Origin of the sequence: Nocardia noduli (genome assembly GCF_019038455.1) — a bacterium.
Lineage (GTDB): Bacteria > Actinomycetota > Actinomycetes > Mycobacteriales > Mycobacteriaceae > Nocardia > Nocardia noduli.
In genome coordinates this window covers 1-57671 of record NZ_JAFMPL010000004.1, presented here as the reverse complement: position 1 = coordinate 57671, position 57671 = coordinate 1, and the positions used below count along the sequence as shown (strand labels likewise).

General features: G+C 67.6%; 54 protein-coding genes, 4 tRNA genes and 1 pseudogene (1 of these 59 running past the window's edge). 38 read left to right on the top strand and 21 right to left on the bottom strand.

The window, feature by feature from the left end:
* The 5 genes from JZ792_RS04395 to JZ792_RS04375 form a co-directional block, all read right to left on the bottom strand.
* On the bottom strand, positions 1-977 hold the 5' portion of the coding sequence (locus JZ792_RS04395; protein WP_308165140.1) for a sigma factor-like helix-turn-helix DNA-binding protein. The gene continues 223 nt to the left of window position 1, outside the view; only the first 977 of its 1200 coding nucleotides appear in the window; its start codon is at positions 975-977; its stop codon lies off the left edge, out of view.
* Positions 978-1133: 156 nt separating this feature from the next.
* Entirely contained in the window at positions 1134-1637 is a 504-nt protein-coding gene (locus JZ792_RS04390; RefSeq protein ID WP_216907081.1) for a DUF2004 domain-containing protein, read from the bottom strand.
* A gap of 424 nt (positions 1638-2061) precedes the next feature.
* A tRNA-Val gene (locus JZ792_RS04385) sits at positions 2062-2136 on the bottom strand.
* Between the two features lies 1 nt (position 2137).
* Positions 2138-2208, bottom strand: a tRNA-Cys gene (locus JZ792_RS04380).
* 47 nt (positions 2209-2255) lie between these two features.
* Positions 2256-2328 (bottom strand) — tRNA-Gly (locus JZ792_RS04375).
* A gap of 343 nt (positions 2329-2671) precedes the next feature.
* On the opposite strand from JZ792_RS04375, the gene JZ792_RS04370 reads away from it, so the two are divergent.
* From JZ792_RS04370 to JZ792_RS04350, 5 genes are all read left to right on the top strand, one after another.
* Positions 2672-2743 (top strand) — tRNA-Val (locus JZ792_RS04370).
* Positions 2744-3664: 921 nt separating this feature from the next.
* Positions 3665-3988 (top strand): type VII secretion target, encoded by a 324-nt coding sequence (locus JZ792_RS04365; protein WP_216907079.1) that lies wholly within the window; start codon positions 3665-3667, stop codon positions 3986-3988.
* Positions 3985-4713 (top strand): hypothetical protein, encoded by a 729-nt coding sequence (locus JZ792_RS04360; protein ID WP_216907077.1) that lies wholly within the window; start codon positions 3985-3987, stop codon positions 4711-4713. The genes JZ792_RS04365 and JZ792_RS04360 overlap by 4 nt, the downstream gene beginning before the upstream one ends.
* Before the next feature lie 17 nt (positions 4714-4730).
* Complete coding sequence (locus JZ792_RS04355; RefSeq protein WP_216907075.1) at positions 4731-5228, top strand: hypothetical protein; 498 nt, start codon at positions 4731-4733, stop codon at positions 5226-5228.
* Between the two features lie 485 nt (positions 5229-5713).
* Positions 5714-5965: a hypothetical protein gene (locus JZ792_RS04350; protein WP_216907073.1), complete on the top strand. Its 252-nt coding sequence runs from the start codon at positions 5714-5716 to the stop codon at positions 5963-5965.
* Between the two features lie 217 nt (positions 5966-6182).
* On the opposite strand, the gene JZ792_RS04345 is transcribed toward JZ792_RS04350, so the two are convergent.
* Positions 6183-6620, bottom strand: a complete 438-nt coding sequence (locus tag JZ792_RS04345) for an ATP-binding protein (RefSeq protein ID WP_216907071.1) — start codon at positions 6618-6620, stop codon at positions 6183-6185.
* A 511-nt stretch (positions 6621-7131) separates the two neighbouring features.
* Here JZ792_RS04345 and JZ792_RS04340 point away from each other — a divergent pair.
* Entirely contained in the window at positions 7132-7482 is a 351-nt protein-coding gene (locus JZ792_RS04340) for an STAS domain-containing protein (RefSeq protein WP_308165139.1), read from the top strand.
* Positions 7483-7501: 19 nt separating this feature from the next.
* Here the strand turns inward: JZ792_RS04340 and JZ792_RS04335 are convergent, their stop codons facing one another.
* Positions 7502-11206, bottom strand: coding sequence for a SpoIIE family protein phosphatase (locus JZ792_RS04335; protein ID WP_216907067.1), 3705 nt, complete (start codon positions 11204-11206; stop codon positions 7502-7504).
* Positions 11207-11401: 195 nt separating this feature from the next.
* Here JZ792_RS04335 and JZ792_RS42575 point away from each other — a divergent pair, with 195 nt between their 5' ends.
* Entirely contained in the window at positions 11402-11701 is a 300-nt protein-coding gene (locus JZ792_RS42575) for an ANTAR domain-containing protein (RefSeq protein WP_216907065.1), read from the top strand.
* Positions 11702-11750: 49 nt separating this feature from the next.
* Here the strand turns inward: JZ792_RS42575 and JZ792_RS04325 are convergent, their stop codons facing one another.
* Both JZ792_RS04325 and JZ792_RS04320 read right to left on the bottom strand, forming a co-directional pair.
* The gene (locus JZ792_RS04325; protein WP_216907063.1) at positions 11751-12191 is read right to left on the bottom strand and encodes a response regulator; all 441 of its coding nucleotides are present in this window, start codon (positions 12189-12191) and stop codon (positions 11751-11753) included.
* A gap of 149 nt (positions 12192-12340) precedes the next feature.
* A complete protein-coding gene (locus JZ792_RS04320) occupies positions 12341-13582 on the bottom strand; it encodes an amidohydrolase (RefSeq protein ID WP_216907061.1) in 1242 nt (413 codons plus the stop codon).
* A gap of 235 nt (positions 13583-13817) precedes the next feature.
* Here JZ792_RS04320 and JZ792_RS04315 point away from each other — a divergent pair, with 235 nt between their 5' ends.
* The 3 genes from JZ792_RS04315 (at position 13818) to JZ792_RS04305 (ending at position 17418) form a co-directional block, all read left to right on the top strand.
* Positions 13818-14516 (top strand): hypothetical protein, encoded by a 699-nt coding sequence (locus JZ792_RS04315; RefSeq protein ID WP_216907059.1) that lies wholly within the window; start codon positions 13818-13820, stop codon positions 14514-14516.
* A gap of 228 nt (positions 14517-14744) precedes the next feature.
* Positions 14745-15623, top strand: coding sequence for a TIGR03854 family LLM class F420-dependent oxidoreductase (locus tag JZ792_RS04310; protein WP_216907057.1), 879 nt, complete (start codon positions 14745-14747; stop codon positions 15621-15623).
* A 181-nt stretch (positions 15624-15804) separates the two neighbouring features.
* Positions 15805-17418 carry a serine/threonine-protein kinase gene (locus tag JZ792_RS04305; RefSeq protein ID WP_216907055.1) on the top strand — a complete coding sequence of 538 codons (1614 nt, stop codon included), beginning with the start codon at positions 15805-15807 and terminating at the stop codon, positions 17416-17418.
* A gap of 57 nt (positions 17419-17475) precedes the next feature.
* Here the strand turns inward: JZ792_RS04305 and JZ792_RS04300 are convergent, their stop codons facing one another.
* The 6 genes from JZ792_RS04300 to JZ792_RS04275 form a co-directional block, all read right to left on the bottom strand.
* A complete protein-coding gene (locus tag JZ792_RS04300; protein WP_216907053.1) occupies positions 17476-17874 on the bottom strand; it encodes a hypothetical protein in 399 nt (132 codons plus the stop codon).
* A 48-nt stretch (positions 17875-17922) separates the two neighbouring features.
* Positions 17923-18078: a DUF6131 family protein gene (locus JZ792_RS04295; RefSeq protein WP_216907050.1), complete on the bottom strand. Its 156-nt coding sequence runs from the start codon at positions 18076-18078 to the stop codon at positions 17923-17925.
* 227 nt (positions 18079-18305) lie between these two features.
* Positions 18306-18521 (bottom strand): hypervirulence associated TUDOR domain-containing protein, encoded by a 216-nt coding sequence (locus JZ792_RS04290; protein WP_216907048.1) that lies wholly within the window; start codon positions 18519-18521, stop codon positions 18306-18308.
* Between the two features lie 102 nt (positions 18522-18623).
* Positions 18624-19169, bottom strand: coding sequence for a heavy-metal-associated domain-containing protein (locus tag JZ792_RS04285; RefSeq protein ID WP_216907046.1), 546 nt, complete (start codon positions 19167-19169; stop codon positions 18624-18626).
* A gap of 189 nt (positions 19170-19358) precedes the next feature.
* Positions 19359-19709, bottom strand: coding sequence for an ADP-ribosylation/crystallin J1 (locus JZ792_RS04280; protein ID WP_216907044.1), 351 nt, complete (start codon positions 19707-19709; stop codon positions 19359-19361).
* Between the two features lie 99 nt (positions 19710-19808).
* A complete protein-coding gene (locus JZ792_RS04275; RefSeq protein ID WP_216907042.1) occupies positions 19809-20675 on the bottom strand; it encodes an SDR family NAD(P)-dependent oxidoreductase in 867 nt (288 codons plus the stop codon).
* A 45-nt stretch (positions 20676-20720) separates the two neighbouring features.
* Here JZ792_RS04275 and JZ792_RS04270 point away from each other — a divergent pair, with 45 nt between their 5' ends.
* Together JZ792_RS04270 and JZ792_RS04265 are read left to right on the top strand one after the other, a co-directional pair.
* Positions 20721-21179, top strand: a complete 459-nt coding sequence (locus tag JZ792_RS04270) for a MarR family winged helix-turn-helix transcriptional regulator (RefSeq protein ID WP_216907040.1) — start codon at positions 20721-20723, stop codon at positions 21177-21179.
* 96 nt (positions 21180-21275) lie between these two features.
* Complete coding sequence (locus JZ792_RS04265) at positions 21276-27197, top strand: non-ribosomal peptide synthetase (RefSeq protein ID WP_216907038.1); 5922 nt, start codon at positions 21276-21278, stop codon at positions 27195-27197.
* 170 nt (positions 27198-27367) lie between these two features.
* Here JZ792_RS04265 and JZ792_RS04260 read toward each other — a convergent pair whose 3' ends face one another.
* Positions 27368-28825, bottom strand: a complete 1458-nt coding sequence (locus JZ792_RS04260; RefSeq protein ID WP_216907036.1) for an aldehyde dehydrogenase family protein — start codon at positions 28823-28825, stop codon at positions 27368-27370.
* Between the two features lie 47 nt (positions 28826-28872).
* On the opposite strand from JZ792_RS04260, the gene JZ792_RS04255 reads away from it, so the two are divergent.
* From JZ792_RS04255 to JZ792_RS04190, 14 genes are all read left to right on the top strand, one after another.
* Positions 28873-29088: a hypothetical protein gene (locus JZ792_RS04255; RefSeq protein WP_216907034.1), complete on the top strand. Its 216-nt coding sequence runs from the start codon at positions 28873-28875 to the stop codon at positions 29086-29088.
* A gap of 67 nt (positions 29089-29155) precedes the next feature.
* Complete coding sequence (locus JZ792_RS04250) at positions 29156-29977, top strand: SigB/SigF/SigG family RNA polymerase sigma factor (RefSeq protein WP_254189277.1); 822 nt, start codon at positions 29156-29158, stop codon at positions 29975-29977.
* Between the two features lie 326 nt (positions 29978-30303).
* Positions 30304-32526 (top strand): SulP family inorganic anion transporter, encoded by a 2223-nt coding sequence (locus tag JZ792_RS04245; RefSeq protein WP_216907032.1) that lies wholly within the window; start codon positions 30304-30306, stop codon positions 32524-32526.
* A gap of 312 nt (positions 32527-32838) precedes the next feature.
* Positions 32839-35085, top strand: a complete 2247-nt coding sequence (locus JZ792_RS04240; protein ID WP_216907030.1) for a SulP family inorganic anion transporter — start codon at positions 32839-32841, stop codon at positions 35083-35085.
* Between the two features lie 21 nt (positions 35086-35106).
* Complete coding sequence (locus JZ792_RS04235; protein WP_216907028.1) at positions 35107-35535, top strand: TIGR02611 family protein; 429 nt, start codon at positions 35107-35109, stop codon at positions 35533-35535.
* Positions 35535-36170, top strand: a complete 636-nt coding sequence (locus JZ792_RS04230) for a (2Fe-2S)-binding protein (protein ID WP_216907026.1) — start codon at positions 35535-35537, stop codon at positions 36168-36170. Before JZ792_RS04235 ends, JZ792_RS04230 begins: the two co-directional genes overlap by 1 nt.
* A 149-nt stretch (positions 36171-36319) precedes the next feature.
* Positions 36320-38380 carry a threonine--tRNA ligase gene (gene thrS, locus JZ792_RS04225; RefSeq protein WP_216907024.1) on the top strand — a complete coding sequence of 687 codons (2061 nt, stop codon included), beginning with the start codon at positions 36320-36322 and terminating at the stop codon, positions 38378-38380.
* A complete protein-coding gene (locus tag JZ792_RS04220; RefSeq protein ID WP_216907022.1) occupies positions 38377-38973 on the top strand; it encodes an ATP adenylyltransferase in 597 nt (198 codons plus the stop codon). The genes thrS and JZ792_RS04220 overlap by 4 nt, the downstream gene beginning before the upstream one ends.
* 88 nt (positions 38974-39061) lie before the next feature.
* Complete coding sequence (gene pgsA / locus JZ792_RS04215) at positions 39062-39772, top strand: phosphatidylinositol phosphate synthase (protein WP_216907019.1); 711 nt, start codon at positions 39062-39064, stop codon at positions 39770-39772.
* Between the two features lie 61 nt (positions 39773-39833).
* A complete protein-coding gene (locus JZ792_RS04210) occupies positions 39834-40805 on the top strand; it encodes a phosphatidylinositol mannoside acyltransferase (protein ID WP_216907017.1) in 972 nt (323 codons plus the stop codon).
* Positions 40802-41926, top strand: coding sequence for a glycosyltransferase family 4 protein (locus JZ792_RS04205; protein WP_216907015.1), 1125 nt, complete (start codon positions 40802-40804; stop codon positions 41924-41926). The genes JZ792_RS04210 and JZ792_RS04205 overlap by 4 nt, the downstream gene beginning before the upstream one ends.
* Positions 41926-42969, top strand: coding sequence for an NUDIX hydrolase (locus JZ792_RS04200; protein ID WP_216907317.1), 1044 nt, complete (start codon positions 41926-41928; stop codon positions 42967-42969). The genes JZ792_RS04205 and JZ792_RS04200 overlap by 1 nt, the downstream gene beginning before the upstream one ends.
* 509 nt (positions 42970-43478) lie before the next feature.
* Positions 43479-44399 carry a pyridoxal 5'-phosphate synthase lyase subunit PdxS gene (pdxS, locus tag JZ792_RS04195; RefSeq protein WP_216907013.1) on the top strand — a complete coding sequence of 307 codons (921 nt, stop codon included), beginning with the start codon at positions 43479-43481 and terminating at the stop codon, positions 44397-44399.
* A gap of 260 nt (positions 44400-44659) precedes the next feature.
* Positions 44660-45160, top strand: a complete 501-nt coding sequence (locus JZ792_RS04190) for a WKL family lipoprotein (RefSeq protein WP_216907011.1) — start codon at positions 44660-44662, stop codon at positions 45158-45160.
* A 54-nt stretch (positions 45161-45214) separates the two neighbouring features.
* On the opposite strand, the gene JZ792_RS04185 is transcribed toward JZ792_RS04190, so the two are convergent.
* The gene (locus JZ792_RS04185) at positions 45215-45847 is read right to left on the bottom strand and encodes a nucleoside/nucleotide kinase family protein (protein ID WP_216907009.1); all 633 of its coding nucleotides are present in this window, start codon (positions 45845-45847) and stop codon (positions 45215-45217) included.
* A 131-nt stretch (positions 45848-45978) separates the two neighbouring features.
* On the opposite strand from JZ792_RS04185, the gene JZ792_RS04180 reads away from it, so the two are divergent.
* The 3 genes from JZ792_RS04180 (at position 45979) to JZ792_RS04170 (ending at position 48436) form a co-directional block, all read left to right on the top strand.
* Positions 45979-46800: an acyl-CoA thioesterase gene (locus JZ792_RS04180; protein WP_216907007.1), complete on the top strand. Its 822-nt coding sequence runs from the start codon at positions 45979-45981 to the stop codon at positions 46798-46800.
* A 58-nt stretch (positions 46801-46858) separates the two neighbouring features.
* Complete coding sequence (gene pdxT / locus JZ792_RS04175) at positions 46859-47521, top strand: pyridoxal 5'-phosphate synthase glutaminase subunit PdxT (RefSeq protein WP_216907005.1); 663 nt, start codon at positions 46859-46861, stop codon at positions 47519-47521.
* A gap of 159 nt (positions 47522-47680) precedes the next feature.
* On the top strand, positions 47681-48436 hold the full coding sequence (locus JZ792_RS04170; protein ID WP_216907003.1) for a YebC/PmpR family DNA-binding transcriptional regulator: 756 nt from the start codon (positions 47681-47683) through the stop codon (positions 48434-48436).
* Positions 48437-48487: 51 nt separating this feature from the next.
* Here JZ792_RS04170 and JZ792_RS04165 read toward each other — a convergent pair whose 3' ends face one another.
* Positions 48488-48991: an SRPBCC family protein gene (locus JZ792_RS04165; protein WP_216907001.1), complete on the bottom strand. Its 504-nt coding sequence runs from the start codon at positions 48989-48991 to the stop codon at positions 48488-48490.
* On the bottom strand, positions 48988-49353 hold the full coding sequence (locus JZ792_RS04160) for a metalloregulator ArsR/SmtB family transcription factor (protein ID WP_216906998.1): 366 nt from the start codon (positions 49351-49353) through the stop codon (positions 48988-48990). Before JZ792_RS04160 ends, JZ792_RS04165 begins: the two co-directional genes overlap by 4 nt.
* Positions 49354-49426: 73 nt before the next feature.
* On the opposite strand from JZ792_RS04160, the gene JZ792_RS04155 reads away from it, so the two are divergent.
* The 6 genes from JZ792_RS04155 (at position 49427) to JZ792_RS04130 (ending at position 53419) form a co-directional block, all read left to right on the top strand.
* Positions 49427-49942 (top strand): O-acetyl-ADP-ribose deacetylase, encoded by a 516-nt coding sequence (locus JZ792_RS04155; RefSeq protein WP_216906996.1) that lies wholly within the window; start codon positions 49427-49429, stop codon positions 49940-49942.
* A 48-nt stretch (positions 49943-49990) separates the two neighbouring features.
* Positions 49991-50404: an MmpS family transport accessory protein gene (locus JZ792_RS04150; protein WP_216906994.1), complete on the top strand. Its 414-nt coding sequence runs from the start codon at positions 49991-49993 to the stop codon at positions 50402-50404.
* A 105-nt stretch (positions 50405-50509) separates the two neighbouring features.
* Positions 50510-51103, top strand: coding sequence for a crossover junction endodeoxyribonuclease RuvC (ruvC, locus tag JZ792_RS04145; protein WP_216907315.1), 594 nt, complete (start codon positions 50510-50512; stop codon positions 51101-51103).
* The gene (gene ruvA, locus JZ792_RS04140; protein ID WP_216906992.1) at positions 51100-51702 is read left to right on the top strand and encodes a Holliday junction branch migration protein RuvA; all 603 of its coding nucleotides are present in this window, start codon (positions 51100-51102) and stop codon (positions 51700-51702) included. Before ruvC ends, ruvA begins: the two co-directional genes overlap by 4 nt.
* A 12-nt stretch (positions 51703-51714) precedes the next feature.
* Entirely contained in the window at positions 51715-52797 is a 1083-nt protein-coding gene (gene ruvB, locus JZ792_RS04135) for a Holliday junction branch migration DNA helicase RuvB (RefSeq protein WP_216906990.1), read from the top strand.
* A gap of 106 nt (positions 52798-52903) precedes the next feature.
* Positions 52904-53419, top strand: a complete 516-nt coding sequence (locus JZ792_RS04130; RefSeq protein ID WP_216906988.1) for a GtrA family protein — start codon at positions 52904-52906, stop codon at positions 53417-53419.
* Between the two features lie 33 nt (positions 53420-53452).
* Here the strand turns inward: JZ792_RS04130 and JZ792_RS42875 are convergent, their stop codons facing one another.
* On the bottom strand, positions 53453-54025 hold the full coding sequence (locus JZ792_RS42875) for a DivIVA domain-containing protein (protein ID WP_216907312.1): 573 nt from the start codon (positions 54023-54025) through the stop codon (positions 53453-53455).
* Between the two features lie 143 nt (positions 54026-54168).
* A complete protein-coding gene (locus JZ792_RS04120) occupies positions 54169-54834 on the bottom strand; it encodes a TetR/AcrR family transcriptional regulator (RefSeq protein WP_216906986.1) in 666 nt (221 codons plus the stop codon).
* 64 nt (positions 54835-54898) lie between these two features.
* On the opposite strand from JZ792_RS04120, the gene JZ792_RS04115 reads away from it, so the two are divergent.
* The 3 genes and pseudogenes from JZ792_RS04115 to JZ792_RS04105 form a co-directional block, all read left to right on the top strand.
* Positions 54899-56410 carry a flavin-containing monooxygenase gene (locus JZ792_RS04115; protein WP_216906984.1) on the top strand — a complete coding sequence of 504 codons (1512 nt, stop codon included), beginning with the start codon at positions 54899-54901 and terminating at the stop codon, positions 56408-56410.
* 168 nt (positions 56411-56578) lie between these two features.
* On the top strand, positions 56579-56971 hold the full coding sequence (gene yajC, locus JZ792_RS04110; RefSeq protein ID WP_216906982.1) for a preprotein translocase subunit YajC: 393 nt from the start codon (positions 56579-56581) through the stop codon (positions 56969-56971).
* Between the two features lie 172 nt (positions 56972-57143).
* Positions 57144-57671 (top strand): annotated as a pseudogene (locus tag JZ792_RS04105) (protein translocase subunit SecD); the annotation flags it as partial.

The window sequence follows — 57671 nt, the reverse complement described above, 5'->3', positions numbered from 1 at the left end:
GTGCGACTACCCGTCCAGATCAGCCATCCCCAGCCGTTCGCGTGCGCGTACTGCCGCGCCGCCGCGGACCTGACCCGGTGGACGTGGAAACCGACGTGCCCGAGCGGCTGCACGTCGACCAGGACGACCCGCCCGTCACCCAACCGGACCACCACACTCGGATAGCTCACCCGGCGCACGCCGTCGATCTCGTACTCGACCGTGCCCGGCTCCTCCTGGAAGGTCTCGACCGCCTCACTCGCCGTCAGCTCCTGGAACAGTCTGGCCTCGAGCGCGGAATCGAAGGCCACCTCCCGGCCGACCTTGCCCAGATAGAAACGCCCACGCGCGTCGTCGTCACCGTCCACGGTGCGCGCCGAACGAGTCGGAAGCGCCGCGGCCACCCCCGAGGCGGGCCATTCCACCTGCGACAACCACGAACTCAGCGCCCCCGTGGATTCGGTCTCGTGCAATTTCGCCAGCCGCCGCCTGGTCTTCTTCTGCCACGCCATTATTCGCTGCATGACATACCCCGCGACACGTTTCGCGTCCTCGGGAGCGTGCCCCGCCAACCGCAATTTCAGATACGACAATTCGTTCGCCGCCAGATCGGTATCGGTGGCATACGTTTCGATCAACAGCGCCCGCACCAACCCCTGATCCCGTGCGTCCAACGGATACCGCGCCGCGAAAACCCCCGCCGAGCGATGCCCCGTCGCCTGCGCGTCACGCAGCAACTGCCCCACGGCCCGCGTATGCAACTGCCTGACCCGATCCCGCGCCAGATCGAACCGCGCCCCGATCCGCGCCAACGTCTCCGGCCGCTCCCCGGAAACCCCCAGCCGCAACGCGACGATCTCGGCATCCCTGCGCCGCCGCTCACCCTGCCACTCGATCAACTCGGCCAAGAGCTCGTTGATCTCCTCGAGCTCGAACGAGATATCCCCCGCGACGTCGTCGAGCAGTTCCGGCTCCACCGCATCCCGACTCGCCGTCACACCACACCCCTGTCTCGCCCAGACAACCACCTGCGCGGGTCAGACTAACCCCGGCCACCGACAAGGACCGGGAGGTCGAAGGGCCCGACGCGGAGAATCATTTTTGGATAACGGTGCCCCGGTGTCGTGGCGCTGTCGACGGGTGACGCGCCGGGATCAGCTCTCGTGGTGGACGGTGACGGTGTTGTTCCGATCCCACACGGCGACGAGCAGTTGGTCGGTGGGCTTGTCGGCGCCGATTGCGAAGTCGAGTGCGAGAACCCGTCGCGTCGCCGTGGGGCCGACCGCTATGCCGACGAGGAGTAGATGGTCGAGGAAGACCTTGTCGGTGACAGCCGCACAGGTGTCCACGTCGAAAAGGTCGCACGCCATCTCTTCGGGGATCTCCTCGAGATGCACATCGCGGAACAATGACGTCGTCGACCGGGGATCGGTCAGCTCGGTGGCAAAAATGGCGAAAGCCTCAGCGGCCAAAGCCTTCACATCGAGGAGAGCGGCCTCCGCCTTGTCGAGTTCGCTCTGGTTCAGAGTCGCGTCACCGTGAATCCAATACCAGGTGCCCGCGCCGAATCCGTCTATTCCAGCAGGTAGCACCGCGCCGGCCACCGAGTCGTCGGTGAGATCGACGCGTCCCGCGAACCGGCTGGTCAGGTGATTCATGGTCGGATCGTGCCATACGTCAGGCGATGGGTTTCCGGACCGGCAGCCCACGACACTCGAATACGCGATCTCGCCAGGCGGTCATCCCGCACCGCCTCTGCGATTTGCGGCCGGTCCGCCACCACAGGCTGGTCCGTAGTTGCCGAACAGACCGGCGGCCGATGCCGATGAAAGAGCAACCAGGCCGGTTTCGCGGACTCTCGGATCTGTGGGCAGTGAGTTCGTCGCCGAGCTGGACTCGTCTCGGGATGGCTTGGCCGACGAATGTACGTCCGGTACGGCAGCGTGACGGGCCCTGTCTCGACTGGTCCATCACGGCGTCGACAGGGGCCGACACCAAATCGGACTCGGGGCATCGTGAGGACGAGGGTGGGCACAAACAAAATCAGCCCCGGTAAAAACCGGGGCTGACCTGCCGCTATGGTGGTGCGCGATACTGGGATTGAACCAGTGACCTCTTCCGTGTCAGGGAAGCGCTCTCCCGCTGAGCTAATCGCGCGAGGTGGAGACGGGAATCGAACCCGTGTGCACGGCTTTGCAGGCCGTTGCCTCACCACTCGGCCACTCCACCGTGCGAAGGGGGAAGGCTGTTCCAACTGCTAAAAGCCCTACCTCTCGAGCGGATGACGGGATTCGAACCCGCGACCCTCACCTTGGCAAGGTGATGCGCTACCAGCTGCGCTACATCCGCATTTTTGCGATCCCGGGGGCTCATTTCGGCCTCCGTGGTGCGAGACAGAACATTAGCGGACGCTCGGTGAAAGGTACAAATCTGCTGGTAGAACGCATGGAAACCGGCGTGTTACGGGTGAGGTCGCAGGGGCGGTTGCGGCCGATGCGGCGCTGTCCGAGTCTGCGAGGGGGTATTCCCTCCGTATGTCGCCCCGCGATCTCCGCCGCTGTACGTCCGGCCAAACTCACGTGCCCTCACCGCGAACGCCGCCCAGGGTGGCGATTTGGTGCCTGACCGGTAGTGCGTGCTAATGTTCCAACTCGTTCGGAGTGCCTCGGGCGCGCCGGAACCACAACAGTTCGGTCCCATAGCTCAGCGGGAGAGCGTCCGCCTCACACGCGGAAGGTCGCTGGTTCGAAACCAGCTGGGACCACTCTATATGCGCGGGTTGGAAGGTTCGGGCCAACTCATCTTGTCGCGTGCGATTGCGTGGTCAAGCCGTAAACGCGAGCGCGGCGAAGCGCGAGGTTTGTTGCATATGGGTTCGAGTGCTCGACTACCGCATGAGCGCGAAGCGTCGGGTGCGAGAGTCCTGCTTCTCGGCAGTGTGAACGGCGACCATTGCGGAGGAGCGGACGCAAGGCCTTCTCGATACCCTCGATGGTGATTCGTATCTGGCTGGATTCGGGTACGCGGGCAAAGTTTCGTCGGTGATCATCCTTCGGATCGTGTCCTTCTGACGCTCGCGCGCGGCGCGGCGAAGCCGATCGAGACGTAGCGGGTCGGGCTCCTGTCGGCGAAAACCGAGAAGTGTTGGGCAACACCCCCGGTGAACGTCGAGCATGTGGGTGGCCACCGGGGCGTCGTTACGGCTGACCCGGGTTCTTCCCTGCCCGAACCTGCCGTCGCAGCGCCGCACGCCTGCGATCGCCGTGCTAAAGTCGCCAGTCACCACAGGAGGAGGGGCATGTGGCAGCGGAGCCGACGGTCGAATCCGATCCGCAGACAGCACTTTCGACATATTGGTGGGGGTCGGCGGTGTCTTCGGAGGGCAGGCTGCCTGCTGTCGGAACGACGGCTCGACCGCCCAGCCGCTGAAACTGTACGTCGGTGCGGGGCAATCGAGACGATTCCGATCGCTTTCCATGGTGCCCGTGGTCCGGGTACGTTCACCGATTCCGACGGGCTCGTGAGCATCCAAGCGGTATTCCACCACGCTCGCGGGCCCGGTACCGCATCCCTGTCCTGTGCGCAGGTTCGAGCGTCGGCGGAAGAGGTGCACATCCGGGGGAATTCGTGGTGGCACACAGCCGATATCACGTGGAAATGCAAATTCGGTACGAAAAGGAATTCGATGACGGAACTGTTCACGGTCGCTCCGGATGACATGGATAAGACATCGGACCGGCTCGCCGATCTTGCGGTGGGCAGCGCGAAGGCCGTCGACTACGCCAAGAACAACCTCGACCTGGAGGGAAACGCCGGACTGGCATTGAAACCCGTCATGGACCGAGTGATAGAGGCTTGTAGTGAACTGGCAGCCAACTACACACGGCTGGGGACTGTTACGAGCAATGCGGCCGCGGAATTGGAGAAGGCCGCGGCCATGTACCGCACGGTCGACAGGAATCGGGCCGAAGCACTCGACAAGACCTACTCGACCGAGGCTGGGAAATGACCATCGATCCGACCCAGAAGCTCGCCACGCCGGAGGTCGAGGCGTGGTGGTCCGCCGGTGGCAAGCTGGTCGACTTCGCGCTGGGCAACGCGTACAGCGTCACCTACTATTTGAATCTGATCATATCGTTGACCGGATTCGATCCGATCAAGGAGGCGCAAGAATATCTCGGCGGCGACTGGGAGGATCTGCTGAAATCCGCGAAGGCCGTCGAGAACCTCGCGGAATTCAATTCCGCGTACAGTGCTTCGATCAGCGAGGCCATGAAGAATGTCGAATCCTCGTGGAATGGGAACGCGGCAGCCAGCGCGGATGACTACTTCGCGAAATTGACCGCAGCCATCGATGCGCAAGTCGATCCATTGACGCAGATTTCGAATACCATCGCGACCTTTGCCTGGGAGGCATACGGAATCGCGCAGGCGGTGCAAGCGCTGATACTGGAGCTCGGTGATCTGGCTATTCAATGGGTTGTCACCGAGGCGGCTGCGGCCGCGTCCGCGGGAACAGGGGTGGGCGCCGGTGCCGCGATCGTATTTCAGATAGCCGCGTCCGTGATCGCGGCGTCGATGGTCGCCAACGTCGTGAAGCAAGCCAAGCTTTACGGCAGCTTCGCCGCTGCCGCGGCTGCTGCGGCCGGGCTGCTCTTCGGACTGGTCGGAACGGCGGTCGAGTTGGAGATCCCTAGCCTGGGCGAGACTTACGATCACCCCGGAGTGAATTGATGAAACCTCACGAACCGATGCTGGATCTGGTCAACCGCGATATCGGCATGTCACGGCTCCTCTCGAAGGCCCTGATCGTCCTTACCTCCAGTCCCGGTATCGATGACGGCGTGAAGTCACAGCTCAAAGAGATCCTTCAAGGCGGGGGCACCGTCCGAGATCTGATGCATAACGAGTCGTTCATGCGTCTGGGCGACAGTGTCATTCCCAATGCGCTCGCCGATGTCGAGGCAACCTCACCTGAAGAACAGCGCCGAATGGCCGAGGCGGGTGAGAAACTGTTGGAAACATATCGCAACGACGAGGTGGATACTCCAGGACCGAACCGGAACGCACCGGCCACAACCGTCGCCCCGACCGCTCCGTCCGATTCGGTGAGACCCGGTGTGCCAGCCGAGCCTGTCGTTCCGGGAACCCGCAGGCCCAACCGCGATCTCGTCATCGGTCCGAGCGACGCCGAGGACCAAGACGACGACTATTTCCGAGAGCGGAACCGGGGCGGCTGGCTTCGATGAAGCGGATTTTCTCCGGCAGATATTACTCCCCCAACAACGGCGGCGATGTCGAAGCGGACCCTCCTACCGGCACTCCGATGACCTATCAGCGGCCGTGGACCCACGAGCACGATGAAACGATGGCGCTGCGCCGCTGCCGTGACCCGTTGGCGAACACCGGCACGCTGTGGGTGAAGACGACCAGGCCACTGCGGGTCGAACCTCTGGAACTGGAGATCGCCCGCCCACTGCCCGAGGTGTGTGCGCGTCACGGTCGCCCGGCCGAGTCGCGCATCCTCGTTCGATCCTGCTTCTACGACACAGATCAGCATCCCCGGTTCCCGCACCGCGTGCCGAGCCGGCGGCCATACGATGCCGCATCGCCGCTGCCCAGGTATGTTCCTCCGCCGGTATCGACGATCGTCGTCGGAGAATGGCCCGCTTGTGTTTGGTGTCGTCGGAGATCAGGCTTGCACCGATGGTTGTCCCGGATACTGCTGTGGACCATGGCCACCAATTTGTTCGCGGTGGTGTTCATCGCGGTGACGGATATCTGCCCGGTACAGCCAGCCCTGGTGCTCGGTGTATTTCCGGGATCACTGCTCGGTCTGGTCATATACTTCCGCCTGCGCACGAAAGTCGTTCAGCCGGTGACCTTCCGGCCGATCTACGACGAGAGATTCGTATACATCCGCGCCCACGCTCGGTTCCGCCGCGCACTCGCGGCAATGCCGGACCGACCTGCCCAACCTCAGTGATCTTTCCGCCGGATATATCGAACCGCCGACGGCGCTTTCCGCGACCGGGAAGTATTCGGTCGTGACCTGCACCGGCTCCTTCTGACCACGGAAATACGAGACGCGCCCCGCCGGGAACTTGGGTTCACGCGGTCGTATTTCGGGACGGTGCCAGGTCGTATGCCTCGACCGAGACGACAGTCGGAGAACGGAATTCGATATGAACGGATAACCGCCTTCAGACGTCGCGGCGTGGATCCAAGGGAACGGTGAATTCTACGGTCGTACCCGCCTCGGAAACCGTGAGCCGAGTATCCGGAGCAAGCGCACGCATCAGCGCCAGCCCACGCCCCCGCTGTGAATCGGGCAGACCACGCACAGCGTCCGGCCCATCCTCCCGCGGCACCCACCGCCCATGGTCGGTGACGGTGATCCGGATCGCGTCACCTTCGATGGCGGCGCTCAGACGGATCACGCCGCCGTCTCCGTTGTGACCGTGTTCGACGGCGTTCGCGCACGCCTCGTCGGCGGCGAGCAGCAGGTCGTAGAGGTGTCCGGGGTCGGGTACGTGGGGGGTGAGCCAGTCTCGTAGCCGGTGTCGTGCCGCCGACAACTCCTCGACGGCGGCGGGGAATTCACTGATCAGGGGTCGTGCCACGTTCTGGGCGTCACCCATGGTGTTCCTTCGGTAGCGAGATCATCTCCTCCACCGGCGACCTACCCCGGATCGGTGCGCGTACACCCGTGATCGAGAAGTGTGAAACAACCGATACCTCGCGCCGTGTCCGGTCGACACCCAGATCCAGCATGTGGTCCTTCCTCGCAAGGTCCGTTGTCCAGGACCCGACCCGTGCGGCACCGCGATATCCACATCGCACGATGAGAACCGTACGACAGCCTGCGGTCGATCGAGCAGGTGGACCGACGCTGCGTGGAGGGACTCCTGCCTGGCGATTGTGCCAGAATTCCGCGCCGGTACCGACACGGCTCGTTTCACACGGGTCGATCGGCTCGAACAGCGGGGCCTCGGGCGGTATAAGATTCTGTCGCTCTGCCCGCTGTGGTGCAGAGGAGAATCGACGATTCAGGGGAGGGGCCACCGGTGTTGGGAGACGTCCCCGGGAGCGCGCGTCGGGTCGGTGGGCCCAGCGTGCTGGTACCGCGTTTCGATGCGGGAGGGTCGCACGGTGAATGAGCGGCGGTCGGCGATATTGCGGGTCGAGAGACGATCGCAGGGGGCCGCGGTGATCGTCGTGGTCGACGGTGAAGTCGATCTGGCCTCGGCGCCGCTGCTGAAGGCGGGGCTGGCGCAGGCGCGACACGAGGATCCCGATGTGCTGGTCGTGGATCTGTCGGCGGTCGGGTTCTTCGGTTCGGCCGGTCTGAGTCTGCTGGCCGAGGCCTCCGAACTCGACCCGCGGAATTCTTTGCGTGTGGTCGCCACGGGTGGGCCGCTGCGCGCCATCCAGTTGGCCGCGATGGATCAGATTCTCGCGGTGTTCGCCACGGTCGAGGCGGCGCTGGGATCCTCGGAATGAGCGTCGCCGTCGCCGCTCGTCAGGGACGGCGATAGGCGAGTAGGGCGATGTCGTCGTGGTGGTCCTCGATGAACAGGCGGCGAGAGATATCGTCGACGGTCTGTTCGGGGCTCAGGTGCGCGGCGGCGGCGAGGGCGGAGGCCGCGCGGGCGATTCCGGTGTCGAGGTCTTCGTCGCGGCGCTCGACCAAGCCGTCCGTGTAGAGCAGCAGGGTGGCGGTGTCGGGAATGGTGATCGTGGCTTCGGGACGATCACGACCCGCGCGCACCGCCATCGGCAAGGACAGGGCCTGATCGAGGCGCCGGACCGGTTTCCCGGGTTCGGCCAGCAGGGCGGGGAGGTGTCCGGCGCTGCTGTAGGTCACGGTCCGGGCGTACGGGTCGATCTTCGCGCAGAAGACGGTGGCGCAGTAGGCGCCGGGGAGGTGTTGGACGAAACGGTCCAGTGCGGACAGGACTTTCGCCGGGCCGTGGTTTTCCAGCAGGAGCGCTCTGGCGGCACTGCGGAGTTGTCCCATCGCGGTCGCGGCGGGCAGTCCGTGGCCGACGACGTCGCCGACGACCACGCCGTAGCGTTCGCCCGGTAGTTCGATGACGTCGTACCAGTCGCCGCCGATCTCGAGTGCGGTGCCCGCGGGTTCGTAGCGCGCGGCGAAGCCGTCGGGCAGGTCGTTCGGGCCGAGCAGCGCGCGCTGCAAGGTCAGCGCGATCGTGCGTTGTTCGTCGTTGGCTCTGGCGCGTGTCAGCGCCCGTTGCAGGTGGCTGGTCAGTCGCACCATCAGGCCGCGGTCGGCGTCGGTGAATGGGCGGGGGTGGGCGAACTCGAGCCAGAGCAGGCCTTGGTCACCGCCGTCGTCGATCGGTGCGCCGACCGCGACCGCCGGTCCGGGAGCGTTGGCGACATCGGTGAGCGTCCCGGTTTCGGAGAGGACGCACGGGTGTCCGGTGCGGACGTATTCGGCGGCGCTCGCGGGCGCGGTGGTGGTGCTCGGATGCCGGTGCGAACTCGCGGTGACGGTCACGACGCCCGGTTGCTCGAAGGTCAGCAGCGACACCCGCGCGGCCTGCCAGCAGTCGCGCAATTCGGCCAGACCGATCTTCAGAACCTGTGCGCCGATATCGATTCCGGCGAGCAGTCCGGCCATGCGCGCGACGGCGGCGTCGCGTTCGGCGGACAGATGTCGATCGGTGACATCGCGGAGCGTGCCGACCAGCAGGGTGGCGCCGCTGCGGTCGTCGCGTAGCGAATCCAGCGATACGTCGACCCACAGTTTGTGGCCGTTTCGGTGGCGCAGCGGGAGGACGAACCGGCCGCGGCCATCGTTCTCGACGACCTCGAGCGCCGCTGTCACGAGGGCGAAACCCTCGGGATCCTGCTCGGCGGTCGGCCACCACGGGTGCGGGACCGGCCAGGGCAATTGTGGTGCTCGATAGCCGAGCAACCGGGTGAAGGCGTCGTTGATCTCGATAACCGACAGGTCGGCGGCGGCGACGAAGAAACCGTCCTGCATCGCGTTGACCAACGCGGTGCGCCACGCGGATTCGTGATTGCGCAAGCGGGCCTGGTCGAGATTGGAGCGGACCCGAGCGAGCAGGTCGGCGGAGGAGAACGGTTTGGTCAGGTAGTCGTCGGCACCGGCGGCCAGACCTTCGGCGGCGGCTTCCTCGCCCGCCCGGGCGGACAGGAAGATCACCGGTGTGTGGGCGGTCCGCTGGTCGGCACGCAACTCCCGCAACAGGGCCAGTCCGTCGAGGCCGGGCATCATCACATCGGCGAGGACGAGATCGGGCCGCGACGATCGGGCGCGGCGCAACGCGTCGTGGCCGTCGGTGGCGATCACCACCGTGTACTCGGGTCGCAGCAGGCCCGACAGGTAGGTGCGCAGGTCGGCGTTGTCCTCGGCGATCAGCACCACATCGGCCGTCGCGGGGGCGGATCCGGCGTCGGCACTGTCGGTGGATGCGCTCCATTGCAGAGCTTCGGCGACATAGTCGGCGACGATGGTGTGGGTGGGTGCGCGCACGGCCGGATCGTCGGTGTGGCGCGCCGGAAAGCGCACCGTGAAGGTCGTGCCTCGGCCCGGGGAACTCACCACCTCGGCGTCCCCGTCGTGCAGCGCGGCCAGTTCGCGCACGAGCGCCAGACCGATGCCGGAGCCCTCGTGGGATCGACCGGCCGCTCCGCGAACCTGCCGGAACCGTTCGAAGATATGCGGGAGTTCCTCGGCCTCGATGCCGACTCCGGTGTCACGCACCTCGAGGACGACTTGGTCGTCGCGCAGGCGCACGCCGATTCCGATGTCGCCCGCCAGGGTGAACTTCACGGCGTTGGACAGCAGATTGAGCACGATCCGTTCCCAATGACCCGGATCGACCATGACCGCGCGCGCCTGCTCCGGACAGTCGATGGTGAACCCGAGACCGGCGCGGCGCACCGCGGGGGCGAAGGATTCGGCGATCCCGCGCGTCAGCCCGCCCAACTCGACGGCCACCGGCTCGAAGGCGAGGTGACCGTCCTCGACGCGGCTGAAATCGAGCAGCGTATCGACCATCCGACGCAGCCGTCCCGCGTTGCGGCGGATGATCTCGACGCGTGCGCGCTGGACGGCCGCCAACGGTGCGTCTCGGTCGGTGAGCGCGTCCTGCGCGGGGCCGGTGATCAGGGTCAGAGGTGTGCGCAGTTCGTGGCTGACGCTGGTGAAGAACCTGGTCTTGGCGCGGTCGAGTTCGGCCAGTTCTTCGGCACGCCGCAGCTGTGCGGATTGCGCGTGCGCGTCGGTGATGGCGGAACCGAGGTGATCGGCGGCGAGATCGAGAAATCCGCGATAGGCGTCGTCGAACATCAGATGCGGACTGACACCGGCCAGCAGCACTCCGGTGGGTCGATCCGCGTCGATCGCCAGTGGCACTGCTACCGCGGTGACGGCGGATCCGGCCGAATTCGACTGTGCCGTCGCATCGGTCGCGGCCCGCCAGATCCACGCGCCGTCGTCCTCGGGACCGATTCGATCGGGGATGAGATGCCCCCCTGGGGATTCGGCGCCGAACGACGCGACGGCGTGCGCGCTGTCGCGCTCGGGGTCCACCAGATACGCGGCCGCGAAGGGCACGTCCTCGCGGTATCGGCCGAGCACGTCGATCGCGGCCGCGCAGACGGTCTCGACATCGACCACCTGTACCGAGCGGACCTCACCGAGTTCGCGCAACGCCTGGAGCCGCCTGGTGCCGAGCACCTGCGCGGTGGTTTCGGTGACGACGGTGAAGACACCGCCCACCTCGCGGGCGGCGGTCGGAATCGCGCTGTAGGCGAAGGTGAAATAGACCGTCTCGTCGAAGCCGTGCCGGTCGATCACCAGCGGCAGATCCTCGTGGTAACTCGACTCCCCGCAGGCCATGACGTTGTCGATCATCGCTCCGACCACCGGCCAGGCGTCGGCCCACACCACGGCGCAGGACTGTCCGAGCGCCGGATGCTTGGCGCCGAGGATCGGGACGAAGGCGTCGTTGTAGATCATCGCCAGGTCGGCGCCCCACATGATCAACATCGGAAAGGGAGAGTTGAGGCATATGCCGACCGCGGTGCGCAGTTCCGCCGACCACGTCGCGACCGGGCCGAGTCCGCTCGCCGACCAGTCGGTGTCGGTGAGCAGCGCGGCGAGTGCGCTGTCGGCGGCCGACGCGAGCATCTCCGGAGGGAATGACGGCCCCTCGGACTTCGCAGCCACGACGGCCCACCTCTCCTCCCGCGTCCGGCGTGCCCGAGCATCACGGCTCTCGGCCACCCGCGCGTCGAAGCGTAACAACCGCGCCACGCCGGTTCGGCGAGCCTGCGTGGAATCATCGACCATGGGTAGTTCAGTACCCGGGTGGCACACCCATCACCAGTCGGTCGCTTCGCGGCGATGAGCAAAGGCGCACCAGTGAACGAGATCGACGATCCGATCTATTCGGACACGACCGAACCCATCCCGGCCGAGTTCGGCCGTCATGTGATCGAACAGGCGGAAGGCGCGATCATGTTCGTCTACGGTCTCGACGAACCGGCGGCGGCGGCGGTCCTGTCCGCCCGCGCCGCCGACACCGGCCGCACACTCGCCGGGCTCGCGGCCCGCGTGCTCGCCGAACTTCCCGACCGTGCGCATCCCGAAGCGATCGAGCACACCCGTGCCCGTCTGGATCGGGTGCTGCTCGCCGCGAGTACGGTCACGCACCGCGAATAGCGGCCCGTGCGATGTGCCCCACCCGGAAGTGCGGGTGGGGCACATCGGCTCAGTTGGAGGGCAGCTGGACGACCTGGATGTAGAAGCCGTCGATCTGTTTGATCGCGTCCATGAACTGATCGAGATCGACCGGTTTGGTGACGAAGGCGTTGGCGTGCAGTCGGTAGCTGGAGAGGATGTCTTCCTCGGCGCTCGAGGTGGTGAGCATGACCACCGGGATCGCGGCCAGGTCCGGATCGGTTTTGATCTGCTCCAGGACCTGGCGGCCGTTGTATTTGGGCAGGTTCAGATCCAGCAGGATCAGGTCCGGGCGCGGCGCCTGGTCCCACGCGCCGCGACGGTAGAGGAAATCGAGTGCTTCCTCGCCGTCACGAGCCACGTGCAGGGTGTTGCCGAGGGTGTGGGTCTCGAACGCCTCACGGGTGATCAGCTCGTCACCGGGATCGTCTTCGACCAGCAGCACATCGATGATTCGACCTGGGTCACGCATCAGTGGTGTCCTTCCGGGGTTCACCGCCGAAGCGGAGTGGTACCACCCCGGCCCATACGGACTTTTTCGAGGTCGACCCCTCCAGTCAACCAGACCGATGTCACAAGTTCGCCGCGTGCGCCGAATCGGCGCTCCCGCCAGATCCGCGATCACCGGTGGGGTAACCACGTCCTGGCGGCGGAGACCAACGCGCGCACGCCGATCGACAGTGTCGGTTCGATGACGGGGGCGTAGCGGGGCGAATGGTTCGACGGCACGGTGAGCAGTGCGGGGTCGGTCATATCTCCCGTGCTGAACAGCGACGGATCCGCGCCGCCGAGTAACCAATAGGCCAGTGGGGCACCGGATTCGGTGGCGAGGATGCCGACGTCCTCGCTCCCCGCGCCCGCTCCGGGATCCAGGAGGTCGTCCGGGCCGAGCCAGGTCGCGAAAGCGGCGAGACTGCTGCGCAGTGCGTCCGGATCGTTGGCGACGACGGGGAAACGTTCGATCTCGGTGATCATCGGTTCTTCGGGCGCTCCGGCCGTCGCCGCTTCGCCGCGCACGATGCGTTCGACGCTGTCGAGGATGCGGCGGCGGACGGCTGTGTCGTAGCTGCGGATGTTCAACTGGATCTCGGCGTGGCCGGGAATCACGTTCGCGGCGTCGCCCGCGTGTATCGATCCGACGGTCAGTACCGCCGTCGCGGTGCTCGGGATCTCCCGGGAGACGACGGTTTGCAGGCGAAGTACCACCGCGGCGGCGAGTACCACGGGATCCACCGACGCTTCCGGCATCGATCCGTGCGCGCCCCTGCCGACGAGCCGCACGCGCAGCGAGTCCGATCCCGCGTACGACGGGCCCGGATGCCCGCCGATCTTGCCCGCAGGCAGGGGAGCCACGTGCTGACCGAGGACGACATCCGGTTTCGGGAACCTGTCGAACAGGCCGTCGTCGACCATGGCCCGCGCGCCCGCGCCCAACTCCTCGGCGGGCTGGAAGACGAGCAGGACGGTGCCGCGCCAATCGGAGGTGTCGGAGGCGAGGATCTGTGCCGCGCCCAGCAGACAGGTGACGTGCAGGTCGTGCCCGCACGCGTGCGCGACGGGCACGGTGTCGCCGTTCCCGTCGATGGCCGTGGCGGTGCTGGCGTAGTCGAGCCCGGTGTCCTCCCGGAGGGGGAGTGCGTCCATGTCGGCCCGCAGCAGGGTGGTCGGACCCGTGCCGTTCTTCAGGACGCCGACCACACCGGTCTTCCCTATCCCCGTGGTGACCTCGAACCCCGAGGCCCGTATCCGCTCCGCGACGATCGCGGCGGTGCGGTGCTCCTGGAATCCGAGCTCCGGGTGTCGGTGGATGTCCCTGTACACGTCGACGAGTGTCGGATCGATCGCGATGCCGGATTCGGTCATGGGATTTTCCTTCGATGTCGTCTCCTGCCGGGCAGATGACCCATCCATCAGGTTTTTCCATGAAGCTGGCTGCGCGGAAACGCACCACGATTCTCCCACGCTCGCGTACGCCCCGGGAGATCTCTCGGACACCGCGCGGACCGTTCCGGAGCCGTCGCTCGTCACACGGTTTCGGATCTCGGTGCAGGGTCCGCCTTGCTGCAACCCCTCGAACGCCGACCTGCATGATGGGCGCATGCTTCCCACCGACGACTTGGTCCAGGCCGCCCGCCGCCCAGCCGTGATCGACACGCCGCTCGGCATCGTCGAATTCTCCGTCTCCCTCGGATCGGAAGTTCTGCCCGTGGTGCCGAATGCGGTGTGGCGCTTGCCGAATGGCGCGCATCTGCACCGGTGGCAGCATTCGGACGCGGCGGTCGACCTGCTGATCGGAAGTATCGACGCACCGCCGTGGGACGGGAGCGAACCGATTCCGATGTGGGCCGGAATCTGGCAGGTGCGGGCGACCGCGGAGGTGTCGGGGTTGGTCTTCTCCGCCGAACTGACCGATCTGCCCGCCGACGCGTGCGGCGGGCCCGACCCCGGCGAATGTCTCGCGGCCGTGAGTGTCGAGAACGAGCATTTCATGGTGTCGATCGGCGGCCCGGATTCCGAACTGCTCGCCATGCAGGCCGCCGACGGTCGGCTCGTCCCCTCCGGCTGGGCGCGCCTGCTGCCGACCGACGTGGACGACACCATCACCGAATACGGTGTGCGATACGCGGATCCGGCCCGCGTGGCCTGGCATCTGCCCGGCCTCGCCGCCGCGGACGTGGCCCGATTGTGCATCGCGACCGCGTGGTGTCCCCGCGACGACGACCGACCGGCGGCCTGGTTCGCGGTCGACATCCCGCTCGATACCGCCTACTACCAATTGACCGCCGGTCCGACCTGAGCGCGTCCCGGCGGATTCAGCGGCTCGGATGCTCGCGCGCAGGCGGGGCGGGAACGGCAGGTTCGGTAGTGTCATCGAATGCCGTTGTGGGACAGTGATATCCGATCGGGCGGTATTCGGTGGAAATGACGGCGGCTCGGGATGCGTTGTCCGGAAGCGAACGGCTGTGCGGGCCGGGCCTCGGATCGCATACGGTGATCGGGACGACCCGCTCGGGAGGAGAATTCGGTGAAGATTCGATTCGGGGTCGGTACCGGCGCGGGCACCGACCCGGATGCGCTGCCCGAACTCGTCGACCGGCTCGAAGCCGCGGGCGTCGATTCGCTGTGGTTCTCCGAACTGGTCTACTCTCAGGCCGTCGATCCGGTGGTCGGGATGGCGTTCGCGTTGTCGCGGACCACCCGGTTGAAAGTCGGTACCTCGGTGGCGATCCTGCCCGGCCGCCATCCCGTGCTTGTCGCCAAACAGTTGGCGTCACTGGCGGCGCTCGCCCCCAAGCGGGTACTGCCGGTGTTCGGGTTGCAGCCCGCGGGCGGCAACGAACGCGACCTCTTCCCGGTGCCCGGCCGGCGCGGCGCCGTCTTCGACGAATCGTTGCGGCTGCTGCGTGCGGTGCTGCGCGCCGACGACGTGGATTTCGACGGCGACTACTTCTCGGTGCGCGGGGCCACGGTGGGGCGGCGGTCCGCGCGTCCGCTCGATATCTGGCTCGGTGGCCGGGTGCCCGCCGCCTATCGCCGCATCGGCCGCTACGGCGACGGCTGGTTGGGCAGCTTCCTGACGCCCGAGGAAGCCGCGGCCGGGGTGGCGGCGATCAACGCCGAGGCCGCCGAGGCGGGACGCGAGATCGAAGCCGATCACTTCGGAATCACCGTATTCGTGGCCGAGGACGGTATCCCCGCGGAAGCGGCGGCGCGGATCGGACGGCAGCGCCCCGGCGTGGACCCGGCCGATCTGATCGCGGGCGGTTGGCCGGAGTTGCATCGGCTGATCGACGGCTACCTCGCGGCCGGACTCAGCAAATTCGTGGTGGTACCCGCGGGCGGCAAGCCGATGGACGGTTTCGTCGACCGCTTCGTCGCCGAACTGGTGCCACGCCAGAACTGACCGTTCGCCTCCGGGGCCGCTGTCGAGATCCGGTCGCGGACGTTCGTCGAATTCCACGACGCCGAACCACCCGGCTGCGAAATGATCGGACAACCGTGGCGGAGTGTGATGGAGCCGCGTGGTAGCGGCAGGGATTTCGGGTAACTCTTCCCCGAGGGATAGGCAGGCGGGAGATTCGCACATGGACGATATGTGGTTCGGTCACTATCGCCTGGAACGCCTGCTCGGTAGCGGGGGCACCGGTCGGGTCTGGTCGGCACGCGACACCCGCACCGACAGGGACGTGGCCCTGAAGGTGCTCACGGCCGAGGTCGGGGCCGACCCCGCGTACCGGCAGCGCTTCACCAGGGAGGCCCGCCTGGCCGCGCAGTTGCGCGGTCCGCACACCGTGCCGATTCACGGCTTCGGTGAACTGGACGGGCGGCTCTACCTGGATATGGCGCTCATCGAGGGAGTAGACGGAGCCGAACTGCTGCGCCGCGACGGGCGGCTCGCTCCGGAAGCCGCAGTCCGGATCGTCACGCAGGCCGCCGTCGCCTTGGACGCCGCGCATCGGATCGGACTGGTCCATCGCGACGTCAAACCGTCGAATCTGATGGTGACGTCGACCGGGTACGTGTACCTGATCGATTTCGGCACGGCGGTCAGCGCGGGCCAGCGCCCGATCACCGCCACCGGCAACATGGTCGGCACACTCGGATACGTGGCGCCGGAACGCTTCGGCGGGACCGCCGACGCTCGCTCGGACCAGTACTCACTGGCGTGCGTGCTCTACGAACTACTCACCCGCCGCAGGCCTTTCGGCGACGGTGACGCGCCGCAGCAGGTGTGCGCGCACCTGATGTCGACACCGCCGATGGCGAGTGACCTTGTCGCCGCCGTACCCCCGGAGCTGGACGCGGTGATCGCGCGCGCCTTGGCCAAGGAGCCGGGCGACCGTTGGTCCACGGCGGGGGAATTCGCGGCGGCGGCCCATGCCGCGGTGACGGGGCGGGATCTGCCGACCGTGGAGATCGGGCCGGTGAGCGTTCCGGGGCCCGCGATAGCGACGATCGGTACACCGGTGGCTGACACAGCCTGTATGCCGGGCCCCGCGATCGCGACGGTCGGTATGCGGACACCGAGCACATCCCCTATGCCGGGGATCGCGACGGTCGGTGCGCCGACAGCGGGCACATCCGGTATGCCGGGCCCCGCGCCCGCGACGGTCGGTATGCAGACGGTCGGCACATCCCCTATGTCGGTGTCGGCGATAGAGACGATCGACATGCAGGCGGCGGGTACAGACCGTATGTCAAGATTCGCGACATCGGTCGGTGTCCTCGGGGCCGAGGCCGCCCGAACACACTCGTCCGGTCCGTCGAACCGGCGGGCACGCTCGGCCGCCGCGGTATTGGCCGCACTTTTCGCGGTGATCGGCGGTGCGCTGTGGCTCGGCACGCCCGGCACCGGCGAGACCCACTCCGCTACTCCGACGACCCGGCCCGACGTCACCGTGGTGCCGCCGACCGCAGCACCGATCGCCGCGCCGCCGATCGCGCTCACCCCGGTGGCGGGGTGGCCGTGTGACCCGGCTGTGCAGGGCACCGGATTCGACCGGGACGGTGTAGCGCTGCGCTGCACCGACTTCGGGGGCACCGCGAGTTGGGCGTCGCCGGTACCGCAGACCGTTCAGGCCGGACCGGCGCACGACGACGATATCGTCGGCCCTCCCGGGCAGGGTCACGGCAATCCGGGCCATGGAAATCCTGGTCACGGCAACGGCAAGGACAAGCGGGGCACACCGAACAAGTAGCGGCAGCACCGTATGTACTGACGACGTGGATGACGTGGCGACGGCGTTGCCGGTGCGCTATGTGGTGCGATGTCTGCCGGTCGAATGCTCCGCTTCGTCGACGGTCTCGGATGTCGGGTCGATCTTCTCGGCGTATTCGCGTTTCCGGTCCAACTCGTCACGTGAGGACGCCGCCGCGCTGCGGTGTTCGGATGCTCGCTGTTCCAACCCGGCGGCACGCGCCGCTTCGGCGTCGGCCTGCGCGGCGGCCGCACGCGCCTCGGCGGCGGTCTCGTCGGCGATCGCTTCACGCTGACGGACCTGTCGGGACTCCGCGACGGTCTCGGCGCGGATCTGCTCGGCTTCGGCACGGCGCTGTTGGAGGCGTCTGCGTTGCAGTGCCCATCCCAGTGCTGCCAGGAGCAGGACTACGACGATCACGATGACGATGATCCAGACGATGGTGCTCGTGGCCATCTTCGACTCCTCGGAGTTCGGTCGCGGCCGCTCGTGGCCGCCGACCGGTCAGTAATAGTGGCGGCGGCCCCCGACGGCGCGGCCCATCGATCCCAAGAGCAGCAGCACCAGGCCGACGACCAGGACGACGAGGCCGATGGTCCACAGAATCGGAATGTCGAAGAGGAAGCCGAGCAGGAGCAGGATGATTCCGATGATGATCATGGTGACTTCTCGTATTTCGATGGGTGGCCCGGAAACGCGAGCCGTGGGTGAGCGCCGGTGACGAAGAGCTGTCCTCGAACTCGGCGCGGGCATATTCGCTGTCGCCCGTGATTCGGTCGCCGGACCGGATCGCGATTGCCTATGGCATGTGACCAGCGACTTTCATGGGTAGACCCTCAGTCAACTCCGCTGGATACACGGCTGTCAACGTCGTCGATACCGGGTATTCAGTCGTCGTGTCGACGTAGTGCGGAGGGTTTGTGTACGGCATCGCGCCCGCTTTTCGCGCTGCGCACTCGATATTGCGGTTCGTCCTCGGACGCTCGCACCGTGCGTCCAGCGGCCTCGGTATCGGAGGTGATCACTTCTTCCACCTCACCCTCGGCGGTGCCGCCGTGGCTGTTCCATTCGACTGCGTCGCCTGTGCGGAACGATCGCTTCATGGCCGGCTCCTGATTCGTCTCGGATACGGACGCTCTACCCGCCTGACGAGATCGGAAACCGAAAGTTTGCTGGGTCAGGAAGGTTGTGACGGCCGACCGCGGTCAGCCCTGCGGCATCCGTTCGATGGTGGCGCAGGTCGCCCCGTCGGGTCCGTCGAGCATGAACGAGCGACGCCCGACCAGATCGTTGACGGAGAACGTGGAATCGATGCCACGGAATTCGAACTCGCCGTTCCTGTCGGCCTCGAATCTGCCGAACTTGGCGGTGAGATCTCCGACGGCGGCGGTTGCGAAATTGGCCGGATCGGGGCGATACGCGGGGGATTTGCTCAGGTCCATCGGGTCGAGGAGACGGCCGACGCCTTCGCATCCCTTTCCCGCGGCGGTGACGAATTCGTGGATGGAGGCGGAGTACTGCTCGCGAGGGTCGAGGCCGGTGAACGACGCCTCGATGAGGACGGTCTCGTCGAGCGGGACGAATTCGACCCGGCCCGACAGCGATCCGCTCTTCAGTTGCGCGACAACGGGATCGAACCTCGGCGCGGGAGCGGCGGAGGCGGTGGCTGTCCATCCCAGGGCGGTCGCGGAACTCGCGACGACCACACCGGCGATGAACAATGACGTCGATCGGCGACCGGGTACAGACATCATGCCTCCGTTGAACATCAGCGCGAGCGTCTCGGTGCGAGGGAAAGCACGGGGAGGCGGGACCGTCGAAAACCCCCGGCGTTCCAGGGGGCTCGACCCGCTGACACTGATTCGGAGCCGTCGTCGTCCCGGATTGGTCCGACCGGACCCGCAGCGCTGTCGGTGGCGCCGAACGCTACGGGTTTCCGTTCAGCGGAATTCCCGCACGACTTCGATCCGTCCGATGATGTGGCGGTTGAATTCGTCGAGTTCCTCGGCGGGTACCCACAGTTCGAGGATCGTCCGGCCACCCGCCTGACGAACGGGATATCCGGCGGCGAACCCGGCATCGATCTCGAACCGGGTCACGTAGCCGACACCGGACGCCGGGACGTTCCAATCCCGCGCGATCCGTATCGCGTAGTCCTCGTTCAGGACCGGGTAGAAGATCGGCTGATCCGGCAGGCGCGGTGGCCATGCCGTCCATCCCGAGGCCTCGACGAGCGCCAGTTCCTCCGGACCCGTCGGTCGCCACAGGGTCAGTGTCTCGCGTCGCTCCATCGCCGTTCCTCGGTCGTGTCGTATTCGGTGCAGCATCGCATCGCCGGACTCTCGACAGCCAGTCGTTTTCCTGCGACGGGGGTTCGGCAGGGATTCAGCTCACACGCCGAGTTGGAAACGTGCGCTGCGGACGGCGTCGAAGCGTTCGGGCACGACTCGATCGATGAGGGCGGCGATACGGCCGAGGACCGGGCCGATACGGCGGGGGCGGTCGATGACGGCGTCGCAGATCGCCTGCGCGCCCTGCTCGGGGGTGAGGGCGGCCGCGTTCCGGTAGAGCGGGTTGGGGGCGATCATCTGTGTGCGCACGAGCGGCATGTAGACGGAGGTGAATCGTATGTTCTCGGTGAGGGTTTCGACCTGGAGGTTGGCGGTGAGCGAATCGAGCGCGGCCTTCGACGCGACATAGGCGCTGTATCCGGGGCCGCCGAACAGGTTGGCCACCGACAGGACGGTGACGACCTGTCCGTCGCGCCGTTCGCGCATGCTGGGGAGCAGGGCGAGCATGAGGCGGGTCGGGGCCAGGTAGTTGAGCCGCATGGTTCGTTCGTAGTCGTGGAAGCGGTGGTAGGACTCGTCGAGGCGGCGGCGGATGGAACGGCCCGCGTTGTTGACCAGGATGTCGACGCCGCCGTGATCGGCGAGGATCCGGGCCGCCGTCGCGTCGAGCGCGTCGAAATCATTGAGATCGCAAGGATATACGGCCGCTTTGCCGCCGAGGCCCTCGATCTGCGCGGCGACCTCGCGCAGTTCGGGTTCGCGTCTGGCGATCAGTGCGACGGTGGCGCCCGCCGCCCCGATACGCACGGCCGCCGCGCGGCCGATGCCGGAGGACGCGCCGGTGATCACCACCGTCCGGCCCGCCACCCGCTCGTCGAGCGTGTGCCGCCTGCGCAGTCGGGACAGGCTCACCTGGGTATCGAGGCTGTGCTTGATCAGGTGGGGTAGCTCGCCGATTCCATACATAGTGATGAATCCTAATTTATATAACTAGTGATGTACATTGCCGGAATGGACGCCGCCAGCCTGCATCTTCTCGCTCGTCGCCTGCGGGCCGTCGCCTTCGCCGCGACCGGCAATACCGGCCCGCGCCGATTCGCCCCGAGCGACTACGCGGTCATCGAGGATGTCGCGGTGCATCCCGAATCCTCGATTCGCGAGATCACCGACCGGACGGCGATCGTGCAGAGTCTGGTGTCGCGCATCGTGGCCCGATACCGCGACGAGGGTCTGCTGGTGACCGCGCCCGATCCGGCCGACGGACGCCGCGTCCTGGTGAGCGTCGATCCGGCGACGATGGTCGAGGTGTTCCGGACCCGCGGACGCGCGCCCATCGAGACCGCGCTGATCGCGGAAATGCCCCGGTTGTCCCCGGAGCAGCAGCGTCGGATCGTGGAGTTGTTGGACGAGTTGGCCGACCTGGTTGGCGCCGCAGGTCCCGAGTCCGACGCCGGTTCGTCACGCCGGTAGTGGTCCGCATCGATTCTGTATCGCTCTTTGCCCCATGACTATGGTGGTGAGGAAAGCCTTACCTAAAGGTGTTGATCGGAAGCTCGAGGTAGTGCCATGGAACCGGATCGGGACACGAAGCTGCCCTTGACCTCGGCCCAGCGCGAAGTGTGGTTCGCCCAGAATCTCCACGGCGATGTGCCGCTCACGATCACCCAGTACACGGATGTGACGGGTCCGCTCGATCGTGGCGTGTACGCCGCGGCCGCCAGGTACGCGGCGCGTGAGTTGGGCGGCTACCTCGGATTCGGCGTCGACGACGACGGCACGCCGTGGCAGCGGCTCGAATTCGACCAGTACGACGAGGTCGATTTCCTGGATATGACCGCGGAGCCGAATCCGCACGCCGCCGCGCTCGCGTGGATCGGGCGGGACCGGCGTACACCGGTCGACGTGACCGTCGACGCGCCCATGTGGTCCACGATTCTGCGGATCGGTCCGGAACATCACCTCGTCTACACCCGCGCGCACCATCTCGTACTCGACGGATACGGCGCGATGACGCTGGCACGACGGCACGCGCAGATCTACGGGCAGATGCTCGACGGCGTCGAACTCGCGCCGCCCGCGCTCGGCACCCCGGACATCCTGCTGGAGGCCGATCGCGCCTATCGGGCATCGACTCGGTTCGAGACGGATCGCCGCTACTGGGCCGACCGCGTCGCCGGATTGCCGGAAGCGGTCGGTCTCGCGACCCGTCCCGGGGAGCTCGCCGCGCATTCGGTGGTGGCCGGTGCCGATCTGGACGCGGAGCCGCTGGAGCGGGTCTCCGGCGGCGCGGGGACGGCGGCGGTGCTGGTGGCGGTCTTCGGCGGGTACCTCGCGCGAGTGACGCGCGCACCGGAGGTCACCCTGAGTCTGCCGGTGGCGGCGCGGACGACGGCGGCACTGCGACGGTCCGCCGGTTCGGTGAGCAATGTGGTGCCGCTGCGTCTCCCGGTGCCGGAGTCGGCCCGGCTGGCCGATCTGATGACGTCCGCGCGTGCCGAACTGAGCGGCGCGCTGCGGCATCAGCGCTATCGCGGCGAGGATATGATCAGGGAAGCCGATGGTGGCGGAACACGCTATGGCACACGAGATTTCGGACCCGCGGTCAACATCATGAACTTCCAGTCCTCGGTGGAACTCGGCCCGGCGCATGGCACCCTGCATCTGCTCGGCACCGGTCCGGTGCCGGATCTGACGCTGAATGTCTATCCCGGTTCCGCGAACGGGCTCCGCGTCGAATTCGAGGGGAACCCGAACCGCTACACGCCCGCCGAACTGGCCGCGCATCACGCGCGTTTCCTGTGTCTGCTCGACCATCTCATCGGTGATCCCTCGGCGACGGTCGGCGGGTTCGACCTGGTCGACGAGGAAGAACGCCGGGCGTTGGTGCCGTGGCGCGGTCCGAAGACCGGTCCCGCCGACACACTGGCGGCGTTGATCGCCTCCGCGGTGCGCCGCGATCCGGACGGCACGGCCGTGGTGTACGGCGAATCACGCTGGACCTACCGGGATTTCGATATCCGCACCGACGTATTGGCGCGTGCGCTGATCGAGGCGGGCGCGGGACCGGAGCGCCTGGTGGTGACGATGCTGGAGCGGTCGGCCGAATCGGTGGCGGCCGTGTGGGCGGTCACCAAGGCGGGCGCGGCGTTCGTCCCCGTCGATCCGAGCTACCCCGACGAGCGGATCGAATACGTGCTCGCCGACAGTGGCGCCGAGATCGCGCTCACCACAGCCGAATACGCGGACAAACTGCCCGAGGGCACGCGGGTGATCCTGCTCGACGATCTGCTCTCGACGCCTCCGGGCGAGCATCGCGGCCCGGTGACCGACGCCGAGCGCACCGCGGCGCTGTCGGCCGCGCATCCGGCGTATCTGATCTACACCTCCGGCTCGACCGGTCGCCCCAAGGGGGTCATGGTGACGCACGGCGGATTGGCGAATCTGGCCGCCGAACGTCGCGATCGCTACGCCCTGCGCCCCGGTGCGGTGGCACTGCACCACGCCTCACCCGGATTCGACATGGCGGTGGGGGAGCAGTTGTGCGCCCTCGCCGGGGCCGCGACGCTGGTCGTCGCCCCGCGGTTCGTCGTCGCGGGCCCCGATCTCGCCCAACTGATGCGACGCGAACGGGTGAGCAACGCGATCATCACCCCCGCCGTGCTGGCGACCCTCGATCCGGCGACGCTGCCCGATCTGACGGTGCTCGGCGTCGGCGGTGAGGCGATCAGGTCCGATCTGGTCGACGCGTGGGCCCCGGGTCGGCTCATGCGCAACGGCTACGGTCCCACCGAGGCCACCGATATCGCGACCATCGGCGAACTGGTCGAAGGTCGGCCGGTGACCATCGGCGCGCCGCTGCGCGGATTCCACGCGGTGGTGCTCGACGTGGCGCTGCGGCCGGTCCCGCCGGGCGTGCTCGGCGAGTTGTATATCGGCGGGCCCGCGCTGGCCCGCGGCTACCACGGCCGCGCCGCGCTGACCTCGGACCGTTTCGTGGCCGACCCGTTCGGTCCGCCCGGCGGGCGGCTGTACCGCACCGGCGACCTGGTGACCATCACCGACGACGGCTCGGGCACCGGATACGCGCTGCTCTATCACGGACGCGGCGATTTCCAGATCAAGGTGCGCGGGCATCGGATCGAACCCGGTGAGATCGAGACCGTGCTGACCTCGTTGCCCGGGATCGCCCGCGCCGCCGTCACCGCGCACACCGATCCGCGCACCGGAACGCATCTGGTGGCCTACCTGGTGGCCGAACCGGGGGCGGGGATCGTCCGTCCCGCAGTCCGGGCGGCGGTGGCACGGCTGCTGCCCTCCTATTTGCGCCCGGCCGCCTACGAGGTGCTGGAGACGCTGCCGCTCACCACGAACGGCAAACTGGACACTCGGCGGCTGCCCGCGCCGGTCTTCGGGCAGAACGAATTCCGCGCCCCGGCCGGAATCGCGGAGGAACGTGTGGCCGCCGTCTTCGCCGAGGTGCTCGGGCCGTCGAAACCGATCGGCGCCGACGACGATTTCTTCACTCTCGGCGGTACCTCGCTGTCGGCCACCCGGGTCGCGGCCCGGCTCTCGGTGACCGTCCGCACGTTGTTCGACGCGCCGACCGTCGCGGAACTGGCCGCCGTGCTCGCGCACGCGACGGCCGCGCACCGTCCCGAACTCGTCGCGCTGCCGCGTCCCGAACTCGTGCCGCTCGCGCCCGCGCAATTGCGGCTGTGGCTGCTCAACCAGCTGCTGCCCGATTCCGCCGCCTACCACCTGCCGGTCGCCGTGCGACTGACCGGACCGTTGGACCGGGTCGCCCTCGCGACCGCGCTGCACGCCGTGCTGGACCGGCACGAGGCGCTGCGCACCGTCTACCCGGAGGCGGGGACCTCCGCGCGCCAACACCTGTCGAGCGTCGCCGACGCGGCGACGGCCATCGATCTCGCACCGCACGAGATCGACGCCGATCTCACGACCGCCGTGCACCGCTTCGCCACCGAACCGTTCGACGTGGCGGTCGACCCGCCCGTGCGCGCCCGCCTGTTCCGGTCCGCCGGTGCCACCGACGAGCACGTGCTTGTCCTGGTCGCCCATCACATCGCCGCCGACGGCTGGTCGCTCGGTCCGCTGATCGCCGATCTCACCGCCGCGTACACGGCGGCGCGGGCCGGGACCGCACCGGCGTGGGATCCGCTGCCGGTGCGGTACGCCGACTACGCGCTGTGGCAACACGCGCTGCTCGGTGACCCCGCCGACCCGGAATCGACCGCGTCCGGACAACTCGCCTACTGGCGTTCGGTACTGGCCGATGCCCCCGACCGACTCCCGTTACCGTCGCGTCGCGGGCGGCGGGGTGAGCGCGGTGAACGCGGGGCGGCCGTCACGGTCGACCTCGCCGCGCCGAGCCGCGCGCTGGGCGACAGCACCCCGTTCATGGTGGCCTTCGCCGCCTACGCGGTGCTGCTGCACCGGCTCGGCGACCGCACCGACATGGTGATCGGCACACCCGTGGCCGGACGCGGACATCCCGCGCTGGACCGGATGGTCGGGATGTTCGTCAACACGGTGCCGCTGCGGGTCCGGATCGATCCGGACACCTCCTTCCGCGAACTCGTCGCCGCCGTGCGCACGATCGCGCTCGATGCCTTCGACCACGCCGACATCCCGTTCGACCGCGTCATCGACGCTGTGGACGCACCCCGCGTCGAAGGCGGACATCCGTTGCTGCGCACGGTCTTCTCCTTCGAGAACCTGCCCGCGCCACCGCCACTGGTCCTGGACGGAATGTGCCTGGAACTGCTCGATCTGCCTCAGGACATCGCGCAGTTCGACCTCACCCTCACCGTGCGGGAGAACCCGCCCCGCGCCACCTTCCGCTACGACACCGCCGTATTCGACGCGGCCGACGTCGACCATTTCGCCGCCGGATACCGGACCGTCCTGGCCGCCGCTCTCGCCGATCCGGACCGCCCCGTGCGCGAGCTGGGGGATATCGCCGAGATCGACGGGGCCGTCACCGACGCCGAACCGCGGGGGAGTCGGGCCACCGGTGACGTGCCGTCCGCCCCGGCGACCGCCCGCGAACACGCCATCGCCGCGGTCTTCGCCGAGGTGCTCGGACTGGATTCGGTGGGCCCCGACGACGACTTCTTCGAACTGGGCGGCACCTCACTGCTGATGTTCACCCTGCGCACCGCGCTGGCCGACCGACTCGGCCTGCACGTCGAGCCGCGCGCGCTGTTCGCGGCCGCGACCGTGCGCGCTCTCGCCTCGGCCGAGCACGACGCCGATCCGCGTCGCTTCGCCGAAACCCTGTCCGCCGACGCCGAACTCGACGACGATTTCACCGTCGACGGCCTGGATCCCGCGGATCCGGACGGGCCGCTGCTGCTCACCGGCGCCACCGGATTCCTCGGCGCCCACCTGCTGCGTGAACTGCTCGACAACACCGCCCGCGAGGTGTTCTGCCTCGTCCGCGCCACCGACCGGGCCGACGGGCTGCGCAGGCTGCGCGCCGCCCTGGCGAGCTACGACCTCGCCAACGACGACCTGCCCGATCGCGTCACCGCCGTACCGGGCGATCTCGCCGAACCCCGGCTCGGACTGGATCGGGCGAGTTTCGACACGCTGGCGGGACGGCTCTCGGCCATCGTGCACAACGGCGCGCTGGTGAACCATCTCGCGACCTACGGGCAGTTGCGCGCCGCCAATGTGGGCGGCACCCGCGAGGTGCTGCGTCTCGCGGCGTCGGCGCGGGCGATCCCGGTCCACCTGGTGTCGACCCTGGACGCGGTGCTCGGGCCGGACCGTACCGGTTTCGTCGACGAGAGCACCGAGATCACGGCGGCCGAGGTGAACAGGCACGGCTACGTCGCGGGCAAATGGGTGGCCGAACAACTGGTGCTGCGCGCGGGCGAACGCGGCTTGCCGGTCGCGGTGTATCGCCCTGGCCTGGTCGGCGCTTCGGCCCGCACCGGCGCGATATCCGCCGACGACTCGCTGTGGACGATGGTCCGTGCCGCGGCGCTGCTCGGGACCGCGCCCGACGTGGGTGACGCGGTGGTGTCGCTCGCACCGGTCGACTACGTCGCCGCGGGGATCGCGGCACTGGTCGTGCGCGGTATTCCGCACGGTGAGCGCTACCACCTCGTGAACACCGAACCGACTCCGGTCGCGGAACTGCTGACCGGACTGGTGCGCCTGGGCTACCCGATGCGCACGGTCACACCGGAACAAGCCCAGCTCGCACTCGCCGAACGACTGGGGGAATACGGTGTGGCACCGGGCGACGATCTGGCCCGGGCCGCGCTGCTCGTCGGCAATTACGTCGACGTGGACGCGACCGGTCTCGCGGATCTGGTGCTCGACGACACCGCGACCCGCACCGCGCTCCTCGGCACCGGAATCAGTTGCCCGAGAGTCGACCGCGCCGTGATCGATCGTTGCCTGCGCAGATTCCAGGAAACGGGTCTGCTCGCGCCCGCCCGGTCCACGGTGCGATAACCGATTCGGCCGGTAGCCGAACCCGCGCTACCGGCCGAATCACCAAGCCATCGACTACCGGACCCGCCGTAGCGGCGCACGTCAGCGCCCCGCACCGCCGCGAGGGCCGGTGCACGACAGTCCATCCCGGTGCACCTGGGCGTGAACCGGGACGAACAGTCACGAATCGGTCAGAGCTGGACCCAGACCGACTTCGTCTTCATGTAGCCCTCGATGCCTTCCTTGCCGAATTCGTGGCCCCAGCCGGACTGCTTGTAGCCGCCGAACGGGACGCCGTGGTCGAAGACCAGCTGGCAGTTGAGCGAGACCGTGCCCGCGTCGAGCCGCTTGGCGAGGTTGTGCGCGCGACTGAGGTTGGTCGTCCACGCGGTGGCCGCCAGACCGTAGGTCGTGTCGTTGGCCATCGCGACGGCCTCGTCGTCGCTGTCGAACGGCAGGACGGTGACCACGGGGCCGAAGATCTCTTCCTTGTACAGCCTGCTGGTCGCGGGATCGACGTTCGCGAGCACGGTCGGATGCACGAAGTAGCCGGTGCGGTCGAGCCGATGTCCGCCGGTGACGACCTCGACGCCGTCCTTCTTGCCTTCGTCGAGGTAGCCCATGACGCGGTTGAGCTGCTTCTGGCTGATCAGCGGGCCGATCATCGAGCCCTCTTCCTTCGGCCCACCGAGTTTCAGGTTGTTCGCCACGGTCGCGATACCTTCCACGACCTGGTCGTAGACACCGCGCTGGACGAAGATGCGCGAACCGCAGACGCAGCCCTGGCCGGAGTGCACGAAGATGCCCATCGCCGCCATCATGATGGCCATGTTCAGATCGGCGTCGTCGTAGATCAGGACCGGCGACTTGCCGCCGAGTTCGAGCATGACCTTCTTGAGGTTGCCCGCCGAGGCCTGCACGATCTTCTTGCCGACCTCGGTCGAACCGGTGAAGGCGATCTTCTCGACATCGGGATGCGCGGTGAGCGCGGCGCCCGCGGTGTGGCCGTAGCCGGTCACCAGGTTGACGACACCGTCGGGAACGCCCGCTTCGCGGATGATCCGGTCGAGCAGCACCGCCGACAGCGGCGTCTCCTCGGCGGGTTTGACGATGGTGCTACAGCCCGCGGCCAGGGCGGGCGCGATCTTGGCGCACGCGTTGAAGACCGGGCCGTTCCACGGGAAGATCAGGCCGACCACGCCGTAGGGCTCTTTGAGGGTGTAGGCGTGCATCTCGGCGAACGCGCCGGAGACGCCGCCCTGCATCTGCACCTCGTGCGCGGTGCCGTTGACCTTGGTGCACCAGCCCGCGTAGTAGCGGAAGAACTCCGCGCAGGTGGGCACGATCATCTTCGCCTGGGCCAGCGGCATGCCGGTGTTGAGGGAATCGAGTTCGGCGAGTTCGTCGAGGTAGTGATCCATCAGATCCGCGATGCGCCACATGATCTTGGCCTTCTCGCGCCCGGGCAGACCGTTCCAGACACCCGATTCGAACGACGCCTTCGCACGGGCCACGGCCTCGTTCACCGCGTCCTCGCCGCAGTCGGTGAACTCGGTGATCTGTTCCTCGGTCACCGGATCGATGATCGGAATGACATCACCCGTGCCGGGGCGCTTCTGTATTTCGTCCAAAATCGACTGCAGCGTCATTGCGGATTCCTTCTCGTGGCCGAGGCAATCGATGCGATTCGAATGCTGTGCATCTGCTTAGCATCGAGTCGGAGGCGCGGTCAAGGTCTTCGGTCGCGGTCGGGATCGTCGTGCGGCGGTCGGGATTCGTGCTCGTGCCGGTCGGCTTCGCCGGTCGCGAGCCGTTTACCGGCACAGCGCTCTGTGGGATGATCATGTGCCCGGCCAAGATGCGCCGGTTTGTCATCGGTGGACGCGCTGAAGCCGTCACCGCCGCCGTGTGAACACAACACTCGAACCGTCCGGGTCACGTGGAGCGCGCAGAGTTCCCCGTCCGGCACGAGGAGACTCATGGCATCGACGATCATGCGAGACAGTGACGCCGCGACGCGGGTGGGACGAGCCCGCGCCGACGGCTACGACGATATCGAGCCGCGATTGGCGCGGCTGGCGTCGATCCCGGCCGACGATCCGGAGCGCGCGGTGCTGCGCGAGGAGATCGTGCGATGTTGTCTGCCGCTGGCCGACCACATCGCGCGCAGATTCACCGGTCGCGGCGAAACCTACGACGACCTGCATCAGATCGCCTCGCTCGGTCTGGTGCTCGCGGTGGACCGGTTCGACCCGGACCGCGGATCGAATTTCCTCGCCTTCGCCGTCCCGACGATCATGGGCGAGGTGCGCAGGCATTTCCGCGACCACACCTGGGCGGTCCGGGTGCCGCGCCGGATCAAGGATCTCAAACTCACCCTCGGTCCCGCGGTCGAAGCGCTGTCGCAGCGTCTGGAGCGACCGCCGACCGCCGTCGAGATCGCCGTCGAACTCGACGCGGACCTGACCGAGGTGACCCAGGCTTTGCTGGCGGCCAACGCGTATCGGACCGATTCCCTCGACTGCGCCGCCCAGACCTCCGACGCAGAGACCTACGCCGCCCCGGTCACCGAAACCCTGGGCGACGACGACCCGGGCTACGGCCTGGCCGAGGACGCGCTCACCGTCGCCCCGCTGCTGGCCGACCTGTCCGATATCGACCGCGCGGTCCTGCGCCTGCGGTTCTTCGAAGGGCAGAGTCAGTCCCGGATCGCCGAACGGTTCGGTGTCTCACAGATGCACATCTCACGGACGTTGACCCGGATCCTGGCGGATCTGCGCGAACGCGCACTCGGAGACTGACGGGGGCTCGTCCACACACCTCGCGAACCCTCATCGACGGCCTGGCGGCCCTGTGCCGCCGGGCCGTTCTCGTCGGTGGTGATCGCGCCGAGGCGGCTTCGGGATCGCGACTTCTCGACTGTGACTTAGGTCACAGTTGGGTCGCGGTTGGTGCCCCGTACTCCAAAAGCTTTTCATATGTTTTGCGAAGTCTTTACCATTTGGGCGACCCGTGTTCCTTCGGGTCGCGTTCCACGAGAGGCTCGAGCTTCGCCCGCCACTCGCCTTCGATGCCAGTACATGTTCGACCGATGAACCGGATCCGTGAGATCCGGCGAAGGAGAATTATGTCCACCGACACCGATTCCGTACCGCGGACGTCGCGGCTCCACGCTCTTGTCCACCACCGGGTACTGCGTCACGACGTGCCCGCGTCGGTGGTTGTTTTCCTTGTCGCACTACCCCTTTCGCTCGGCATCGCGGTCGCCTCCGGCGCGCCGGTCGCCGCGGGACTGATCGCCGCGGTGGTCGGCGGCGTCGTCGCGGGCGCCGTCGGCGGATCGGCGGTACAGGTGAGCGGGCCCACGGCCAGCCTCACCGTGGTGGTGGCCGAATCCGTGCACCACTTCGGTTGGGCCGTCACCTGTTTCGTCACCGTCGGCGCGGGCCTGCTCCAGATCCTGTTCGGGCTCAGCCGGATCGCGCGCGGCGCGCTCGCCATCGCCCCGGTGGTCGTGCACGGGATGCTCGCCGGGATCGGCGTCATCATCGCGCTGCAACAGGTGCACGTACTGCTCGGCGGCAATTCGCTGAGCTCGTCCCTACAGAGTGTGATCCAGCTGCCGCATCAACTGATGTCGGTGCACAAGGGCGATCTGTGCATGGGGCTGGTCGTCATCGCCATCCTGATCTGCTGGAAATACGTGCCGCGACCGGTGCGTGTGGTGCCGGGACCGCTGGTCGCCGTGGTCGTGGCGACGGTGCTGTCGCTCGCGCTGCCGACCCACGTGGAGCGGCTGGTGCTCAACGGCTCGCTGGTGGACGCGATCGGCCTGCCCGCCCTGCCGCACGGCGGCTGGTTCGCGATCGGTATGACGATGGTGACCGTCGCGCTGATCGCCAGTGTCGAGACGCTGCTGTCGGCGGTCGCGGTCGACAAGGCGCGTCCCGGCGGGTCGACCGATTTCGATCGCGAACTCGTCGGTCAGGGCGCGGCGAACGTCACCTCGGGACTGCTCGGCGGCCTGCCGATCGCGGCGGTCATCGTGCGCAGCGTGACCAACGCCAACGCGGGCGCGCAGACCAGGGCCGCGACCGTATTGCACGGTCTGTGGATCCTGCTGTTCGCGGTGGCCCTGGCCGCGGTGGTGCAACAGGTCCCCAAGGCCGCGCTGGCCGGACTGCTCATCCTGATCGGCGTGCAGTTGGTCAAACTGGCGCATATCCGACTGGCGCGACGCACCGGCGAACTGTACGTCTACCTCGCCACCGTGCTCGGTGTGGTCTTCTGGAATCTGTTGCTGGGCATGCTGATCGGGCTCGCGCTGTCGTTCGCGCTGCTGCTGTGGCGGGTGGTCAGGGTGACGATCTGCGCCGGACCTGTCCCGGAGACGGGCCGCTGGAAGGTCACCGTCGACGGCACCTGCACCTTCCTGGCCCTGCCGAAACTGACCGCCGAACTGGCGAAGGTGCCCGCGGGCCCGCCGGTCACGGTGCAGCTGACCGTCGACTTCCTCGATCACGCCTCCTACGAGGTGCTCACCGAATGGGCGCGCCGTCGTGAATCCGAGGGCGGGACGGTCGATTTCGTGGAGATCGGCACCGCCCGCATGGCGGCGGCGCCCGCCGGACCGCCCGAGCGCGGCCACTCCCGGCAGGTGCTCGATCGGGTGATCGGTCCGCGGCGGCACAGCGGTGGTCGCGTCGACCCGATCGCCGCCGGTATCGCGTCCTATCACCGTGGTCACGCGCATCTGATGCGGCCGCATCTGAACGAACTTCGCGATCGTCACGATGCCCACTCCTTCTTCCTCACCTGCGCCGACGCGCGAATCGTGCCGAACGTGATCACCGACAGCGGTCCCGGTGATCTGTTCACCGTCCGCAATGTCGGCAATCTGGTGCCGGTCGGCGGCAGCGATATCTCGGTGGAGGCCGCGCTGATCTACGCGCTGGAGAAATTGGACGTCCGCGCGGTCGTGGTCTGCGGGCATTCCGGGTGCGGTGCGATGGAGGCGCTGCACCGCGAGGTGCAGGCCGATCCCGGCTTCGGCGACTGGCTGGCATACGCCCGACCGAGTCTGGACCGATTCCGGCTGGGACATCCGGTCGCGGTCGCGGCGGCACTCGCGGGCTTCGGCGAAGTGGACCAATTGGGCATGGTGAACGTGGCCGTCCAGCTGGAATCGCTGCTGGCCTATCCGGCGGTGCGCCGTGGCGTCGAGGAACGCGGTGTCGCGGTATCCGGGCTGTTCTTCGACCTGGCGACCGCGAGGGTGATCGAGGTGACCGTCGACGGGATCGCCGATTTCGACGACAGGGGCGCCCGCGTCACCGCCGAGCCGGTCTGACCTCCGATCCGTTATCGTTCCGTGATGTTCGATCCGGCGCCGCGCCGGGACGGCGGTGTGGAGCGGATCACATCGGAACTCTTGTATCGAACGAGACACTCCTCGGCAAATTCTCAGGTTTTGCTAAGTCTTTACCAATAATCTTGATCTGGTTTACATCTCGATCCGATGTCGTGTCGGGACCTGCTTCACCGCGAGATGCCGGTTCGCGGTCTATTGCCCAGTTGGACAAACGATCGTCAACCGAACTCGGTGCCGGGCCGTCGGGAGCCGTCCGCTCCCGCGCCACGCCGCCGAGTCGGCGAAGGAGTAATGATGGCTGTCGAGAACGATCTGGCCCCACCGGGATTCGGGGCTGAAAAGAGAACTACCGCAACACGATCCGATCGTCTGGCATCCATCGTGCGCCACGATCTGCCCGCTTCGATCGTGGTATTCCTTGTCGCGCTGCCACTTTCGCTCGGCATCGCGGTGGCCTCCGGTGCGCCCGTCGCCGCGGGCCTGGTGGCCGCGATCATCGGCGGTATCGTCGCGGGCGTCATCGGCGGGTCCACCTTGCAGGTCAGCGGCCCGGCCGCGGGCCTGACCGTGGTGGTCGCCGAATCCATCAGTCAATTCGGTTGGCGTGTCACCTGTTTCATCGTCGTCGCGGCGGGTGTGCTGCAAATCCTGTTCGGGCTCAGTCGAATCGCACGCGCCGCGTTGGCTGTCGCGCCGGTCGTCGTGCACGCCATGCTCGCGGGCATCGGCATCACCATCGCGCTGCAACAGGTCCACGTGCTGCTCGGCGGATCGTCGCACAGTTCGGCGTGGAACAACATCACCGAACTGCCCGCCCAGCTGATGTCGCTGCACGGCGGCGGCGCGTTCGTCGGCGGTGTGGTCATCGCGATCATGCTCGGCTGGCGCTACGTCCCGGCCAAGGTGCGGGTGGTGCCGGGGCCGCTGGTCGCGGTCGTCGTCGCCACCGTCCTGGCGACCGTGCTGCCCACCGGCGCCGAGAAACTCGTCCTCAGCGGTTCGCTGTTCGACGCCGTCGCGTTGCCGCAGATCCCGGACGGCGGCTGGTCCTCCGTCGCGGTCATGGTGCTGACGATCGCCCTGATCGCCAGCGTCGAAAGCCTGCTGTCGGCCGTCGCGGTGGACAAGATGCACACCGGTCCGCGCACGCATTTCGACCGCGAGCTCATCGGACAGGGTTCGGCCAATGTACTGTCCGGCCTGGTCGGCGGTCTTCCGGTGACCGGCGTCATCGTGCGCAGCGCCACCAACGTGCAGGCGGGCGCCCGCAGCCGGGCCTCGGCGATCATGCACGGTGTGTGGATCCTGCTGTTCTCGGTCGCGCTGGTCGGACTGGTCGAACAGATCCCCAAGGCGGCCCTGGCCGGTCTGCTGATCGTGATCGGCATCCAGTTGGTGAAACTGGCCCACATCAAACTCGCGCGGCGCACCGGTGACCTGCTGGTCTACGCGGTGACGGTGGTGAGCGTCGTGCTGCTCAACCTGCTGGAAGGCGTCATCATCGGACTCGTGCTCGCCTTCGGCCTGCTGCTGTGGCGGGTCGTGCGGGTGGCGATAGTGGCCGCGCCGATCCCGGCCTCGCAACGCTGGCTCATCACCATCGATGGCTCGTGCACCTTCCTCGCCCTGCCCAAACTGTCCACGGAATTCGCCAAGGTGCCCGTCGACGCCGACGTCACCGTCGAGATGACCGTCGACTTCCTCGACCACGCGGCCTTCGAGGCCATCGAGGAATGGGTGCGCCAGCAGGAGAGCAACGGCGGCAGCGTCGATTTCGTGGAGATCGGCAGCGTCCGGATGGCCGACGCGACAGCGGGCCCGCCCGCTCGCGGTTTCGGCCGCGCGGTATTCGAGGAGATCCTCGGACCGTGGCGGCGCGAGGATCGTCACCGCGATCCGCTGGCCGCGGGCGTCGCCGCCTATCACCGCAGCCACGCCCACGTCGTGCGTCCGCATCTCGACGAACTGCGCGACCGGCAGGATCCGGATTCGTTCTTTCTGACCTGCGCCGATTCGCGCGTGGTGCCCAATGTCATCACCAACAGCGGGCCGGGCGACCTGTTCACCGTCCGCAATGTCGGCAATCTGGTGCCCGTCGAGGGCGACGCCTCGGTGGAGGCCGCGCTGCTGTTCGCGCTCCAGGAACTGAACGTGCGAACCATCGTGGTCTGCGGTCACTCCTCCTGCGGCGCGATGGCGGCGCTGTACTCGGGCGCGCAGGCCGATCCCGGGATCAGCGCGTGGCTCGCGCACGCCGAGCCGAGTCTGGACCGGTTCCGGCACGAACATCCGGTGGCGGTCGCGGCCCGCGAGGCCGGATTCGGCGAGGTGGACCAGCTCAGCATGGTGAACGTGGCGACGCAGCTGGAGACGTTGCACCGTCATCCCGCCGTGCGAGCGGCGATCGCCGAACGCGGGGTCACGGTGTCGGGACTGTTCTTCGACATCGCCAGTGCCAGGGTCATCGAGGTCACCGTCGACGGGCTCGCCCACATCGATGACACCGCGCCGGACCCGATGACACCGGAGCTGGTCTGAGCGACCTCGTACGCTGGCGGTGTGAGTACGGATCTCGATCCCCGGTCCACGCCGCCGCCGACCGGTTGGCGTGCCTTCCGCGCGGGCGTGGCCGCGCGGCCTACGCTGAACCTCGCCTACCGGATCGGTGTCGGGTTCGTCGGCACGGCGGTACTGATCGTGGGAATCCTCGCTATTCCGTACCCCGGGCCCGGCTGGGCGATCGTTTTCGCCGGGCTCGGCATCCTCGCCACCGAATTCTCCTGGGCGCGCCACGCGCTCGGCTGGTTGCGGGATAAATATCGGCAGGTCATGGCCTGGTACACCGCGCGTGGCCCGGTACTGCGGGTGAGCGCGGCGCTGGCCACCGCGTTACTGGTGATCGCGACGCTATGGATTCTCGGCACATTCGGAATGGTCGGCGGCTGGATCGGAGTCGAATCGGAATGGTTGCACAGTCCCCTCATGTAGTGGGTTCCGTTCCCGGAACCACACTCACGCACCCGGAGTGGCTGACCGCGCGGATCGCGGAGATGGGCCGGTCCTGGGGGACCACCACGCCGCGCATCGCGGGCACGCTGTGGTGGTGCATGACGGCCTCCGCGCTGGTCGAACAGCTCGTGCGGGCCTATATCGACGGCGAGTCCACGCCGACGCCGGAATTGCGGAACCTGGACTGCGACATGCGACCCGACGGTGGCGTGGAACGGGTGCGGGTTTCGGCGGCGACCGGGGACGCCCGCGCCGACGGCTCCGAGGTCCGCGCTCCCGCCGAGGGTTTGCACGACACGCTCGCCACGGTGATCCCGCCGGTGGCCGAGGTCTCCGGCGCCGGTGTCGCCGCGCTCTGGGCGATCGTCGCCGACGCCATCGGCAATCGCGCCATCGACGCGGGCGATCCCGCCGCGGGCAGCAGGCTCGCCGCCGAGATCGGCGGGAAGTTGCCCGCGCCGCGTTTCGTCGATGTCGGTGGGCGCACTTTCGTACGCAGAATCTCCTGCTGCCTGGTCTTCGAGGTTCCCGGCTGCCAGATGTGCACCAGTTGCCCCAAACGTCCCGCCGCCGACCGCGCGGCCTTGCTCGAGGCGACGGCCGCCCGGAGCTGAGGAAGCCCGAACCTCGCGCCGTCCAGCCGTACGGCGTGAATGCGCGCGCGGCGCGGACGGTTAGCATGGTCGCGCCGGAGCAAACGTGTCTCCGGTGATGACGCGCGCGGGAAAGACCCGCCCACGAGAACGTCAAGGAGTGCGCTGCCGTGACCACCTCAGCACCGATCAGCCCTGCCGCCCTCGTCCGGGTGCAGGCCGGGACGACGGCGGGCGCCGCGGTGCGGGAGGCCGGTCTGCCGACGAAGGGCCCCGACACCGTCGTCGTGGTGCGCGACGTCGAGGGCGCGCTGCGCGATCTGTCCTGGATCCCCGAGACCGACGTCGAGGTGGAGGCGGTCACCGCCGCCTCCGACGACGGCCGCAGCGTGATCAGGCATTCGGCCGCGCACGTGCTGGCCCAGGCGGTGCAGCAGGAGTTCCCCGAGGCGAAACTCGGCATCGGCCCGCCCATCAAGGACGGCTTCTACTACGACTTCCGGGTCGAACGCCCCTTCACCCCGGAGGATCTGGCGAAGCTGGAATCCCGGATGAAGAAGATCGTCAAAGGCGCGCAGCGCTTTTCGCGTCGCGTGGTCGAGGTGGACGACGCCAGGGTCGAATTGGCGGGCGAACCGTTCAAGTTGGAGCTGATCAGCGACAAATCCGGGATCGACGATCCGGAGATCATGGAGGTCGGCGGTAAAGAGCTGACCATCTACGACAATCTCGATCCGCGTACCGGCGAGCGGATCTGGGCCGACCTGTGCCGCGGCCCGCACATTCCGACCACCAAATTCATTCCCGCCTTCAAACTCACCCGCAGCTCGGCCGCCTACTGGCGCGGTGACCAGGAGCGCGAGGATCTGCAGCGGATCTACGGCACCGCCTGGGAGTCCCAGGAGGCGATGGACGAGCACCTGCACCTGCTGGCCGAGGCCGAACGCCGCGACCACCGCAAACTGGGGCTGGAGCTGGATCTGTTCAGCTTCCCCGACGAACTCGGTTCCGGACTGCCGGTGTTCCACCCCAAGGGCGGCATCATCCGCAAGGAACTCGAGGAGTACTCGCGCCGCCGCCACGTGGCCGCCGGATACGAATTCGTCAACACCCCGCATATCACCAAGGGCCACCTGTTCGAGGTCTCCGGACACCTGGACTGGTACCGCGACGGCATGTTCCCGGCGATGCACCTCGACGCCGAATTCAACGAGGACGGCACCGTCCGCAAACCCGGCCAGGACTACTACGTCAAGCCGATGAACTGCCCGATGCACAACCTGATCTTCCGGGCGCGCGGACGGTCCTACCGGGAGCTGCCGCTGCGGCTGTTCGAATTCGGCTCGGTCTACCGCTACGAGAAGTCCGGCGTGATCCACGGACTCACCCGCGTACGCGGCATGACCCAGGACGACGCGCACATCTACTGCACCAAGGAGCAGATGCACGCGGAGCTGACCGGCACCCTGCAATTCGTGCTCGATCTGCTCAAGGACTACGGCCTCGACGATTTCTACCTGGAGCTGTCGACCAAGGATCCGAAGAAGTTCGTCGGCTCCGACGAGATCTGGGAAGAGGCGACCGAGACCCTGTCGAAGGTCGCCTCGGCCTCGGGCCTGAACCTGGTTCCCGATCCGGGCGGGGCCGCCTTCTACGGCCCGAAGATCTCCGTGCAGGCCAAGGACGCGCTCGGGCGCACCTGGCAGATGTCGACCATCCAGCTCGACTTCAACCTGCCCGAACGTTTCGACCTCGAGTACACCGCCTCCGACGGCACCAAACAGCGTCCGGTGATGATCCACCGCGCGCTGTTCGGTTCCATCGAGCGGTTCTTCGGCGTACTGACCGAGCATTACGCGGGCGCGTTCCCCGCCTGGCTCTCGCCGGTCCAGGTGGTCGGCATTCCGGTCGCCGAGGCTTTCGCGCCGCATCTGGACCTGGTCGTCGAACGGTTGCAGGACGCGGGGATCCGCGCCCAGGTCGATCGCAGCGACGACCGGATGCAGAAGAAGATCTTCAACAACACCGCCCAGAAGGTGCCGTTCATGCTGCTCGCCGGCGAGCGTGACGTGAACGCGGGCGCGGTGAGCTTCCGCTTCCGCGACGGCACCCAGGTCAACGGGGTGCCGGTGGCCGACGCGGTGGCGACGGTCATCGCGTGGATCGCCGATCGCAAGAACGCCTCGCCGACGGCGGAGGGTTTCGAGATCGTGTCGGCGGAGCGGATATGAGCGAGCGGCCCGCGCCGGACGGCTTGGAAGAACTGGACGGCATCGTGGACGACGGCAGCATCGTGGACAGGGGCGCGGGCGAACCCGATCGGCTGCAACGACTCTGGACCCCGTACCGGATGTCCTATATCGCCGAGGCGGCCACCGCCCGTCCGGCGGATTCGACCGGGCATCCCTTCACCGACATCCCGATGATGTCCGACGAGGACGGCCTGATCATCGCGCGCGGCGAACTCGTCTACGCGGTACTCAACCTCTACCCGTACAACCCGGGGCACATGATGGTCGTGCCCTACCGGGTCGTCGCCAACCTGGAAGACCTCACCGACGCCGAGAGCGCCGAGTTGATGGCCTTCACCCAGCGGGCGATCCGGGTGATGAAGAGCGTGTCCAGGCCGCACGGTTTCAATGTCGGACTCAATCTCGGTGGTGTGGCGGGCGGATCGCTGGCCGATCACCTGCACCAGCACATCGTGCCGCGCTGGGGCGGCGACGCCAATTTCATCACCGTCGTCGGCGGGGTCAAGGTGATGCCGCAGTTGCTACGGGAGACCAGGGCGCTACTCGCGCAGGCATGGAAGGAATCGGAGTGAGCGATCGCGTGGCCGCGGTCATCGAAGCCGCCCGGGTGGCCAACCCCGGTACGCGGCCGCGCACGGTCGAGCGGGAAACGGACTAGAGGTGCTGAGCTTCTTCGGCCGCGAGGCGTTCGCGAAGGCGACAGCGCCGCTGGGCAAGGCATTGGTCAAGACGGGGCTCACTCCGGACGCGGTGACCGTCATCGGCACCACCGCCTCCATCGCGGCCGCGCTCACGCTGTTCCCCAGCGGGCACCTGTTCTGGGGCACGATGGTGATCTGGCTGTTCGTCATGTTCGACATGCTCGACGGCGCGATGGCCCGCGCGCGCGGCGGCGGCACCCGATACGGCGCGGTGCTCGACGCGACCTGCGACCGGGTCGCAGACGGCGCGATCTTCGGCGGGCTCGCCTGGTGGGCGGTCTACCACGAGAACAACAGGGCGCTGCTGTTCGCGACGCTGGTGGTCCTGGTGACCTCGCAGGTCATCTCCTATGCCAAGGCGCGCGCCGAGGCGAGCGGACTTTCCGCCGACGGCGGTCTGATCGAACGCCCGGACCGGCTGATCATCGTGCTGGTCGGCGCGGGTTTCACCGGAATCGGCGGATACTGGGATATCGAGTGGCTCACCTGGGCGGTGCACGTCGCGATGTGGATCCTGGCGGTGCTGAGCATCGTCACGGTCTTCCAGCGGGTGCTCGCGGTGCGTAATTCGCCGGGCGCGCGTGAGGTGATTCCGCCCACGAAACCGCGGGGTCCGGATACGGGAGACACGGCCTCCGGCGCGGCGGACGCGGCGGGTCAGCCGTCGTGAGATCGCCGGGCCACGGCACGGGTGGCGGCGAGACGCTCGGCGCGACAGGAGGATCCGGGGGATGAGCGAGGTCAGGGCCGTGCTGTCGGACCGGGCGTACGCGGCCGGTTGGCGGTTGGTGCGGGCGCTTCCCGAACGCACGGCGCGCGTGCTGTTCGACAAGGGCGCGGACCGGGCGGTACGCAAGGGCGGTCCGGCGCAGTTGCGGCGCAATCTGGCCCGGGTGATCGGCACCGCCCCGGAGGCGGTTCCCGACGAGTTGGTGCGCGCGTCGATGCGTTCCTACGCGAGGTATTGGCGCGAGGCGTTCCGGTTGCCGTCGATGGATCACACGAAGGTGCGCTACCACGTCGGCGGGTTGGAACATCTCGACGCGGCGCTGGCGGCCGGGCGCGGGGTGATCCTGGTGCTGCCGCATTCGGGCAACTGGGATATGGCCGGCGTGTGGCTGGTGCAGAACTACCAGAACTTCTCCACGGTTATGGAGCGACTGAAGCCGGAATCGTTGTTCGAACGTTTCGTGCGCTACCGGGAGACCCTCGGATTCGAGGTTTTCCCGCTGACCGGTGGCGAGGAACCGCCGTTCCCGCAGTTGGCGGCCCGCCTTCGGGACAACAGGATCGTGTGCTTGTTGGGGGAGCGCGATCTCACCGGGCGCGGCGTGCCGGTCACCTTCTTCGGCGAGCGCACCTGGATGCCCGCGGGGGCGGCGAAACTGGCCGTGGAGACCGGGGCCGCCATGATTCCGGTGCACGCGTGGTTCACCGTCGACTCCGACGGGCGCGAGGACTGGGGTCTGAAAACCGAAGCGCCGATAGATGTCTCGCGCGGGGTGGAGGTCGCGACGCAGGCGCTGGCGGACCGGTTCGCGGCCAATATCGCCGAACATCCCGCCGACTGGCATATGTTGCAGCCACTCTGGGAGGGTGACCTGTCCGCCGAGCGGCTGGCCCGTATCGCCGAGGTTCGGCGTGACGGCCGGGCCGCGGCGGGAAATCCGGTCGCCGGGGGCACAGAGGAGGGCACACCGTGAAAATCGGGATGGTATGCCCCTACTCCTTCGACGTGCCCGGTGGTGTGCAGGCCCACGTGGTCGAACTGGCCCGCGTCTTCATCGAGCGCGGACATCGGGTGAGCGTGCTCGCACCCGCCTCCGACGGGACGCCGCTGCCGGATTTCGTCGTCTCGGCGGGCCGTGCCGTCGCGATCCCGTACAACGGATCGGTGGCCAGGCTGTCGTTCGGTCCCATGGCCTACACCAGGATTCGACGCTGGATCGACGGCAACGATTTCGACGTGCTGCACCTGCACGAACCCAACGCGCCCAGTCTGTCCATGCTCGCGCTCAAGATCGCCGAGGGGCCGATCGTCGCGACCTTCCACACCTCGACCACGAAATCGTTGATACTCAGCACCTTTCAGGGGGTGCTGCGTCCGTATCACGAGAAGATCAGCGGCCGGATCGCGGTGTCGGAACTGGCGCGGCGCTGGCAGGTGGAGGCGCTGGGCTCCGACGCGGTCGAGATCCCCAACGGCGTCGACGTCGCCGCGTTCGCCCGCGCGCCGATGCTGTCCGGATATCCGAGGCCGGGCCGGACGGTGCTGTTCCTCGGCCGCTACGACGAGCCGCGCAAGGGGATGGCGGTGCTGCTCGGCGCGCTGCCCGAGCTGGTGCGACGCCATCCCGAGCTGGAGATCCTGATCGTGGGTCGCGGTGACGAGGAGCGGCTGCGCCGTGAGGCGGGCGCGCTCGCCGGACATCTGCGTTTCCTCGGTCAGGTGACCGACGAGGAGAAGGCCTCGGCGATGCGCAGCGCCGATGTGTACGTCGCACCCAATCTGGGTGGCGAGAGTTTCGGCATCATCCTGATCGAGGCGATGGCCGCCGGAACCCCGGTCGTGGCAGGTGAATTGGACGCCTTCCGCCGGGTACTGCGCGACGGCACCGCCGGTGTGCTCGTCCCGGTGGGGGATTCGGCCCGGCTCGCCGCCGCGATCGATTCGCTGCTCACCGATCGGGAGCGCCGCGACGAACTGGTGCGCACCGCGACCAGGGTGGTCGGCGAATACGACTGGCCGGTGGTGGCCGAACAGATCCTGCGCGTCTACGAGACCGTCGCCGTCGGAGATGTCAGGGTGCGTGCCGCAGGATGATCACGTTCTCCGCCACCACGGTCCTCGTTCTCGCGCTCATCGCGGCGGTGATCGTCGCGATCGGCATGTGGGCCTACTCCACCGCCAATCGGCTCGACCGGTTGCACGTGCGCTCGGACCAGTCCTGGCAGGCACTGGAGGGCGCGCTCGCGCGGCGCGCGGTCGTGGCCAGGGCCGTCGCGATGGCGATCGCCGGGCCGGTGTCCGATCCCGCTCTCGCCGAACAGGCCAGGGCGCTCACCGCCCTCGCCGGACGGGCCGAACGCGCCGGACGCCCCGATCGCGAGACGGTCGAGAACCAGCTCTCGGTGGCGCTGTCCGGGATCGATATCGCGCAATTGCGTCCGCAACTGGTCGCCGAACTCGCCGACGCCGAGGCCAGGGTGCTGATCGCGCGCCGCTTCCACAACGACGCCGTCCGCGACACGCTGGCGCTGCGCACCCGTCGTCCGGTGCGCATCCTGCACCTCGGCGGTACCGCGCCGCTGCCGACCTATTTCGAGATCACCGAGCGCGTCACCCCCGCCGCGTCGACCGGTCTGGCCGTCGACACCATCAGAACCTCGGCCAGGGTGGTGCTGCTCGACGAACGCGACCGGGTGCTGCTGATGCGCGGACACGACCCGGTCACCCCGGACATCTCGTTCTGGTTCACCATCGGCGGCGGGGTCGAGCCGGGCGAGACGCTGCGCGGCGCCGCGGTGCGCGAGCTCTGGGAGGAGACCGGGCACCGGGCCGATCCGGCGGCGCTGCGCGGGCCGATCTGGCGACGGGTCGCGGTGTTCCCCTTCAACGGTGAGCTGATCCGTGCCGAGGAACTGTTCTTCGCGTTGCGGGTGCCGTCCTACGAGCCCGAGCCGGGGAACCTCACCGCGATCGAACGCCGGTCCATCACCGGTCACCGGTGGTGCGCCCCCGCCGACATCCTCGCGCTCGAGGCGTCGGGGGAGATCGTCTACCCCTACCACCTGGACGAATTGCTCACCGAGGCCGTCGCCGCGTCCTCGGGTGCGTCGGATCCGGAAGTGCGGTCGATCCGGTAGGGCCGGGTAGACCACTGTGATGTGATTCACTATCGTGATAGCTTCGTGACTGGATCGCGCTCGCACGGGTAGCCCTGTTGTCAGGACGACACCGGAATGTCCGGTGTCGGCGCTCCCCGACGATGTGGGGCGGGTCCAGTGAGGTGGAGGTAACTCATTCATGTCGTACCTGCTGTTCGATTTCCTGCTGCCGCTCATCGGAGCCGAGGGCGCGGAGTACTGGGCGAAGCTGCTGGTCGTCGATCCGATCTGACCGATCCGGTGTAGCTGACGGTTCGCTTGCGGGACAAGCGGATTCGTTCGGCGATCGTCGGTCGCGGTGCGATCCACCCGGCCGGGGTCGGTGGCTGCCGCCCGCCCCGGAGAGGTCCACCGCGGCCTCGCGCCGGGGGTTTCGTCGCTCGCGCCCCGCGCCGACCAGACCAGTGGTCCGCAACTGGCTATCAAGTGGCATTTCCGGCACGCCTAGAATTGGGTCGATTTCCATCCGAGCGACCCGATTGGCGCCAATGACCCAGGAGTTAGCCGTGACCACGCCCGAAACCACCAACACCGTCGGCACCGCCCGCGTGAAGCGCGGAATGGCCGAGATGCTCAAGGGTGGGGTGATCATGGATGTCGTCACCGCCGAGCAGGCCAAGATCGCCGAAGACGCGGGCGCCGTCGCGGTGATGGCGCTCGAGCGGGTTCCGGCCGATATCCGGGCCCAGGGCGGCGTCTCCCGGATGAGCGATCCGGACATGATCGAGGGGATCATCGCCGCGGTCTCCATCCCGGTGATGGCGAAGGTCCGCATCGGCCATTTCGTGGAGGCCCAGATCCTGCAGAGCCTCGGCGTCGACTACATCGACGAGTCCGAGGTGCTGACCCCCGCCGACTACGAGAACCACATCGACAAGTGGAACTACACGATTCCGTTCGTGTGCGGCGCCACCAATCTCGGTGAGGCGCTGCGTCGCATCACCGAGGGCGCGGCCATGATCCGGTCGAAGGGGGAGGCGGGCACCGGTGACGTGTCCAACGCCACCACCCACATGCGCCGAATCCGCCAGGAGATCCGCAAACTCTCGTCGCTGCCCGCCGACGAACTGTTCGTCGCCGCCAAGGAATTGCAGGCGCCCTACGAACTCGTGCGCGAGATCGCCGAAACCGGCAAACTGCCGGTCGTGCTGTTCACCGCGGGCGGTATCGCCACCCCCGCCGACGCCGCCATGATGATGCAGCTCGGCGCGGAAGGCGTCTTCGTCGGCTCCGGCATCTTCAAATCCGGCAATCCGGCCGAGCGTGCCGCCGCCATCGTCAAGGCCACCACCTTCTACGACGATCCGGATGTGCTCGCCAAGGTGTCGCGCGGTCTCGGCGAGGCGATGGTCGGCATCAACGTCGAGGAGATCGCCCAGCCGCACCGGCTGGCCGAGCGCGGCTGGTAGTCCGCGCAACGATCCCAGCGAACGACCGTCGATCATCGGCGGTCGTTTCGCCGTTTCCGGCGCGAGTGTGGCGGTGCGGGAACGATTTCGAGGCGCGGCCGACGCTGTCGCGGGCCGACTCTTCGGACAGGCACATCGGAGCCTTACCGTTCCCACAGAACCGCTGGATAGCTTCGGGTCCGGTGCCGTGGACATCCGGTGACGTTCACCCCGGACGTCGCGGCACGAGTTTCGGACCGACGAACGCAAAGGACGAGCAGTTGAAGCTTCGTAAGACCGGACGTATCGCGATAGCGAGCCTGGCCGTCACCGCCGCGCTCGGCCTCACCGCCTGCGGCACCGACGACAGCTCGAACAACGCCGAGTCCGCACGCGCCTCGACCAGCGCCAAGGTCGCCGCGCCGACCGCCGACCTTCCCCCGACTCCCACCCCCGCCGCGTTGAACGCGGAACTCCAGAAGGCGCTCGATCCGAGTATCCCGTCCTCGGAGAAGCTGGAGATGGTGCAGGGCGTCGAGGCCGATCCCGACCTACCCAACCGCCTCGCCGAGGCGTACAAGAGCACCGACGCGAAGGTCGAGATCACCGAGGTCACCGCGTTCGGCGACACCCTCAACGCGAAGGCGAAGCTGATTCTGAACGGCCAGGAGAACATCGCCGACGTCCCGTTCGTCGCGGAGAACGGCACGTGGAAGGTGCAGAAGGCGTGGGCGTGCACGATGCTGACCAATCTGGGGCAGCAGTCGGTCGCCTGTAGCTGATCGAGTGCGGCCGGGGCCGTCGATGCGCTCACCGTCGAGAGTCCCCGGCGGTGATCACCGCCGGTTCTCTCCACGGGGTGGGTCCAGCAGCGCGGGCCGGTCCGGATGGTCCCATCGCACCGAGAAATCCGCGGTGACCGGATTCTCCCGCCGATACCGCAGCAGGGGTTCGATGGTCCAGTGCTCGGAGTCCGGGGTCCTGCGGCGAAGCGCGGCCTCGGACATGTCGAGCCGAACGGTCAGATCGAAGTCCAGATCGCGCCCGAGCAGCATCGGGCCCGCGACGACGAGTACGGTGCCGGGACGCGCGTGCCGGATCGGCGTTCGCGCGGAACGATCGTCGCGTTCGTTCCACAGCGCGGGCAGCCAGCGGTCGTCGTCGCGCAACGCGTCGAGAACTTCGCGCCGTAACGCGGCGTAATCGAACCACGCGGTGCGATAGGACATTTCGTCGTCGCGGCCGAATTCGAGCCGCAGTGAGGCCGGGCGGACGAAATCGTGCAGCGCGACGACGTCCGCGCCGCGCCCGACGCCGCGCAGAGAGTCGGCGAAACGCCGCGCGAGCGTGACCGGATCCGCGGCGTCGGCTCCGTCGACGGCGATCACCGTGTGCCCGGTTCGATCGATGACGGCGGCGGTGACCGATTCGGTCAGTCGGTCCTGGGTGATCGCAACGAAATTCGGCACCCGACCATCAGAACAAAGGAACTTCCCGGCGACGCGGGCGGCACTCCCGATCCCGGCGCGAGGGTTGCGGTGTGATCGCCGCCCCAGCGGCCGACCGGGGTGAACGCGCCTCGGCGGGCTAATCTCAGCCCATGGCGACAATCGAAGAGGCGCTCGAGATCGAACGGCTGGAGCGGGACATCTTCCGTGGTGCGTCCACGAAGACCCAGTTGGAGCGCACGTTCGGCGGACAGGTCGCGGGTCAGGCGCTGGTGGCGGCGGTGCGCACCGTCGAACCGCGCTACCAGGTGCATTCCCTGCACGGCTACTTCCTGCGGCCGGGCAACCCCCAGGAACGCACCGTGTACCTGGTCGAGCGGATCCGTGACGGCCGGTCCTTCTGCACCCGCCGGGTCACCGGTGTCCAGGACGGCGACGCGATCTTCACGATGTCGGCCTCGTTCCACGTCGGTGACGCGGGTCCCACGCACCAGGACGTGATGCCGGTGGTGAAACTGCCCGACGAACTGCCCGATGTGCAGTTCGGCCTGAGCCCGGAGCGGCTGTGGGCGATGCGCGAATGGGAACACTGGGATGTCCGCCCGGTGCCCCAGGACGAGGTGCCCGCGCGGGACGGCGTCGTCTCCCCGCAGCAGGTCTGGTTCCGCTACCGGCACGCGCTGCCCGACGACCCGCTGTTCCACGTCTGCACTCTCGCCTACATGAGCGATATGACGCTGCTCGGATCCTCCAAGGTGATCCACCCGGACGAGCCGACCCAGAACGCCTCGCTCGATCACGCCATGTGGTTCCTGCGCCCGTTCCGCGCCGACGACTGGCTGCTCTACGACCAGTCCTCGCCCTCGGCGAGTTTCGGCCGCGGTCTCACCGGCGGCAAGATCTTCAATCGCCGGGGCGAACTGGTCGCCGCCGTCGTCCAGGAAGGTCTGATCCGCAACCTGCGCGAGGACTGAGTATCGGCGGCGTCACCGTGAGCGGGGACACAGCGACGCTGCTCGTAAGCTCTGCGAGGTGAACGCATCCTCGGTCACCGAACCCGCCGCCGATACCGCCGCGCCGACCTCGCGCCCTACGGTCGGCGTGCTGGCCCTCCAGGGTGACGTGCGCGAACATATGGCGGCCCTGACCCATTGCGGTGCCGACCCCGTGCTGGTGCGCAGGGAATCGGAGCTGGCCGCCGTCGACGGACTCGTGCTGCCGGGTGGTGAGTCGACCACGATCAGCAAACTGCTGACCGTTTTCGAACTGCTCGAGCCGCTGCGCGCCCGGCTGCGAAACGGTATGCCCGCCTTCGGTTCCTGCGCGGGCATGATCCTGCTGGCCTCGGAGGTGCTCGACACCCGACCCGATGCCGAACATCTTTCCGGCGTCGATATGACGGTGCGCCGCAACGCCTTCGGACGTCAGGTCGACTCGTTCGAGACCGATCTCGACTTCGCGGGCCTGGACGACGGGCCGATGCGCGCGGTGTTCATCCGCGCGCCGTGGGTCGAGCGGGCCGGATCCGGGGTCGAGGTGCTCGCGACCGTGCCGAGCGGACCGTGCGCGGGCCGGATCGTCGCCGTGCGCGAGGGCAATGTGCTCGCCACCTCGTTCCACCCGGAGGTGACCGGTGATCTGCGGGTACACGGCATGTTCGTCGATATCGTGCGCGCCGCGCGATCGGGCGGCTGAGTGGCCGGTGTGGGCGGCGGACGGATCGGGCCGGACGGCGTCCATTAGGCTGGTGGAGTTGTCCGTTCGGCCGCGACGGCCGAAACCTCCGGGTTCGCCGCTGCGCCGCGGGTAACGCACCGACGTCCAGACGCGCTACCGACCTGAAGGAAGTAGGGAATGAGCGGCCACTCCAAATGGGCCACCACCAAGCACAAGAAGGCCGCGATCGACGCCAAGCGGGGAAAACTCTTCGCGAAGCTGATCAAGAACATCGAGGTCGCGGCTCGAACCGGTGGCGGTGACCCGGATGGCAACCCGACGCTGTACGACGCCATCCAGAAGGCGAAGAAGTCGTCGGTCCCGAACGACAACATCGAACGTGCCCGTAAGCGCGGCGGTGGTGAAGAGGCGGGCGGCGCCGACTGGCAGACGATCATGTACGAGGGTTACGGCCCCAATGGTGTCGCGGTCCTGATCGAATGCCTCACCGACAACCGCAATCGCGCCGCGGGCGAGGTCAGGGTCGCGATGACCCGCAACGGCGGCAATATGGCCGATCCGGGTTCGGTCGCCTACCTGTTCCACCGCAAGGGCATCGTCACGCTCGAGAAGAACGGTCTCTCCGAGGACGACGTCCTGCTGGCGGTACTCGACGCCGGTGCCGAAGAGGTCAACGACCTCGGTGACGGCTTCGAGGTCGTCAGCGAGCCGACCGATCTGATTCCGGTCCGCAAGGCGTTGCAGGCCGCGGGCATCGACTACGACTCCGCCGAGTCCGGTTTCCAGCCCTCGGTGAGCGTGCCGGTCGACGTCGACGGGGCCCGCAAGGTCTTCAAACTGGTCGACGCGCTGGAGGACAGCGACGACGTGCAGAACGTCTACACCAATGTCGACCTGTCCGACGAGGTGCTCGCACAGCTCGACGAGGACTGATCACGTTCGAACCGGGGCGGTCCGCATGGCGCGGACCGCCCCGGTTCGCGTCTATTCCGGGGTGAGACCCTCGTAGTAGGCGCGCATCGACGGGAAGTAGTCGTCGAAGGCGGGTGGTCGCGCGCCGTCGCGCGCGGTGCCGAACAGGTCGAGGTAGTACTCCCAGCCGGGACCGACGTGCGAGACCATCCCGAGTTCCTTCGGGCTGTTCAGGTGCTGGGTGAACCGCAGTTCGGTGACCCCGCCCGATTCGGTGAGCGCGAATTCGAGGAACCACGAACCTTCCTCGTCGACGGCCGAGATCTCCAGCCGCCGCGGCGGTTCACACGCGCCGATGCGCATCTCCGTCCACGGTTCGCCCTCCTCGAAGGCCATCTGGACCTTGATCATCCGGCCGGGGCCCGCCTGCCCTTCCCACGGGCCGTACCAGCGCGCGGTGCGCTCGGATTCGGTGAGGCTCGCCCAGACGTCCTCGATCGGGGCTCTGTAGCTGCGGCGCAGGACCAGGTCGGCGCCCGCCTCGGTGCCGAACAGTCGGCCGGAAGGTGTGGTCATGCCGTGTTCTCCTTCGTCGTATCCGGGTCGACCGCTGCGGCGCGGCGTTCGCGCCTGGTCCGGTAGACCTCGGTCTCCAATGCGTCGAGATGCCCGGACCAGGTGTCCGCGCGCGTGATCGCGGCGATCCAGTCCGCGAGTTCGGTCAACGCCGCCCGATCGAGCGTGTAGTAGCGCTGTCTGCCTTCCAGTTCGTCGCGCACGAGACCGCTTTCGCGCAGCACCCGCAGATGCCTGCTGATCGCGGGCCTGCTGATCCGGAATTCCGCCGCGATGGCGCCCGCGGTGAGCCGGTTCGCGCGCAGCAGTTCCAGGATCCGCCGCCGGACCGGATCGGCGATCGCTCCAGCCACTTCGTCCACGAGAGAAGCGTAACCACTTGGTTACCCTTTGTCGAGTGTGTCCGCCCGCGATGTCGGTCGGCAGAATGGGGTCATGGTCTCTGTGACGCTCGTCCGCGGTGACATCACCGAACAATCCGTCGACGCCGTGGTCAACGCCGCGAATTCCTCGTTGCTCGGCGGCGGGGGAGTGGACGGTGCGATCCATCGGAAAGGCGGGCCGGAAATCCTCGCCGCGTGCAGGGCTTTGAGAGCTTCTCACTACGGCAAGGGTTTACGGACCGGGCAGGCCGTCGCCACCACCGCGGGACGGCTGCCCGCCCGCTGGGTGATCCACACCGTCGGTCCGGTGTGGTCGGCCACCGAGGACCGCTCCGATCTGCTCGCCTCCTGTTATCGCGAATCTTTGCGTGTGGCAGACGAATTGGGTGCCGAGACGGTCGCGTTCCCGGCCATCTCCACCGGAATCTACGGCTGGCCCATCGATGACGGTGCGCGCATCGCGATCGACACCGTTCGATCGACCCCGACGACGGTGCGCGAAATACGTCTTGTTGTGTTCGACCACAACGCTTTTGGAATATTCGAAGATCAACTCTCGGCCACCTGACGCCGGGGTAGAGTCGCCTCGATCGAGTGGAGCGCAGGGAGGAACTCGATGGAGAACCGCAATACGCCACGTCAACTCGAACGAGCGCAGGATTCGCCGCGCAACCCGCTTACGCGGGTAATCGTGATCGCCGCTGCCGCCGTCGTCCTCGTGATCGCGGGGGTCGGAATCCTCTTCGCCGTCGGTGGCGGCGAGGAGGACACGGTCACCTATGTCTACGAGGTCTCCGGAACCGCGGATACCGCCCATATCAGCTACAACGTCGGTACCGACAAGCTGACCGAGGTCCCCGGTGCCGCGCTGCCGTGGCGGCAGTCGATCACCGACTCGGCCGGTTGGGCGGGCATCAGGGTCAAATCCGGCACCGATACCGGCAAGATCACCTGCCGAATCCTGCTGGGCGGCAGGGTCGTCGACGAGGAGACGGCTATCGGCTCCGCGACCTGCACCTACGCGGACTGACCGCGCACGACCCGTCCCGGCCGGTCGTCCGTGTCGCTGGTGACCCGCCCGAACCCCATCCACTAGACTCTCGAACAGTTGTTCGTGTCTGCGAGAGGGGTTTTCGTGCGGGTGATGGGCGTCGACCCCGGGCTCACCCGGTGCGGGCTCAGCATGGTGGACGGCGGCGTCGGACGTAAGGTCACCGCCATCGCCGTCGACGTCGTCCGGACACCGCCCGAACTCGATCTGGCGCATCGCCTGCTCCAGGTCGCCGACGCCGCCGAGTCCTGGATGGACACCCACCGGCCCGAGGCGGTGGCCATCGAGCGCGTCTTCGCCCAACACAATGTGCGGACCGCGATGGGTACCGCGCAGGCGGGCGGGGTGATCGCGCTCGCGGCCGCACGCCGGGGCATCCCGGTGGCGTTCCATACTCCGAGCGAGGTGAAGGCGGCGGTCACCGGCAGCGGCACCGCGGACAAGGCGCAGGTGACGGCGATGGTCACCCGCATCCTCGGACTCGCGGTCGCGCCGAAACCGGCCGACGCGGCCGATGCGCTCGCCCTGGCGATCTGTCATTGTTGGCGGGCGCCGCTGCTGGCCCGGATGGCCGCGGCCGAGGCGCAGGCCGCCGCGGCACAGCGGCGGTACACCGAACGGCTCGCCGCCCAACAGGCACAGCGGCTCGCCGAACAACGGAAGGCGGTGGGCGGGTGATCGCGTCGGTACGCGGTGAGGTGCTCGAGGTCGCCCTCGACCACGTGGTGATCGAGGCGGCCGGGGTGGGCTACCGGCTCAACGCCACACCCGCCACCCTGGCCACGCTGACCCGTGGCGAGGACACCCGGCTCTACACCTCGATGATCGTCCGCGAGGATTCGATGACCCTGTTCGGCTTCGCCGACACCGAAGCGCGCGACCTGTTCGGGCTGTTGCAGACGGTGTCCGGTGTCGGGCCCCGGCTGGCCATGGCGGTACTGGCCGTCCTCGAACCGGAGGCGCTGCGCAAGGCGCTGGCCGAGAGCAATGTGGCGGCACTGACACGGGTGCCCGGCATCGGTAAACGCGGGGCCGAGCGCATGGTCGTCGAATTGCGCGACAAGGTGAATCTCGTTCCGGTGCAGGCGGGCCCACCCGGATCGGTGACACCGGCGATCGCGCCGGTGCGCGATCAGGTGATCGAGGCGTTGACCGGGCTCAGCTTCCCGCTCAAACAGGCCGAGCAGGCCGTCGACACCGTGCTGGCCGAACAGCCGGCCGCGGGGACCTCCGTCGCGTTGCGCGCGGCGCTGAATCTGCTCGGTAAGAACCGCTAGGCGGCAACGAATATGGAATACGAAGAGGAAACGCCCGAATCCCAGGTCACCGCGAGTTATCTGCGGTCGGACGGGGAGGTCGAGGCGAGCCTTCGCCCGAAATCGCTCGACGACTTCATCGGCCAGCCGCGGGTCCGCGAACAACTCGCGCTGGTGCTGCGCGGCGCGAAGCAGCGTGGCAGTACTCCCGATCACGTGCTGCTCTCCGGACCGCCGGGACTCGGCAAGACGAGTATGGCGATGATCATCGCGGGCGAATTGGGCACGGCGCTGCGCCTGACCTCCGGTCCGGCGCTGGAACGCGCGGGCGATCTGGCCGCGATGCTGAGCAATCTGGTCGAAGGCGATGTCCTGTTCATCGACGAGATCCACCGCATCGCCCGGCCCGCCGAGGAGATGCTGTACCTGGCGATGGAGGATTTCCGCGTCGACGTCGTCGTCGGCAAAGGGCCCGGCGCCACCTCGATCCCGCTCGATATCGCCCCGTTCACGCTGGTGGGCGCGACGACCAGGTCCGGCGCGCTGACCGGTCCGCTGCGCGACCGCTTCGGTTTCACCGGCCACATGGATTTCTACGAGCCGCCCGAACTGCTGCTGATCCTGCAACGCTCGGCCCAGATCCTCGGCGTCGAGATCGACGTCGAGGCCGCCGCCGAGATCGCGGGCCGTTCCCGTGGCACGCCCCGTATCGCGAACCGTCTGCTGCGCCGGGTCCGCGACTACGCCGAGGTCCGCGCCGACGGGCGGGTGAACAGGGCGATCGCCCGGGCCGCGCTCGCGGTGTACGACGTGGACACCCTCGGCCTGGACCGTCTCGACCGTGCCGTGCTGGGCGCGCTGGTCCGCAGTTTCGGTGGCGGACCGGTCGGTGTCTCCACCCTCGCGGTCGCCGTCGGCGAGGAGTCGGCGACGGTCGAGGAAGTGTGCGAACCGTTCCTCGTCCGCGCGGGGATGATCGCCCGCACGCCCAGGGGACGGGTCGCGACCGCCGCGGCCTGGGAGCATCTCGGGCTGGTTCCGCCCCCGGATCTCGTCTTCGGCGCCATCGAGGTTCGTGGCCGCGAATCCCACCCGACTCTGGACCTGTTCGACTGAATCGGGGTTCGGTCCCGCTCGCGCCGAGGTCGCCCGCTGTCCGTTTCGACGGCGGACCTCGCAGGCCGGGCGGCCGAGTCGGGTCCGGCGGGCTAGAGTCGATCGGGTGGCGGTGGTCCAGACAGTCCTCGAGCGAGTGCCCGAGCCGGTTCGTTCCCAGCTGATCCTGCATCGGGAGAAGCTCAAGTTCGCCTTGGTCGGCGCACTGACCTGGTTCATCGATACCGGTGTGGTGTACGCGACGAAGTTGACCGTCCTGGGCGAGAAGCCGCTGACAGCACGACTTCTCGGTGTGCTGATCGCCACGATCGCGTCCTACGTGCTCAATCGCGAGTGGTCGTTCCGGACCCGCGGCGGCAGGCAACGTCATCACGAGGCCGCGCTGTTCTTCGCCGTCAGCGCGCTCGGCATCGGTGTGACACTGCTCCCGCAGGCGATTTCGCTCTATATCTTCAATATCCGGGTGCCGCACGTCGGTCCGGTCACCCAGGCGGTCGCGAATTTCATCACCGGCCAGATCCTCGGCGTGCTGCTGGCGATGGTGTTCCGTTTCTGGGCCTTCAAGCGCTACGTGTTCCCCGACGATCTGCGCGAAGCCGAACTGCACAGCATCCAGGGCTGAATCGGGCCGCTCGCCCGTCCGCGCGAGCGCTGTTCAGCGGCGCGGTCCCATATGTTCCAGCGCGATCACGACCAAGTCGAGGAAGGCGTCGACCTCGTCGCGCTGATATCCCCGCGTCCCCAGTCGCGCGTCGGTGAACTGCACCGATTGCACGTCGCCGACCGTCAGGCTGCCCGGTCCGCCGTGTACCAGGGTGGCCGCGACGAGATCGAGGAACGCGTCCACCTCTTCCTCGTTGTAACCCCGGTGCCCGACCGGAGCCTGGCTGAATCGCATCAGGTGCACGTCGTCGTAGGTGAGCAGCGGGGCGGGGCGATCCGATCCGCTTCCGCCCGCGGGCACCGGCCGTAGCCCGCGCTGGCGATATTCGAGTTCGACGCGCACCCGATCGAGGAATTCGTCGACCTGATCGGCCTGATATCCGCGCCCGCCGAAGCGGGGGACGTCGAAGACGACATTGCGCACGGTGTCGGCGGTCATCGAGCCTCGCCCGTCCAGTGTCGCCGCGACCAACTCCAGAAAGGTGTCCACCTCGTCCGCGTCGTAACCGCGATGGCCCACCGATGGCATGGCGAAGTGGATCCGGCTCACATCCTCGGGAGTCATCACCCGCGATATTGTGTCAGGCTCGTCATCCGAGGCCGATCGGTTGGCTCTATTTCGTACTGCACGGTCTCTTGTGAACACTTCGCCCCCATGCGAACCGGTCCTGCCTGTGTCCACACTGTAGCTCTCACCGGCCCGGCTCCTCAGTCCTTGCGAACACCGTCGATGAGCAATCTGCGGATGGCCACGTTCAGCGCGGCTATCGCCGATTCGTCCGGATCGCGCAGTCCGTGCACGATGCCCGCGAGCAACATGCCGGTGATAGCCCGGGCGGTATTCAGCGTGTCGAGATCCTCTCGGAGATAACCGAGTTCGACGCCGTGCTCCAGATAACCCGCGGTGAGGGTGTCGGCGGTGTCCAGTAGCCCATACAGCCGCGCGGTCAGTTCGTCGTCGATTCCCGTCGCGTGGAAGAGCAACAACTGGGCGACCCGCCGGTCCTCGACGAGTATGTGCGTCAGCGCGACGCCGATCCGGTCGATCTGCGCGCGGTATTCGTCGAGTGTGGTCGCGGCGTCCGGGGCGTTCTCGGTGCCGAGCGCGCCGACGATCCGCGCGGCCAGATCGTCGATGACGTGGTCGATGATGTCGCGCTTGTTGCTGAAGTAGCGATAGAACGTGCCGTGGCCGATACCGAGTTCGGTGGCGATATCGGCGATTCCGGTGGCGTGATAGCCGCGTTCCGCGAACTGGACGAAGGCGGTGTCGATGATGTCCTGGCGCAATTCGGCTTTGCGTCGTTCGGCCCGCGTCGGTGGCTTCGTCACCAGGCCGATGATACAGTCGTCAGCAACGGAATGATGTGTCATTCTGTGATGAACGATTCAGTCGAGGCTGGATCCCCGACGGTTGATTCACCTTTGGAGGTTCGACGTGGCACCTCGGTACGACGCGGTCGTGGTCGGTGCGGGGTTCGGCGGTATGGGCGCGGGCATCCAGCTCGACCGGCTCGGCCTGAGCGATTACGTGATCCTGGAACGCGAGAACGATCTCGGCGGTACCTGGCACGTCAATCACTACCCGGGTCTGGCCGTCGATATCGCCTCGGTCACCTATTCGTATTCCTTCGAGCCCAACCCGTACTGGTCGCGCCTGTTCGCGCCGGGCGCGGAACTCAAGAAATACGCCGCGCACGTCGCGGACAAATACGGCCTGCGCAGGCGGATGCGCTTCGGCGTCGTCGTCGACGGCGCCCGCTGGGACGCCGATCAGGAGCACTGGGTGGTCACGCTGGCCGGCGGCGAGACCGTCACGGGCCGCTATCTGCTCACCGCGACCGGCTTCCTCTCCCAGCCCTACACCCCGCCCTTCCCCGGTATCGAGTCCTTCGCGGGCAAGATCATCCACACCACCGCGTGGGAGGACGATTTCGATCTCTCCGGGCGCAAGGCGGCCGTGATCGGCACCGGCGCGACGGCGGTCCAACTGGTTCCCGAGGCGGCGGCGAAGGTCGCCGAGCTGACCGTCTTCCAGCGCACGCCGATCTGGGTGGTCCCGAAGGTCGATGTGGCCATCCCGGCTCCGGTGCAGAAGTTGTTCGCCAAGGTGCCCGCCGCGCAGAAGGTGGCGCGGATGGTGAACACCTCCCTGCTCGAGGCGTTGATGGTCCTCGGCGTGCTGCATTTCGAACAGGCAAGACCGATGAATCGGGCGGCGGGACTGCTGGCCAAGGCGCATCTGCGGGTGCAGGTGCGCGACAAGGAGATTCGCAGGAAACTCACGCCGCACTACGACTTCGGGTGCAAGCGGCCGACGTTCTCGAATTCCTACTTCGCCGTGTTCAACCGGCCCGATGTGCGGCTCGAGACCGAGTCCATCGACCACATCGAGGCGGACGGGATCGTCACCGCCGACGGGCGCAGGACCGAGATCGACACCTTGATCCTGGCCACCGGCTTCGACCTGTGGGATGTGAACTTCCCCGCCATCGAGATCATCGGCCGTGACGGGCGCGACCTCGGAAAGTGGTGGCGCGACAACCGCTTCCAGGCCTACGAGGGCATCACCGTGCCCGAGTTCCCGAATTTCCTCAGCCTGAACAGTCCGTATTCCTACAGCGGCCTGTCCTACTTCACCACCATCGAGGCCCAGATGAAGCATATGGGCCGGTTGCTGGGCGAGATGCGCCGTCGCGGGGCGAAGACCTTCGAGGTCACCGAAGCGGCCAACGCCAGATTCCTCGCCGAGGTCACCGAACGCCTCGGATCCTCGGTCTTCTACGCGGGCGATTGCTCCACCGCCCGCAGTTACTACTTCAACCCGCACGGCGAGGCGGCGCTGCTACGCCCCAACAGCACAGTCAGCACCCATCGTCGCGCGGTCGGGTTCCCGCTGGAGGATTACACCTTCGGATCCGGCGCCGAGACGCCGTCGCGTTCCGCCTGAGATCGTCCGACCGCACCGGCGGAATCGGCACGCCGGGGCGCCCGCCGAGCCGCGTGCACTCGACCAGCGGGATGTCGAGGGTGTGCGGGTGTGGCGTCGGTGACACGAACTGGCAGACTGTGTGGGTACCTGCCCATCCCCACCGATAACTAGGGACTGACTTCGACGATGGAACTCCTGTTTCCGCTGCTGCTGGTAGCCCTGCTCGTGCCGATGTTCCTCGGCGTCCGCCGTCAGAAGCGGGAGGCCGAGAAGGTCTCGACGATGCAGGAAAGCCTCAAGATCGGCGACTCGGTCACCACGACGTCGGGTCTGTACGGAACCGTCGTCGACCTGGATGACGAGACCATCGATCTGGAGATCGCCGAAGACGTCGTCACCACCTGGCTGCGCGCGGCCGTCCGCGATGTGCGCACCGCGGAGACGACCGACGAGACCGGCGCCGACGAAGCGATCTCCGCGAAGTCCGGTACCGACGAGTCCGGTATCGACGACGGCGACGAGATCCCGGCCGTCGAGGAGTCCACCACGCAGACCGAGACCCGGCTGACCAAGGACTAGATCGCCCGTCCCGGTGCGTTCGCGCCGGTACGTCGCCGTGCGGGTGCCGTGCCCGCAGGCAGCGCGGGGCGTGTCCGCCGCCGTCGCTCGATGTTCCGGCGTGTGGCCGATCGCGAGTTCGACGCGCGCCCGCTTGTTCCACCCTCGACTTCCCGCCTAGGAGATACGTACTGTGCCACCTTCTCAGGGATCGGCGCATCCGCTCCGGTTGCTCGGCGTCTACGCCGCGTTGCTGGCCGTGATCTATGCGCTGGTGTTCTTCACCGGTGACAACTCCCCGACACCCAAACTCGGTATCGACCTGCAGGGTGGAACCCGGGTGACGTTGACGGCCCGCACGCCCGACGGCAGCAAGCCGAGCCAGGACAGCCTGCGCAAGGCCCAGGACATCATCGAGAGCCGCGTCAACGGCCTCGGCGTGTCCGGCTCGGAAGTCCTGATCGACGGCGACAACCTGGTGATCACGGTGCCGGGCGACGACAGTCAGCAGGCCAGGTCGCTCGCGACCACCGCCAAGCTGTACATCCGCCCCGTCCTCGACGCCAAGCAGACGGTGAACGGGAAGATCGCGACCGGAACGGCGGGTACCGGCACCGGCACGCCGCAGCTTCCCGCCACGCTGCCCACCGACCCCGCCGCGCCCCCGGCGACCGACGTGCCTCCGCCGCCCGCGGGCGGCGGAGGCACGTCGGTCGCCGGG

What these genes read in the sequence shown, in the direction of transcription:
- JZ792_RS04390 (WP_216907081.1), bottom strand. Translation starts at nt 1,637, where the DNA reads ATGAATCACCTGACCAGCCGGTTCGCGGGACGCGTCGATCTCACCGAC.
- JZ792_RS04365 (WP_216907079.1), top strand. Translation starts at nt 3,665, where the DNA reads ATGACGGAACTGTTCACGGTCGCTCCGGATGACATGGATAAGACATCG.
- JZ792_RS04360 (WP_216907077.1), top strand. Translation starts at nt 3,985, where the DNA reads ATGACCATCGATCCGACCCAGAAGCTCGCCACGCCGGAGGTCGAGGCG.
- JZ792_RS04355 (WP_216907075.1), top strand. Translation starts at nt 4,731, where the DNA reads ATGCTGGATCTGGTCAACCGCGATATCGGCATGTCACGGCTCCTCTCG.
- JZ792_RS04350 (WP_216907073.1), top strand. Translation starts at nt 5,714, where the DNA reads ATGGCCACCAATTTGTTCGCGGTGGTGTTCATCGCGGTGACGGATATC.
- JZ792_RS04345 (WP_216907071.1), bottom strand. Translation starts at nt 6,620, where the DNA reads ATGGGTGACGCCCAGAACGTGGCACGACCCCTGATCAGTGAATTCCCC.
- JZ792_RS04325 (WP_216907063.1), bottom strand. Translation starts at nt 12,191, where the DNA reads ATGCGTGACCCAGGTCGAATCATCGATGTGCTGCTGGTCGAAGACGAT.
- JZ792_RS04320 (WP_216907061.1), bottom strand. Translation starts at nt 13,582, where the DNA reads ATGACCGAATCCGGCATCGCGATCGATCCGACACTCGTCGACGTGTAC.
- JZ792_RS04315 (WP_216907059.1), top strand. Translation starts at nt 13,818, where the DNA reads ATGCTTCCCACCGACGACTTGGTCCAGGCCGCCCGCCGCCCAGCCGTG.
- JZ792_RS04305 (WP_216907055.1), top strand. Translation starts at nt 15,805, where the DNA reads ATGGACGATATGTGGTTCGGTCACTATCGCCTGGAACGCCTGCTCGGT.
- JZ792_RS04300 (WP_216907053.1), bottom strand. Translation starts at nt 17,874, where the DNA reads ATGGCCACGAGCACCATCGTCTGGATCATCGTCATCGTGATCGTCGTA.
- JZ792_RS04295 (WP_216907050.1), bottom strand. Translation starts at nt 18,078, where the DNA reads ATGATCATCATCGGAATCATCCTGCTCCTGCTCGGCTTCCTCTTCGAC.
- JZ792_RS04290 (WP_216907048.1), bottom strand. Translation starts at nt 18,521, where the DNA reads ATGAAGCGATCGTTCCGCACAGGCGACGCAGTCGAATGGAACAGCCAC.
- JZ792_RS04285 (WP_216907046.1), bottom strand. Translation starts at nt 19,169, where the DNA reads ATGTCTGTACCCGGTCGCCGATCGACGTCATTGTTCATCGCCGGTGTG.
- JZ792_RS04280 (WP_216907044.1), bottom strand. Translation starts at nt 19,709, where the DNA reads ATGGAGCGACGCGAGACACTGACCCTGTGGCGACCGACGGGTCCGGAG.
- JZ792_RS04275 (WP_216907042.1), bottom strand. Translation starts at nt 20,675, where the DNA reads ATGTATGGAATCGGCGAGCTACCCCACCTGATCAAGCACAGCCTCGAT.
- JZ792_RS04270 (WP_216907040.1), top strand. Translation starts at nt 20,721, where the DNA reads ATGGACGCCGCCAGCCTGCATCTTCTCGCTCGTCGCCTGCGGGCCGTC.
- JZ792_RS04265 (WP_216907038.1), top strand. Translation starts at nt 21,276, where the DNA reads ATGGAACCGGATCGGGACACGAAGCTGCCCTTGACCTCGGCCCAGCGC.
- JZ792_RS04260 (WP_216907036.1), bottom strand. Translation starts at nt 28,825, where the DNA reads ATGACGCTGCAGTCGATTTTGGACGAAATACAGAAGCGCCCCGGCACG.
- JZ792_RS04250 (WP_254189277.1), top strand. Translation starts at nt 29,156, where the DNA reads ATGGCATCGACGATCATGCGAGACAGTGACGCCGCGACGCGGGTGGGA.
- JZ792_RS04245 (WP_216907032.1), top strand. Translation starts at nt 30,304, where the DNA reads ATGTCCACCGACACCGATTCCGTACCGCGGACGTCGCGGCTCCACGCT.
- JZ792_RS04240 (WP_216907030.1), top strand. Translation starts at nt 32,839, where the DNA reads ATGATGGCTGTCGAGAACGATCTGGCCCCACCGGGATTCGGGGCTGAA.
- JZ792_RS04220 (WP_216907022.1), top strand. Translation starts at nt 38,377, where the DNA reads ATGAGCGAGCGGCCCGCGCCGGACGGCTTGGAAGAACTGGACGGCATC.
- JZ792_RS04210 (WP_216907017.1), top strand. Translation starts at nt 39,834, where the DNA reads ATGAGCGAGGTCAGGGCCGTGCTGTCGGACCGGGCGTACGCGGCCGGT.
- pdxS (WP_216907013.1), top strand. Translation starts at nt 43,479, where the DNA reads ATGACCCAGGAGTTAGCCGTGACCACGCCCGAAACCACCAACACCGTC.
- JZ792_RS04180 (WP_216907007.1), top strand. Translation starts at nt 45,979, where the DNA reads ATGGCGACAATCGAAGAGGCGCTCGAGATCGAACGGCTGGAGCGGGAC.
- JZ792_RS04170 (WP_216907003.1), top strand. Translation starts at nt 47,681, where the DNA reads ATGAGCGGCCACTCCAAATGGGCCACCACCAAGCACAAGAAGGCCGCG.
- JZ792_RS04165 (WP_216907001.1), bottom strand. Translation starts at nt 48,991, where the DNA reads ATGACCACACCTTCCGGCCGACTGTTCGGCACCGAGGCGGGCGCCGAC.
- JZ792_RS04155 (WP_216906996.1), top strand. Translation starts at nt 49,427, where the DNA reads ATGGTCTCTGTGACGCTCGTCCGCGGTGACATCACCGAACAATCCGTC.
- JZ792_RS04150 (WP_216906994.1), top strand. Translation starts at nt 49,991, where the DNA reads ATGGAGAACCGCAATACGCCACGTCAACTCGAACGAGCGCAGGATTCG.
- ruvB (WP_216906990.1), top strand. Translation starts at nt 51,715, where the DNA reads ATGGAATACGAAGAGGAAACGCCCGAATCCCAGGTCACCGCGAGTTAT.
- JZ792_RS42875 (WP_216907312.1), bottom strand. Translation starts at nt 54,025, where the DNA reads ATGACTCCCGAGGATGTGAGCCGGATCCACTTCGCCATGCCATCGGTG.
- JZ792_RS04120 (WP_216906986.1), bottom strand. Translation starts at nt 54,834, where the DNA reads ATGACACATCATTCCGTTGCTGACGACTGTATCATCGGCCTGGTGACG.
- yajC (WP_216906982.1), top strand. Translation starts at nt 56,579, where the DNA reads ATGGAACTCCTGTTTCCGCTGCTGCTGGTAGCCCTGCTCGTGCCGATG.